The sequence below is a fragment of the Bacteroides sp. 1001136B_160425_E2 genome (genome assembly GCF_015559655.1).
GTDB classification, from domain to species: Bacteria; Bacteroidota; Bacteroidia; order Bacteroidales; family Bacteroidaceae; genus Bacteroides; species Bacteroides luhongzhouii.
Genome location: NZ_JADMQH010000013.1, coordinates 115,343 through 173,013 on the forward strand (window position 1 = coordinate 115,343; position 57,671 = coordinate 173,013).

A 57,671-nucleotide genomic window follows, 5' to 3' on the forward strand; every position below is an offset into this window, starting at 1 on the left:
AATGCCCTGAAAGAATTCAAGCATCCCCGACTTGCCGGATATGATCTCAACAGCCGTTTTGAAATCAAACCGGGAGAAAAAGATCCGGAGCGTATCCGGACATTTTTAAACGAATTAAAATCATCACTTTAAAAACCCAACGTCATGAATAGAATTAATCAACTTTTCAATAGCAACAAGAAAGACATACTTTCTATTTATTTTTGTGCCGGCACCCCCACTTTAGATGGTACTGCCGATGTTATCCGCACACTCGAAAAACATGGAGTGAGCATGATTGAAATCGGTATTCCTTTCAGTGATCCGATGGCAGACGGCATTGTTATCCAAAATGCCGCTACCCAAGCATTGCGCAACGGCATGTCTTTAAAACTTCTTTTTGAACAATTGCGGGATATTCGCAAGGATGTAAAAATACCACTTGTATTCATGGGATACTTAAATCCAATCATGCAATTCGGATTTGAAAACTTCTGCCGCAAATGCGTGGAATGTGGTATTGATGGCGTCATCATCCCCGATCTCCCTTTCCGTGATTATCAAGAACATTACCGTATCATTGCCGAACGCTACAACATCAAAGTGATTATGCTCATCACACCGGAGACCAGCGAAGAACGGGTACGCGAAATAGATACACATACCGACGGATTCATTTACATGGTTTCATCAGCAGCAACTACCGGAGCACAACAGAATTTCAACGAACAAAAACAGGCATACTTCAAGAAAATAAAAGATATGCATCTGAACAATCCGTTGATGATAGGATTTGGCATCTCCAATAAAGCGACGTTCCAGGCAGCTTGCGAACATGCTTCCGGAGCTATCATCGGCAGTAAGTTCGTTACTCTGCTCGAAGAAGAAAAAGACTCGGAAAAGGCCATTCTTAAATTAAAAGAAGCGGTGAAATGATTTATAATTTATGAATTATGATTTATGCGAATCAACAGTTGAATCTGAGTCATTAGTAATACTAATAAATCAGATTCAACTACTGAATCACATAAATGATAAATGATTCACATGAATGATGAATCTACAAAATTATTCGAAAACTCATAAATCATAAATCACAATTATTTCCTATCTTTGCCAACGTTTTAACAGTAATTCAACAATTATGAAAGCAGAAACCCCTTCCGTTTTGTTAATTTACACGGGTGGAACTATCGGAATGATAGAGAATCCGGAAACAGGTGCCTTAGAAAACTTCAACTTCGATCATTTGCTTAAGCATGTACCCGAACTAAAAAGATTCAACTACCGCATCTCTTCCTACCAATTCGATCCCCCTCTCGACTCTTCGGATATGGAACCTGCTTACTGGGCAAAGCTAGTAAAAATTATCAATTACAATTATGATTATTTTGATGGTTTTGTCATCCTTCACGGAACAGACACAATGGCTTACACAGCCTCTGCATTAAGCTTCATGCTCGAAAACCTAAGCAAGCCCGTCATCCTCACAGGTTCCCAGCTACCGATCGGAACTTTGCGCACAGACGGAAAAGAAAATCTCATCACGGCCATTGAAATCGCAGCTGCTAAAAATCCGGATGGTACGGCCATCGTTCCTGAAGTATGTATTTTCTTTGAGAATCATTTGATGCGTGGCAACCGTACCACTAAAATTAACGCGGAGAATTTTAACGCTTTCCGCTCTTTCAATTATCCCCCCTTGGCACGGGTAGGCATCCACATCAAATATGAACCTAATCTCATCCGGAAACCGGACCCGACAAAGCCATTAAAGCCGCATTATCTATTTGATACCAATGTAGTTATTCTGACCCTCTTCCCTGGCATTCAGGAGAGTATCGTAACTTCTCTGCTTCATGTCCCCGGATTGAAGGCAGTTGTCATGAAAACTTTCGGTTCAGGAAATGCCCCGCAAAAGGAATGGTTCATCCGCCATCTAAAGGAAGCTACCGATCGCGGAATTATCATTGTCAATATCACACAGTGTGCCTCCGGAGCAGTAGAGATGGGACGTTATGAAACAGGAATGCACCTTTTGGAAGCGGGCGTAATCAGCGGATATGACAGTACTCCCGAATGTGCCATAACAAAACTCATGTTTTTATTGGGACATGGATTACCCAACAAGGATATCCGATATAAAATGAACTCCTGCTTAATAGGAGAAATTACTAAGTCTTAAGTTAAATCCACCTAATATAATCTCTTGATTTTCATTTTGAACAGTCTTATAAAAGTGAAAATCAAGGGATTTCTCTTCATCATCACCAGGGATTTATCAACCCCAAACGAGCCAAAGAAGAACCAAAACGGAAGTATAGTTATTTTCACTCTATAAAATAACAGAAAAAACAGTTCCAATAAAAGATATGCAGTTATTTTTGTGATGGATTTGGTTACAAACAATCAAGCAATAATACATTATGATGAAGAAAACAGTTCGATTTGTGCCCATCATTGCAATAGCAATAGCAGGTACTATGTTTAGTTGTGTGGACTCAGGAAAGGATCTCTATGATCCGTCTTATGAAACACCTAACCCGATGGGAGACGGCTTTGCTGCTCCCGATGATATCGATTGGGACATGATAACCACTAAAAATGTTTCAGTCGAAGTAAAAGATGAAGAAGGAGGACAATTTGCTTATTTAATTGAAATATATGCAGAAGATCCCTTGACTAACGAAAACGCTTCCGTACTCGCTACAAGAACAGCTAATAAAGATAATAACTTTAAATTTACAGCTGCTGTCAGCCTGCTCCCCACTCAAAAGGGGATTTACGTGAAACAAACCGACCCAAGAGGACGTGAACAGGTATATCAGTTCGATGTGCCGGAAAACAGCGATAATATTACCTGTAAGCTCTATTATGCAGAATCTGCAGCACCGAATAGAGCATTAATGAGTCGTGGTGTCACTACAAGAAGCCTTGCATTTGAGAAACCGGATTATTCGTCCATACCAGCTGATGCTAAAGAAATTACAGAAATGGCAGGAACGACTTTACTGCGTAGTGCTAATTACAAAATCACCTCTGACTATAACGGCACATTCAAATTTGACGGATATGACGGTGAGATTGCAACCAGAGTTTATGTAGATGCCCAATGGACTATTCCTGCAACATTCCAATTCCAGAACGGAATTGAAATCATTGTTATGAACAATGCAAAAATTAATGCATCAGGAACCATGACGTTCATCAGAAACTCCATGCTGACCATTATGGAAAAAGGAGAGGTAAACGCAGACGATGTATCATTCACCAATGGAGCGCCTGCTGCATTAAGAAACTGGGGTATACTGGCGGTGACAAACACCATGACTCTACATTCCGGTGCAACACTATACAACAAAGGAACCATAACAAGCAAAAATATCTCGATCAACTCTAGCACAAAAATTGTGAATGACAATAAGATCGAGCTGGAAGGTGAATTAAATCTGCCATCTAATTTCTCATTGGAAAATAACGGAGAGATTTATGGAGAGAAATTAATTGCAAATTCTGATGCTGTTGCTACCAATAACAACATCATGAAATTTAGAACCATCAGCCTCACCAATACAACATTCAACAATGCTTGCAGCCTGGAAGCAACAACCTCTTTCTATGCAAACGGAGCAACATTCAACTTTACCCAAGGATACCTAAAAGCTCCTACGATGGAGTTTGTTAATGGAATAGTCAACTTAAGCAATGGCTCTATGCTGGATGCAACTGCAAGTATTTACATGAATACAGCTCATGTTAAATTTTACGGAAAAGGCGAAAATACTTCTATGATAAAATCTCCGGTTATAACTGGACAAGGTTTCACGTATGACGGAAATTTAGTTATTGAATGTGATAATCATGTTGAAAAGAGTCCATATTGGAACAACTTCTACGTACAGAATGGCGCATACTTCACTAAAATGGGAGAATCCAAAGTCGTGATAGATGTCTGCACGGGTACTAAGAATAATGGAAATGAAGGAGAAGAACCAGAAGATCCTAAATTCCCGATCATCATGGATGACACTCGTAATTACGCCTATCTATTTGAAGACCAGTGGCCATTATATGGAGATTACGATATGAACGATCTTGTTCTGATTATCAAAGAAAGAAAGATTTCCATCAACAAGAATAATAAGGCAGAAGAATTCACGCTAAGTATTGATTTATCGGCTGCCGGAGCTACGAAGAGCATCGGAGCTGCTATCATGCTGGACGGTGTTCCTGCCAGTGCTATCACACAGCCGGTAGTGTTCAGTGATAACTCTCTTGCTAAAAACTTTAATGTGAATGGCAATAAGATTGAGAACGGACAGGACTATGCTGTTATCCCATTATTTGACGATGCCCACAACGCATTGGGAAGAGACCGTTACGAACAGATTAATACCATTAAAAATCATTCTGCCAATACGAATCCTAAAAATATCAGTTTCACTATCAAATTCAGCAACCCTATTTCTGTAGATGAACTTAATATCAACAAACTGAATGTCTTCATCTTTGTAGAAGGAAACAGAAACCAGCGTAAAGAGATCCATATCGTCGGTTACCAACCCACTAAGTTAGCAAATACCGACTTGTTCGGAGGCAACAACGACGATAGCTCTACTTCCCGCAAAAGATATTACATCAGTAAAGATAACCTGGCATGGGGAATCATGGTTCCGACAGACTTCAAATGGCCTTTGGAATATGTGAATATGAAATCTGCTTACTCGTTGTTCGAAAGCTGGGTAACAAGTGGCGGTACTAAGAATGAAGAATGGTGGAAAACTTCTGATTCATCAAGAGTCTACCAATAAGCCAAACAATTAATAATCAACACGGATTTCAACTTTCATGAAATTCGTGTTTTTTCATTAAGATACTGTTAGTTGCAATTAATAGAAAAAAAACATATATCACGAATTTTACTCTCCAGATAGAGAATTATTCTAAAATAATATCTATATTTGCAGTGTATCACAAATATAATGTGACAACAATCTTAATACATAAATCAAGTAACAAAGCAAGCGATAGAAAGGTCTATTCGTATGAAGAAAAAAATATTACTAGTCGACGATAAATCGACAATCGGAAAAGTGGCCGGTGTATATCTAGGAAAAGAGTATGATTTTACCTATTTGGAAGATCCCATCAAAGCAATAGAATGGCTTAATGAAGGCAATGTACCTGACCTCATTATTTCAGATATTCGTATGCCTCTAATGATGGGTGATGAATTTTTAAGATATATGAAGAACAATGAATTATTCAAGTCCATTCCTATCGTAATGTTATCCAGCGAGGAAAGTACAACGGAAAGAATCAGACTACTGGAAGAGGGAGCAGAAGACTATATTCTGAAACCATTCAACCCATTGGAACTCAAAATCCGAATCAAAAAGATTATTGACTAATACCGGGTCTCCTACACATGCAATATTTTGTTTATATAGGCAGAGATAGCAAAACAATAGAACTACTCTCCCGATTAAGTATTGGAGTATTCTATGCTGCACCCAATTGTAGCAAAGCTGTCAAAGTATTGGAGAAAATACGCGAAAAATATGACGCTGCCCTATTTTTTGAACAGGTGAACTTATCCAAAGATATTGCAGATATCCAATACATGCGTAAAAAATATCCGGGGCTTTATATGATACTCGTCATCGATTCCTTGTCTAAGGAAGAAGCATCCGAATATCTTAAAGCCGGCATTAACAATACAATCAAATATGAAACAAGCCAAAAGGCTTTGAAGGATTTATCGACTTTCCTTAAACGAAGAAAAGATCAGAAAATAAAGGCGCTTCAACTTAAAGCACAAAATATTAATGCTTTCCGGTTGCCTTTATGGAAACGAACTTTTGATATATTCTTTTCGGGAATGGCGATATTATGCCTTTCTCCACTCTTAATATTTACTGCATTAGCTATCCGGACAGAAAGCAAGGGTCCCATTATCTACAAATCCAAGCGAGTAGGAAGTAACTATCAGATATTCGACTTCCTTAAATTCCGTTCGATGTACACTGATGCCGACAAGCATTTAAAGGATTTCAATGCTCTTAACCAGTATCAACAGGAAGATGAAGATATTTGGGGAGAAGAACCGGAAGCTGAAATTAATGAAGAAGCCGATGAAGAAGAAATTCTCCTGATATCAGACGATTTCGTAATCTCTGAAGAAGACTACATCAACAAGAAGTCCAAGGAAAAAAGCAATGCTTTCGTTAAATTGGAAAATGACCCGCGAATAACAAAGATAGGACGCATTATCCGTAAATATAGTATTGACGAATTACCCCAACTTATTAATATTTTAAAGGGTGATATGTCAATAGTAGGCAACCGTCCTCTCCCACTCTATGAAGCCGAACTGCTGACAAGCGATGAGCACATCGACCGTTTCATGGGTCCGGCCGGATTGACCGGTTTATGGCAGGTAGAGAAAAGAGGTGAAGCCGGTAAACTCTCTGCGGAAGAACGCAAGCAATTGGATATCACCTATGCAAAGACATTCTCTTTCTGGTTGGATATAAAGATTATTCTGAAAACAGTTACTGCATTCATTCAAAAAGAGAACGTATAATCTCCTTTCTGATGATAGACTCTTATATCTACATAATAGATGATCTGGTATTCTTCTGTACAGGGCTTTTGCTGCTATACCTCTTTGTGATGGCCGTAGCTTCACATTTCAAACATATCACTTATCCTAAAGCTCAAAAAACATATCGTTGCGCTATTCTCGTTCCGGAAGGGTGCCTTCTTCCGGATATTTATAAAGAAGAATCATACGAGTTTATCACATACAACGATCTGCATCAGACAATCAACAGTTTAGACCAGGAGCATTACGACCTGGTTCTCTTTCTGTCTCATACAGCCTCCGCTTTATCTCCGCAATTTCTGGACAAGATATACAATGCCTATGATGCCGGTATACAAGCCATCCAGCTACATACGGTGATAGAAAACCGCAAAGGTTTCCGTAATCGCTTCCGTGCCATACGTGAAGAAATAAAAAACAGCCTTTGCAGAGCCGGTAATACACAATTCGGCCTATCATCCCATCTGCTTGGGACCAATATGGCACTCGACCTGAAATGGCTGCAAAAGAATATGAAAAGCTCTAAAACCAATATTGAGCGAAAGTTATTCCGGCAGAATATATACATTGATTATCTGCCGGACGTAATTGTGTACTGCCAATCCGCTCCGGTCTGCCCTTATCGAAAACGTATCCGGAAAACGACTTCCTACTTACTCCCTTCCATATTTGAAGGAAACTGGAGTTTCTGCAACCGGATCGTGCAACAATTGACACCTTCTCCACTTAAATTATGTATCTTCGTAAGCATTTGGGCTTCGTTGATAACCGTATATAATTGGACCTTATCATTCGGATGGTGGATTGCACTCTTCAGCCTATTTATTACTTACAGCTTGGCAATCCCTGATTACCTGGTAGAGGACAAAAAGAAGAAAAAACATTCAATATGGAGAAAAAAACACTTAAACAGCGAATTAAAGAAAACCCCGGCTTGAAACAGACTGTGCATCGTTTCATCATGCATCCCGTTAAAACTCGCCCCCACTGGTGGATACGGCTCTTCGATTTCATATACCTGAAACGTGGAAAGGGCTCTGTTATCTACCGGAGTGTCCGCAAAGACCTCCCTCCTTTCAATCGGTTCTTCTTGGGAAAATATTCTGTTGTCGAAGATTTCTCCTGCTTGAACAATGCAGTTGGTGATTTAACAATCGGAGATTATACACGCATCGGATTAAGAAATACAATCATAGGTCCGGTTAATATCGGCAACCACGTCAACCTGGCACAGAATGTAACAGTCACAGGACTCAACCACAATTACCAGGATGCGGAAAAGATGATTGATGAACAAGGAGTCAGCACACTGCCTGTTATCATTGAAGATGATGTATGGGTAGGCGCCAACTCAGTCATTCTACCAGGAGTAACCTTAGGGAAACATTGCGTAGTGGCTGCCGGGAGCGTAGTCAGTCATTCTGTTCCACCTTATTCTATATGCGCCGGATGCCCTGCAAGAATCATAAAAGCATATGATTTCGAGACTAAAGAGTGGAAAAAAGTAGAGAAAACACCTGTTACTAACTATAAATAGTGAGAACCACTACATAATATACCTCATAAAGGTGATTGTGACACATACTGAAACGCACTATCTTTGCAGTATCAGAATTGAATTAATTAGTCATAATTTTATTACGTAGCCACATTTAAGTAAAAAATGAAATAGAATCCTGCCGAAGCGATTTCGTCGGGATTTTGTTTTTATTCTCCTCCCTAACTACAAGACCCAATGAAAATATTCGCCGATAGCCCTTATTATATAGCTAAATAATACTTTCCATTCAACCCACTATGTTGCAACATACTTAAAGCTGTATACATAAAAAAAACGAGCTAATTCTTTTTATAGAACCACTCGCCACTACATCAGAAAAGCCAAAAGGCTTTTCCATAGTACCTCAAATTTCCTGAAAACTAATCTTCTTTTTACCTAAAAACCTCTTACCTATTGTTATCCTTTTACCTTCTATTAAAAACTTATCCTATTGAATAAACTAAAAAACTTTTAATACCTTAAATGTCTAATCTAATACCTTTTTAATATTTTCTTTTACCTTTATAAACTAACAGCAATTTCTCAACTGCTTTGCAAAGGTACGAACATTTTTCGTGTGCGCAAACGGTTTTGTATTTTATAACACTTTCGCAGGCTATAAATCTTTCACATCATTCAACGTAACCAGCTTATTTACAATAGCATAAATAGTCAAACCGGCAGCACTATGTATTTGCAATTTTTTGCTAATATTCCTCCGGTGCGTGATAACGGTATGAATCGACAAGAACAGCTTTTCCGCTATTTCCTTATTCGTCATCCCCTTCACCACACAGATGACGATTTCTTTTTCCCGCTGACTGAGTGTATCCTGATTATCCATCTCTTCTTCTTCAGAAACAACATTCAATAAACCGGCTATTTTCTTGGAAAGAGTTTCCAAATCATCGAATATTGAAATAGACTCATCATACTTACCCAACAATGAAGCATCTACAAAAGAAGTAACCAGGGCTATTAAACGTATCCTTTTACCGGATATTTCCTCCCGGAATTTAGCGACATCAAAATAATCACCAAAAGCAGGATTGACAATCAACATCTCAGGACATTGCGTCCGGACACAATCGTGTAAAGCTTCAACAGACAGCAATTCTATCGGTTGCACTTTTACGTTGGAAAGACGCTTCAATGCAGCAGTCAATCCACCACGAATAATCACAGAAGTTTCTGCAATAGCAATTCGAACGACTTCGTTATTTTTCATTTTCCCTCATCCTCCTTTCCAAGTTCAGAATAGCAGGAACAAAAATATAATCCTCCACCTTGCAATGAGATTCCAGTCCGGCTTCGCAAGCATATATATCAAAAAGAGCCGCATTCAGAAGATTCTCATTTGCCTTGGCAGGACAATATTTTATAATGATATTTTTTAGTTCTGTCAACTTCTCCCCTACCTGATCGTGATGCTTGGAAAAGGTACTGATCTGGTAGTTTTTGGGAGCATTTCCCTTAATCAATGAATCGACATACTTAAAGACGGTTTTCTCTTCATAATCCATGTGCTTACGCACTTCCCGCGTATATTCATCAAAAAACTTGAGAATAAGAAAAGCGACATCGTCCTGCGAACAGTCGATTGCCTCGATCAGTTTACGACGAATAGCCGGAAGAGAAAAATCAAGAAAATAAATATGCGCCTGCCGCAGATAATCAATCAATGCAGGTATGGAAATATCATCTTTATCCCCATCAAGCCGGGAAAAGCCTTCGGCCATAAAGTTGACAACAATCAGAAAGGTCCGACAGTCCACTCCATTTAGTTCACAAACTTCTTTGACTGTTTTGTCACCAAATCCCAACGAAAGTCCAAAACGACTCATCACTTGCAACAAAGAATAATTATCGCTGATGAGATCGATCATCTTATCAGTTGGCTTGTATTTCTGTAAATTATCCATCATACCTATTATATATTAGAGATTGCAAAGAAACGGAATATTTTGCTGAAATACAATCATCATTTATAGGTATTTTATGCCCTCATTCGTTAGCAAATACTAATTATATGCTACTATTTTGTGGCACAACTTTAGGCAAGCTAGTCTTTTTTTAGTAATTTTGTCGCTATCTATTTGTAATTAGTAACTCGTAATTTTATATTTAATAAAATGGCAAACGAACTCGAACTGAAATACGGCTGCAACCCTAATCAAAAGCCTGCCCGTATCTTCATGAAAGAAGGAGAACTCCCCATCGAAGTATTGAATGGACGTCCCGGTTATATCAATCTGCTGGATGCGTTCAACAGTTGGCAATTAGTGAAAGAACTAAAAGAAGCTACCGGACTGCCGGCTGCCGCGTCTTTTAAACATGTCAGCCCTGCGGGTGCTGCCGTTGCGGTAGAAATGAGCGACACGCTGAAAAAGATTTATTTCGTAGATGACATGAAGCTGTCCCCATTGGCCACAGCATACGCACGTGCACGTGGCGCAGACCGTATGTCATCTTACGGAGATTTCATCGCATTGTCCGACACTTGCGACGAAGAAACAGCACGTATTATCAACCGTGAAGTGTCCGACGGCGTAATTGCCCCCGACTACACAACCGAAGCGCTGGAAATTCTGAAGAATAAAAGAAAAGGGACTTACAATGTAATAAAGATAGATCCCGCATACCGTCCGGCCCCTATCGAACACAAAGATGTATTCGGAGTAACTTTCGAACAAGGAAGAAATGAATTAAAAATTGATGAGAGTCTTTTGAAAGAGATGCCTACGCAAAACAAAGAAATCCCTGCTGATGCAAAACGTGACTTAATCATTGCCTTAATCACTTTAAAATATACGCAATCCAATTCGGTATGTTATGCCAAAGACGGACAGGCGATCGGTATTGGTGCAGGTCAACAGTCACGTATCCACTGCACGCGTCTGGCAGGAAACAAAGCGGATATCTGGTATTTACGCCAACATCCGAAAGTGATGAACTTGCCATGGATTGAGAAAATCCGTCGTGCAGATCGTGACAACACAATTGACGTTTACATCTCGGAGGATTATGACGATGTATTGGCAGACGGTGTTTGGCAACAGTTCTTCACAGAAAAGCCGGAAGTGCTGACACGTGAAGAAAAACGGGCATGGCTGGATACAATGACAGGCGTAGCTTTAGGATCAGACGCATTCTTCCCATTCGGAGATAATATAGAACGCGCACATAAGAGTGGCGTCAGCTACATTGCACAACCGGGTGGCTCCGTACGTGATGACCATGTGATTGAAACTTGCGACAAATACAATATGGCAATGGCATTTACAGGCATCCGCTTGTTCCACCATTAAAAAATATCGACTATTTTTTATTCCATACATCCCCATTTATAATGAGAAGGAGACAAATCTTCCATTATAAATGGGGATTTCCTATTTCTTCAAGACCCTCTATCTTTGCAGCGTTACATTAAAAACGAATCAAAGATGAATAAAATTGGTGTATTTTATGGTTCCACAACCGGAACAACAGAAGACCTTGCCCGCCGAATTGCAGAAAAATTAGATGTACCCTCGGCACATGTATTTGATGTTTCCAAACTAACAGAGGCATTAGTCAATGAATATGACGTATTGGTGCTCGGCTCTTCTACCTGGGGAGCAGGCGAACTTCAGGACGACTGGTATGATGGAGTAAAAGTTTTAAAAAAATGCGATTTATCTCATAAGTCTGTAGCCCTGTTCGGTTGCGGCGACTCTGACTCGTATAGCGACACTTTCTGTGACGCAATAGGTATTCTTTATGAAGACTTGAAAGATACCCATTGTAAATTCTGTGGAGCAACAGACACCGCAGGCTACACATTCGACTCTTCTATCGCTGTTGTAGACGGCAAGTTTGTAGGGCTTCCGCTTGACGAAGTCAATGAAGACAATAAGACAGACGAACGTATCAGCGCATGGGTTGAACAAGTGAAACAAGAAATCAGCTAATTTTACCTTAACATAAAAAGAATACTTTGCATCATGGCAACTGAAAGAATCATCCCCGGCGAAATCCGGATTTTTCTTAATCACATTTATGAGTTTAAGAAAGGCGTACGCAACATGGTACTTTATACAATGAGTAAAGAGCACGAAGAATTTGCCATCCGCCGATTGAATAATCAAAAGATCAGTTATATGATACAGGAAGTAGGCACCAATAAAATCAACCTGTTCTTTGGAAAGCCTGAATGTATGGAAGCCATGCGGCATATCATCATCCGCCCCTTAAATCAACTGACAGCCGAAGAAGACTTTATTTTGGGGGCCATGCTGGGATATGACCTCTGCCAGCAGTGCAAACGGTATTGCAGCAAAAAAGAAGGTATAAAGATGGCAGTTTAAGCAATAACCTTAGCATAAGTTTAGCTTTGTTTGTATGTAGTTTGTCTTGAGTCGGATCGTTTCTGAAAAGAGCAATTTCCTGATGGTAGATATATCCAAAAAGACTGGTTGTGAAGGAAACGATTCACTCAAATACAAACAAAAGCGATGATGAAATAAACAAGAAGGACAACTCTACACATTAACAACAGGCAAAGGTATATATCAGTAAAAATTACCACACTAATATATACCTTTGTCTTTTTTATTCTCTCAATACTTATCTTTCTTTTACTCTTTAGTCTCAAATTACCTACATATACTGAATTTAAGAAATAACTATGCCTAGTATTAGGTATTGCCACATTTTTTAACCTCATCTAACTTTGCAACCGATAAAATTATTAAAAAGATGAGAAAAATAACCGCAATCGTTATTCTATGTCTCCTGCCTTCTCTTTCAAATTCAGCACAGGAGACAAAAGAAATTTCCAAAAATAGTAATTCTTCTTCTACAGAAGATTATACTAAATTCCGTTTTGGTGGATATGGTGAAATGGTCGCTAATTTTAAAGATTATGGCATCAACCGTTTCTATGGAGGAAACGATGGTAATCCAAAGAAAAACAGGAATACCATTTCAATCCCCCGTTTCGTTTTAGCTTTTGATTATAAGTTTAATTCCAAATGGATACTCGGTGCAGAGATTGAGTTTGAATCCGGTGGAACAGGTACAGCTTTCGAATTAGAAAACACCGAAAACGGTGAATACGAAACCGAAGTTGAAAAAGGAGGAGAAGTGGCTATTGAGCAATTTCACATCACACGTTTGATTCATCGCTCCCTCAACGTGCGTGCCGGACATATTATTGTTCCGGTAGGACTGACCAACGCACACCATGAACCGATCAATTTCTTCGGAACTTCACGTCCGGAGGGTGAAACCACCCTTCTGCCCTCTACCTGGCATGAAAATGGTTTGGAAATCTTTGGTTCCTTTGGAAAAGGTTATGCCAGTTTTGACTACCAAGCTATGGTTGTAGCAGGTCTGAACCCTAACGGATTCGATCGCAATACATGGGTAGGCAGTGGTAAACAGGGAATTTTTGAAGAAGATAATTTCACTTCTCCCGCATATGTATTCCGCTTGGACTATAAAGGAGTTCCCGGCTTACGTGTAGGTGCCTCATTCTATTATTGCGCAGATGCAGGAGCCAATTCCGACAAGGAACAGACTTATTCAAGCTATGGAAAAATTCCGGTAAGAATCTTCACCGCAGATGCACAATATCGCAATAAATATGTAACGGCACGTGGTAATATTTTATATGGAAATTTAGGAAACTCTTTGGGAGTGAGCCAAGCAAATGTCAAGTTATCCAATAAATCACCGTACAGTCGTCTGGCACCGGTAGCTAAGAATGCTGTAAGCTATGCAGCAGAAGCCGGTATCAATATCCGCTCAGTCTTCGGAGGCAATAAAAAGATTCCGGTTATCTATCCATTTGCCCGCTATGAATACTACAATCCACAAGAAAAAGGAGAAAAAGGGCAAACGATGGAAAAACGCTGCCAAGTAAGTATGTGGACAGCGGGATTAAATTGGTATGCGTTGCCAAACTTAGTGATAAAAGCTGACTATGCCACCCGTCAGATTGGTACCAACAAAGTTTTTGGCGTTTCAAAAGCATATAACAGTGAAAACGAATTTTCCATTGGAATAGCCTATATAGGATGGTTTATCAAGAAATAACAAATAATCAATTATTTAATTTTTATATGATGAAAACAAAATTCTTTTATGTTGCAGCCCTCATATGGGGATTAGCATTTACAACTACTTCTTGTAGCAGTGACGATGACAACCCGACAGTAGATCCTGCTAACATCGATTACACTTCTGAAAACGCATCAAGCTGGCATAACTACATGAGAAATGTAGCAGCACTTTTAAAAACAGATGCAACCAATCTTTATAACGCATGGAACTCAAGTTATAAAGGAGGCGACAGTTATGCTTCTCTCTTTAAGGCTCATAACGGTTCTCCTTATGCAAGTGCATTGAGCTGTGTAGAAGAAATCGTAGATAAATGCGCGGAAATTGCCAACGAAGTCGGTACCGCCAAGATTGGTGATCCGTACAACTTATACAAAGCGGGAAATACAGAAGAAGCATTGTACGCTGTGGAATCCTGGTACAGCTGGCATTCACGTGATGATTATACAAACAACATTTACTCCATCCGGAATGCGTATTACGGTTCTTTAGACGGCAGTATAAATGCTAACTCTTTATCAACTGTAGTCGCCGGTGTTAATCCATCCTTAGATACTAATGTAAAGAATGCCATTCAAAAAGCGGCAAAAGCCATTCAGGATATTCCGCAACCTTTCCGTAATCATATACCCAGTAATGAAACAGTAGCAGCAATGGACGCTTGTGCCGAACTGGAAAGTATATTGAAGAATGACTTAAAATCTTATATTGCCAATAATGCCAACAACATCAATACCGACGCCGTACTGAATCCTGTGGTAATGCAATATGTAGATGCAGTAGTAGTACCTACCTATAAAAGCTTGAAAGAAAAGAACGATGCTCTCTACAATGCAGTAATAGCTCTTGCAGACAACCCGTCAAATAGTGCTTTCGATAAAGCCTGTGAAGCTTGGATCACCGCACGTGAGCCATGGGAAAAGAGCGAAGCCTTCTTGTTCGGTCCGGTAGACGAGATGGGACTTGATCCTAACATGGACAGCTGGCCTTTAGACCAGAATGCCATCGTGCAAATTCTGAATTCTCAAAGCTGGAGTGATCTTGAATGGAATGAAAATGATGATGAAGCCGCTGTTGAGTCGGCACAGAATGTACGCGGTTTCCACACATTAGAATTCCTTCTCTACAAAAACGGTGAACCACGTAAAGTACAATAAAGACTTATCTTAGCTAAGATATTATTGAGAAGTAAAGGTTGGAAGTCAATCATCCACCTTTACTTCTTTGGTATGTTTAAAACATATTATTGAAATAAAGTCAATAAACAATGAATCACTTTCTAAAATATTCATTCTCTATTTTTTGCCTGTTGGCATGCTCAGCCTGTGATGACGACGGAATTGGCGTATTGGATATCGAAATCCCGGAAGGCTATGCCCTGTCAGCCGGAACATCAACCATTTTCTTGAGTTCATCCGTTGCTTATGATACGCCTGCAGATTGGATAACAGGAGCATATGACGTACGCTTCACCCGAGGCGACAGGCTATATGACGATGTACGTACAAGCAACAACGGGCATGGTGGCGGTCTCGGACCTGTTTATGCCGGTTACTCGTGCGGCAGCTGCCACCGGAATGCAGGGCGCACTAAACCCTCTTTATGGACAGAGGGCGGATCGGGCAGCTATGGTTTCTCCTCCATGCTGGTTTACATATCCCGTAAGAACGGAGCTTTCTTTCAGGATTATGGCCGTGTGCTTCATGACCAGGCAATCTACGGAGTACAACCGGAAGGCAAACTATCCGTAGAATACACTTACGAAACATTTTCTTTCCCTGATGGAGAAGCCTACACGCTTTGCAAACCGCAGTATAGCATATCCGAATGGTATGCCGAAGAGATCAAACCGGAAGATTTGTTTTGCACCGTACGTATTCCATTACGCCACGTAGGTATGGGACAGATGATGGCATTAGATCCCATTGAAATTGAAGCACTCGCAGCAAAAAGCAATTATCCCGAATATGGAATCAGCGGACGATGTAATTACATCACCGAACGGGGAGTAAGATGTCTGGGATTGTCCGGCAACAAAGCCCAACATGCCGATTTAACGGTAGAGTTAGGATTCTCCAGTGATATGGGTGTTACCAACAGCCGCTATCCGGAAGAAATCTGCGAAGGACAAACGCAAGTCAACCAAGGCAGCATGATGGGACTTTCTTATGACCAGTTGGATGTCAGCACAGAAGAGATGGAAAATGTAGATCTCTATATGCAGAGTCTCGGCGTACCCGCCCGGCGTAATATAAACGATCCGCAAGTAATCAAAGGGGAACAAAACTTTTATAAAGCCAAATGTCATCTTTGTCATGTGACGACCCTGCATACCAAACCACGCGGTACTGTGTTATTAAACAATACCCAACTCCCGTGGCTGGGCGGTCAGACCATTCACCCTTATTCCGATTATCTGTTACACGACATGGGTTCGGAAATTATGGGAGTCGGGCTGAATGACAACTACGTAAGCGGCCTGGCACGTGGAAACGAATGGCGCACTACCCCTCTTTGGGGAATTGGCCTGCAAGAAAAGGTCAACGGGCATACTTATTTCCTACATGACGGCCGTGCCCGCAATCTGACAGAAGCTATCATGTGGCATGGCGGAGAAGGAGAAGCATCGAAGAACTTATTTAAAAACATGAGTAAAGAAGACCGCGATGCGCTGATCGCATTTTTAAATTCACTTTAAACTAAAAGTAGTATATACAAAGCAATTATGAAGAAATTTATAATCATTGCCATGCTGACTGCCATCATGCCTTTGGCTGCAATGGCGCAACATGAAGAAGATACAGAAAATGGTGTAGTATCATTGGCTGGAAGAGAAGGATTCACGATCGAAACCAAGAAGGGAGATTTCGTATTCAAACCCTATCTGCTCGTACAAACCAGTGCAAACTTCAATTGGTACGACGATGAAGGACTAGATAAGGCATATAATCAGGATAACATAGCCAACTCCGGTTTTTCCGTTCCTTACGCTGTACTCGGGTTCACCGGAAAGGCTTTCGATAAAGTGTCTTTCAACCTTTCCATCAATGCGGCAGCCAGCGGAGGCGCATTACTTCAACAGGCATGGTTTGATGTTCAGCTGAAAAAGCAATTTGCCATCCGGGTCGGTAAATTCAAGACTCCGTTCTCACATGCCTATCTGACAACACTGGGAGAAACATTGTTACCCAATTTACCAGTATCACTCACTGCTCCCGTTATCCTCCCCTACTCCTTGAATGCGGTAACACCTAACATTGGCACCGGATTCGATTTAGGGGTAGAGATTCACGGTTTAGTGGCTGACAAATTCGGGTATGAAATCGGTTTGTTCAATGGTACGGGCGCTTCTGTCAACACCGCGACAAAGACATTCAGCGATGACTGGCACATTCCGTCTTTACTGTATGCCGGACGTTTCACTTATATGCCGAAGGGAGTGATGCCTGCCACACAGGGAAATCCGAACAGGCTGAATGAAGACAAAATTATGTTTGGTATTTCTACTTCTATTAATGTAGAAAGTGAAAATGAAAGTACCAATGATTATCGTGCGGGATTAGAGTTTGCAATGCTAAAAAACAAACTTTATCTGGGTGCTGAAGTTTATTATATGAATGTAGGTTTTACAAAAAGACAAAAGATTTCCGAGTCATATAATTACCTGGGCGGTTATGTACAAGGTGGTTATTTTATAGCTCCCCGCCTGCAGGCAGCCGCACGTTATGATTTCTTCAATCGTAACGGAATGGACACCAATGGTTTCCTGAATATGCCAGCCGTAGGCATGAACTATTTCTTCAAAAACTGCAACTTGAAGTTACAAGCTATGTACCAGTATATTGCCCGCAAAGGTCATGACACCCAACTCGATCGGGATAACGATGATTTAGGTTTGGCAGTACATTCGGCCAGTATTCTACTTCAATATACATTCTAAATAGCACAAGAAAGGATTTGTTTATGAAAAAATACATTCTTTTCGGTGGCTGTCTACTGTTATTGGCATATATCACGTCATGTGATGACGGACGTATTTATGAAAAAACAGAGACCCTGTCAGAAGAAGGACGCACATTGAAAATGAGCGGAAGAATCAGTGGTATCAATAAATGGCCCGATGGTTATAGTGTTGTAGTGGCAGGCTTCAGTGATGAGAGCGAGTATGCCGTTGTCACAAAAACAATTCCGGCGGTCGAAAATGATGAGATTCAGGTAACCATGACAGGAGTCAGTGACAAAGTAACCACTATTGAGTTATGCGTTATTAATAGATTAAGAAAACGAGTAATCAGCTTTCGGTCAATGGACGATCTTACGGCAGTTGACGACACTATTCTTATGGATGTGGGAACTGTGGATGCAGGTATGTATCATGGCATTCAGGAAAAAGTATTTAATACTACATGTGCCCACTGTCATGGTGGAGGTAGTTCGGCAGCAGGCAACCTGTATCTGACAGAGGGCAAAAGCTATGAGGCACTCGTCAACCGTCCGTCAAAGAAAGTAGACGGTATGTTACTTGTCAAACCGGGCAGTGCACAAGAAAGTGTATTGCATACATTATTGAATACCACTATTAGTTCAACTTGGGGATACGATCACTCTAAAGAAATACTGTCATCCCCTATTTTGACCCTTATTGACGATTGGATCAATAACGGCGCACAAGAATAAATAGTTATTATACAATTGATATGAACAACAAAAAACAACAGAATATTCAGTCTGAAAAGACACTAACAGAGATTTTTAAATACGATGCAGGAGGAGAAGCTTCAGAGTATCACATCATCATTCATTCTACTAAACCGGAAGATACATACGAAGAACAACTGAATGCAGTATTAAACACTTACGACTATTTACTTACCCAAGAACTGAAAGGAGCAGTCGCCATCCTCAAACGCTATTTCTTAAGTGACGCCGCCAATCAGGCAGATACACTATTGGCATTGACAACTGAAGGTTCGGACTGCACGCTTTCCATTGTGGAACAGCCCCCGCTGGACGGAACCAAGATTGCCTTATGGGCCTATCTGTTGACTGACGTACAGACGCAAGTCCTGCATAACGGGCTTTTCGAGGTGAAGCACAGTGCCTACCGCCACTTTTGGGGTGGTAGCGCATTCAATCGTGCCGCCAATTCGGAATACCAGACCCGCCTGTTATTGAACGACTATGTGATGCAACTCATGGAGCAAGGTTGCAGACTGGCGGACAATTGTATCCGCACATGGTTCTTTGTACAAAATGTAGACGTGAATTATGCCGGAGTAGTGAAAGCGCGTAATGAAGTTTTCGTTACCCAAAACCTGACAGAAAAAACACATTACATTTCCAGCACCGGTATCGGCGGTCGCCATGCCGATCCGAAAGTACTGGTACAAATGGATACTTATGCCGTAGCAGGATTACAACCGGAACAGATTCATTTTCTCTATGCACCTACCCACCTGAATCCGACTTATGAATATGGAGTAAGTTTTGAACGTGGCACGTATGTAGATTATGGCGACCGCCGCCAGATATTTATTTCGGGTACGGCAAGCATCAACAACAAAGGCGAAGTGGTATATCCCGGCAACATTCGCAAACAGACAGAACGGATGTGGGAAAATGTGGAAGCCCTGCTAAAAGAAGCAGAATGCACTTTTGAAAATTTGGGACAAATGATTGTATATTTGCGTGATATAGCCGACTATGCAGTCGTTAAAGCAATGTATGACCAACGTTTCCCACACACTCCCAAAGTATTTGTTCATGCTCCGGTATGTCGCCCCGGATGGTTGATTGAGATGGAATGTATGGGAGTGAAAGAATGTAAGAACAAGGGGTACGCTCCATTTTAAATCATAAAAGATTATACCGTTGAAAAGGTTACTTATTATCTTATATATCTGTCTGGTGGGACTACTCGCTGCAGCTACTTTTGTAGAGCAAGCGTATGGGACAGATTTTGTAGAGAGAAATATATATCATACATGCTGGTTTTGTTGTTTGTGGGGAGTTATTGCCGCAATTGCACTTGTTGCTCTCATCCGACGTGCTTTATGGCGACGGTTCCCCATATTGTTGTTTCATGGCTCCCTCCTCGTTATCCTGGTGGGGGCCATGATTACGTTTACCGGCAGTAAAAAAGGATACGTACATTTACTGCCGGGAGTGACGGCAGGTAGTTTTCAGGAGTCGGAAAGCGGAAGAGAAGCCGACCTGCCATTCACAATACAGCTGGATAGTTTTCGTATAGCATACTATCCCGGAACTGAAGCTCCGGCAGACTACATCAGTTATATCACCTACTCTCTTCCCGGACAAAAAGATGTTCTGTCACACGAACAGATTTCAATGAACCGTATATTTACATTACAAGGTTTCCGTTTCTATCAGTCATCTTTCGATGATGATGGAAAAGGGAGTTGGCTGACTGTCAATTATGACCCGTGGGGTACGGGAGTTACGTATGCAGGATATGTTCTGCTCGGTATCTCCATGATCTGGTTATTATTTTCCCGCTATGGCGATTTCCGACGCCTGCTAAGTCACCCGCTACTGAAAAAAGGAGGTGTATTTCTATTGTTCCTCTTCTGTCTTGCAGGTAGTATGCAAGCACAAAAAAAACTTCTCCCGGCCCTGAAACGGGTACAAGCAGACAGTTTGGCACAAGAACAGGTCATTTATCACGACCGAGTAGTACCATTCAATACATTGGCGCGCGATTTCATTCAGAAATTGACAGGCAAAGCTTCATATAAAGGTTTGACGCCTGAACAGGTAATTGGTGGCTGGCTACTCTATCCGGAAGTATGGAGAAATGAACCATTGATATACATCAAAAATACAGAGTTGCAGCATTTGCTAAACTTACAGACACCTTACGCCCGATTAACCGATTTATTTGACGGTCCGGTCTACCGTCTTCAGAAAACCTGGCAACAAGAACAGGGAAAAGGTAGCAAACTCGCCAAAGCCATCCAAGAAACGGACGAAAAAGTGGGATTGATCCTGATGCTGGAAAAAGGAACATTCATTCAGCCATTACCCACTGATGGCAGCGTGCAACCACTCTCCGAACTGGAAATAAAAGCCGAACTACTCTACAACCGGATTCCGTTCAGCAAGATTCTTTTTATGATTAATCTATCATTGGGAGTATTGTCTTTCCTGCTTCTGCTTCAGTACAGCCTGCGAAGAAGGGTACTCTCACCGAAAGCCAAAGCGATTACCCGCACAGCAGGAGCGTTCTTTTCTGTTGCGCTCTATCTTGCTTTCATATTCCATTTAGCAGGATATTGCCTGCGTTGGTATATTGGCGGACGCATTCCACTTAGCAACGGTTACGAAACCATGCAGTTTATGGCACTCTGCATCCTCTTGGTAGCCTGCCTGCTCCATCGAAGATTCTCATTCGTACTTCCATTCGGATTCTTGCTCTCCGGCTTTGCGTTGTTAGTCTCTTACCTGGGACAAATGAATCCGCAGATAACGCCATTAATGCCGGTGCTCGTCTCTCCGTGGTTAAGCATTCATGTTTCATTGATTATGATGTCTTATGCCCTATTGGCATTTATCATGCTAAACGGAATACTGGCATTATGTCTCCGAAAAAAAGAGCCGGAAAACAATGTCTCTGAAAATGACGACAGACAAGATAACCGGATAGAACAGTTGACGCTAGTCAGCCGTTTGCTACTCTATCCTGCGACGTTCTTTTTAGGGGCAGGCATCTTTTTGGGAGCAGTCTGGGCAAACGTTTCCTGGGGAAGATACTGGGCGTGGGACCCGAAAGAAGTATGGGCGCTGATTACCTTCCTTGTATATGGAGCAGCCTTCCATTCACAAAGCCTGCGCATTTTCCGCAAGCCTTTATTTTTCCATATTTATATGATTCTTGCTTTCCTTACAGTCTTAATGACTTATTTCGGAGTGAATTATGTTCTTGGCGGGATGCATAGTTATGCAAACTCCTGAACCACCATACATAAGAATCGGCCGAAGTGATTCACCCGCATTTCTTTTATTTGGTTGTTAAGTTGAAAAACCATTAATGTATTCATTTTGGAATATGAATAGATGATGTATTCTAAAAGAGGTAAAGAGGGTGCACTTCACAAAAGGGTACCCTCTTTTACCCATCCAGTTTCACACACGTGCGTGCACCTCATGTTTCAACCACGCACCCGGCAGCATTTCTTTTTCACCTTTTTCATTCACCAGTTCCATCTGCAATACACCTCCGTTACAATCGAAGTAACGAACCTCTATCGGATGCAATCCGGCTTTCAATGCCTTCTGCACAATAATCTCTACCGATGAGTGTGCACCGTCATTATCTCCCAGCAATTCACCGTCAAGCGTCAATGTACTACCGTCATCCGATAGAAGGGCAAAGGTGTAAATACCATCAGCGGGAACTTCCAGATAACCGGTCATCACCAAGCCGATATTTCCTTTCACCTCTTCGGGGATAGATACCGATTCTACCACATATTCCCCTTTTACCGGAGCCGCGTCAATATCTGCACAAAGATTACCGCGGAAGTCATGCCATACAGCTTTCAAGCCGGGCTGCAAGGCAGCCGGAGCAGTCACCGCCTCCGCATAAGGAGCCTTTACATATTTAGTATGTGCCACATCCGAAGGAGAACCGTCCGGACGGAACGTGCGGAAAGCGAAATCGGTAGTCTCCGTCACGTCCAGAGCACCATTATAAAGAGTAGATTCTTTGGTAGGCATACTGCCGTCTGTCGTATAGCGTATTTCAGTACCGGGCAACGGGCAAGTCAAGTCAACCGTTGTTTCATCAATAAATGCATTCACTTTATAGAATCCCTGCAAATCGGGCACACGATAATTTACCCTCATCACATCCATCCGTTTAAACTGCGGAACAAGCTGACGATAGAACTCTTCGAGGCTTGGTTTAGCAGCCGGCTCCGCCCAGGCTATTTCACTCAATGCAATCATGCGGGGAACGATCAGGTATTCAATGCGCTTCATTGTCGGAATCCATTCAGACCAGAGATTAGCCTGTACACCCCAGATATATTTCTTCTGTTCGGGTGATAATCTATCATCCGAACACGGATCGTATGCCAGTATTTTCTTCACTGAATTCTGATCCTGCGCATAATCGAAATAGAAATATTCATTCGGACAAGCAATCACTTTCTGCTTTTGCGCGGTCGCCGTAGGCAACGCGTCTTTCGCCCAACTTCTCCACCATGTAATAGCGGCATCGGAAGATAATCCGTCGGCTACCACTTCATCCCAGCCGATGAGTCTCTTTCCGTTGGCGAGGAAGAATTTCTCCATGTCACGTACAAACCATGCCTGAAGTTCTTCTACCGAACCCAGCTTCTCCGTACGGATACGTTTCTGACAGAGAGGGCATTTCTTCCAGTTGGCTTTTTCCACTTCATCACCACCCATGTGCACATATTCATAAGGGAAAAGCTCGAAAACTTCTTTGAATACATTCTGGCAGAATTCCAGCGTCGCGTCTTTACCCGGGCAGACAGGAGAAGAGAAGGTTTCTCCCCATCCGATTAGTCCGTCGCATGCCAACTCCGGATATTGACTGATAGCCGCGAGAAAATGTCCCGGCATATCGATCTCGGGAATGACATCGATTCCTCTTTGCGTAGCATAGGCTACTATTTCTTTGATATCATCATGAGTATAATAACCTCCATACAGCGTATCTCCTTCCACAATGCGTATCTTATCTTCCGGAATCAGGAAATCGGTATTATCTTCCTCTTTCGCACGTGCCATGCAGATCCGATCCTGCTCATTAAACTTACGCCAGGCTCCTTTTTCGGTAAGTAGCGGGTATTTCTCAATTTCTATACGCCAGCCCTGATCGTCAGACAAATGCCAGTGGAATTTATTGAGTTTATACAAAGACATCAGATCCAATACATGCTTTACCTCATCTTTACTCCAAAAATGACGGGAAGCATCCAGCATAAATCCACGCCATTCAAAACGGGGTACGTCTTCTATTTGCACGACAGGGATTGAATAAGTTTGTTTCTCTCCCTGCACTTCTATCGCTGCAGGAAGGAGCTGGCGAATAGTAGTAATCGCAGAAATGATGCCCGAATAATCATAAGCCTCTACCTGGATATATTCCGGCGTAGACTGAAGTTTATAAGAACCGGGCTTGCCACCGGTATCTTTCAACTGAAAATACATATCTACCTGATTCTTATCAGTAGTGACCTCCACAGAAGACAATATGACATTGCGGAGAATCTCCTGCAAATACCCGACTGCCGGAAACAACGACTGATCGGAAACTCCAATCTTCATTCCATCTTTTAAAACAAACGAGCCCGACTGCTCGGTCAGACTAACGGGGGTAGGTAGGATTGCAATTTCTTGCTTAACGGTGGGCGTACAAGAAGAAAAAACACAAGCTGATACAATGAGTAAAGAGCTACTTAATTTTTTGAACATGCGGTTAACTATTTAATAAATGATTTGTCCTGTCTTTTATTGACCATCTATATATAATACAACTAAAACATAGAAACTACTAAAAGCCCGGGAAAAGTTTTTTTGCGACTTGACGTCACAGACTCCTATAAATGTTTATCTTTGCTAGCCAATCTCAATCAAACAATTAATTATAAAGAGTCACTTCCAATGTCAAGAGAGAATATCTTAATCAAAACCTCATGGATTAGCACAATTGGCAATGCAATCCTATCTGCATCTAAAATCATCATCGGTTTATGGGCCGGTAGTCTGGCCGTAGTGGGCGACGGTATCGACTCGGCAACCGATGTCGTTATCTCTATCGTTATGATTTTTACGGCACGCCTCATCAACCGTCCTCCTTCAAAGAAATATGTATTCGGTTACGAGAAAGCGGAAGGCATCGCGACTAAGATTCTGTCACTGGTGATATTTTATGCCGGTGTACAAATGTTGATATCGTCCATTCAAAGCATTTTTTCAGATGAAGTGAAAGAGATACCATCGTCTATCGCTATCTATGTCACCGTGTTTTCTATTATCGGTAAGCTCTTGCTGGCTTTATACCAACACAAACAGGGAAAGAAGATCAACAGCTCCATGCTCACGGCAAACGCTATCAATATGCGCAATGATGTCGTCATCTCAACCGGTGTTTTGCTGGGATTGATATTCACTTTCATCTTCAAATCACCCATACTCGATTCGGTTACGGGATTGATAATCAGTCTCTTTATCATCAAATCTTCCATCAGCATTTTTATTGATTCCAATGTGGAGCTAATGGACGGGGTGAAAGATGTCAATGTATATAATAAGATATTCGAGGCGGTAGAGAAAGTGCCCGGTGCCAGCAATCCACATCGCGTCCGGTCACGAATGATAGGAAATCTCTATATGATTACCCTTGATATAGAAGTGAATCCGCAAATTACCATCACACAGGCACATGAGATTGCAGGTGCGGTGGAGAAGAGCATCATTAATTCGGTGGATAACGTATATGACATTCTGGTACACGTGGAACCTGCCGGTGAGTGTCAGACAGGAGAAAAATTCGGGGTCGATAAAGATATGGTTTGATTTATCTCTACACAGATTTTTTTCACTTTCCTCTATCACCTATCACCCTGCCTGATAAATCAATTATCAATAAGGAAAAAGAATGAATCTCTATACGATACATTCGTTTCAACTGCTTGAAACTTTAGTTTCATTAGTGTGAAACCATAGTTTCCCCATAAGGAAACTTTAGTTTCACCTACGGTGGAACTATGGTTTCTCTATGGAGAAACTAAAGTTTCAAGGCAGGAAACAAACAGTTTCAAGGCTTGAAACTGAAAGTGCCGTGCCGGGAAACTATTTTTTTGACCGGTTAATAGCTGATCTTTACCCCTGCAAAGAAACTTCTCGGCAGTGACGGACCATAGATATAGCCGGAGTCACGGTCAGCTCCTTTATCGAAGTCGTTCTGGTAAGCATTGAAAATATTCTGTATGCCGGCATTCACCTGGAGGTTCATCGACTTGTAAAGTTTGAAGTCATAAGCAGCTTTCAAACCGATGTCGAAAAAGTCTCTGGTATTCACCGTTATCGGATTTTCAAGGAATCCCGGAACCGGTTCGTGGGGAACCAGCATCGAACCGGTATAGGTACCGGAAAGAGCGATAGATAACGGTTTTATCGGGGTGTAGGTTGCTGTAAAATAGCCGTAAGTATTTGGCGTACGCATCATTTTCTTCACCGCTGGAGCTTCTTTGTTCCAGATGTGCGGTTTGCTGTAATGGCTCTGTTGCAGAGTGACTCCTGCCTGAACCTGGATTTTATTCAGGTAAGCCATCTTTCCTTCCAGTGTCAATCCCATAACTTGCGCTCCTGATGCATTGTGACGGGTACGTGTCAGGACTCCATTCACTATCTCTCCGTCGGTAAGGGCAAAAACATCCGACAACTTTGTATAGAATCCTTCTATCAGGAAGTTAACCTGAAACGCACCAAAGCGATGATAAATATCTGCCGAAGCACTCAGGCTCTGTGATCTTTCTTCTTTCAGATTATCCGCCAGTTCAACCATTGCTACATTACCGCCTACATTCTCCACATGCAAATCTTCATCGAAAGCCTGCGGAGCACGGAAGCCGGACGAATAACTGAAACGAAGATTGATGTTTTCTGTCGGATTATAACGCAGATTGGCACGCGGACTGAATATCAGATGGTCAATCAGATTATGCTTATCCAAACGGCCGCCAATCAGAAATCCCCAATGCTCATTTTTCCATTCATTCTGAAGGAAAGCACTACCGATATTCACTTTCTGATCTACCGTACGGTGGTAGCCCCACATGTTGTCTTCCAGTTTATCCTGATTGAATTCTATGCCGGCAGTCAGGTCGGAAGGCATGAAGATACATTTTCCGAAGCTATAAACATATTGCGATCCTGCCATCCAGTTCAAATCGGTGGTATTTCCGTAAGCATTCGGATCCTGTCCGCCACCATAATAGCTGTCACGGTTGATGTGTTGCGCGGATGCAAACACATTGAAACGATGTCTCTCGTTAGGGGAGAAATAATCGAACTTCAGTCCTCCGCCATTGATGGAGTGTTCGGTCTGCTCCGCCACATTCGCTTCGTGAGGCGGGCGGTTCAACAAGTCTCCTCCTCTGCGGAATTCTTCCATGTGGTGATATTCAAAAGTAAGTTTTGAATAGGTCGTTGTTTTCAGGAACGAACGGAAACCAATTGTCTGACCGTGCAATTTGGGTATTTCGGAATATCCGTCACCATCATGGTCATACGCAGAACGATGGCGGTTCTGACCGAAGATATACAGACCTGCACGCTGGTCGTCCGTCACTAATGAAGCATTCAATGCCGTACTGTTGTCGAAAGCGTCGCCATCGCCAATTCCCGTAATCGTATGGGATAACATACCGGAGTTATGCATCGGTTCCTTGGTGATGATATTGATTGTACCGGCAATGGCAGATGAGCCGAACAGTGCCGATCCGCCTCCACGCATCACTTCCACACGTTCTATCATGCTGGCAGGAATCTGCTCGATACCATACACACCGGAAAGCGCGCTAAAAATGGGACGGGAATCGAGCAGAATTTGCGTATAAGGACCATCCAGTCCATTGATACGTACTTGCTGGAAACCGCAATTCTGACAGTTGGACTCTACACGGACGCCCGGCTGAAAGCTTAATCCTTGCGCTAAAGTCGTAGAATTGGTATTCTCAAAAATTTTCAAATCTACTACATTCACCAGTGTCGGAGCCAAACGGCGGGTAGTTTCATTACGATTGGCAGATACAACTACGCCATCCAAAGCAACCGCGTCTTCTTCTATTTCAAATTCTTCTTCCAATGTACGCCCTTTCTTCAGCGTCACATTCCGTCTGACGGTTTTATATCCCACCGAACTAACCTCTAGCACAAAATTGCCTTCGGGAAGATTCTTCAAGAAATAATGTCCGGTAGCATCGGTCACTGTTCCGATGGTCGTACCTTTCAAGGCGACTGTAATATAGGGTAAATGCTCTTTTGTATTTTTATCAAGAATATGGCCAACAATATTGGCATCTGACTTGCGTAATTCTGGATGATCAGGATATTCATGAGCTTGTCCTTCAAGGGCAGGCAGCAATGTGCAGCACAGGCAGACAAGCGAAAAGATGTATTTCTTCATTTTTCGTTTGTTATTCGTTTTCGATAAGTATTCACATGGATAGACAGATAATGCCCTACCTCATGCAAGGTACGGTATCATCATTTAAAGAATAGAGAAACGAATAACCGGGGGTGCCCTAAGTCCCACTACCCCATGATACGGACAGTAATAGTGAGTGTGTTGCGAACGTCCGAGCAACAAGCACAATAAGAAAGGAATAAAAAGGGAAAGAGCAAAAACAGCCGCCGCACCGTCTGCCATTAAGTGAGACAGAAAATGAATCAACTGTAGTTCGACTGTAGAATGTTTATGTGCCGCCCCTTTCTTAAACGGGTGTGAATGGACGATTGTCACGCCATTGACCACATGCACGTGGGCAAAGAACGTAAAGCTTACCAGATACGATATAAACAGTATCGGTAAGAAGTAGCGCGTAATATTCAATAACAATCGTTTCACCTCATTTTTTCTTTGAGGCGGCAAAGATACGAACTATTTATTTAACAATCAATTATTATATAAAATTCTGTTAATATACAGCCGAGGCTATTACTTGAATAAACAGAATCAAGAATACCATGGCAATCGGATAAACAGTTGCGTAAGCTACGCTCGGAATATTGCTATCCACCATAGAGTCGGCGGCAGCAAGTCCCGGAGTACTTGTCATACCTCCCGTAATAGTTCCCAGCAAATCGAGCAGACTGATTTTAAATACGAAATGTCCGACAATGGCTGCAACAAGCATCGGCACCAATGTGATAGCGGCTCCTACTCCGAACATCAATAATCCGCTTTCCTGGAAGGTAGCTACCAGGTTCTTACCGGCAGAAGTTCCTACTTCGGCAAGGAAAAGAAGCAGACCTAACTGGCGCAACAACTGGTTGGCAGGCCCGGACATAGACCAGATAATGGGTCCTGTCTTACCTATCGCACTCAACACAAGAGCTACCATCAAAACTCCCCCGGTCAGTCCCGGTGAGAATGACAGGCTATCAGAGAAAGAGATATTTATTTTGCCAAACAACACTCCCAATACAATCCCCATTGCAATAGGGAAGAAGTCCGTATCGGATAGTTTCTTCGCATTGTTTCCCAACAGGCGGGCTACTCCTTTAAGTCCCTCTTTCTCACCGACTACCATCAGTTTATCACCAAACTTCAAGGCTAAATCGGGAGACGGAGATAGATCAATGCCGCTTCGACGAACACGAGTCACTGTACAACCAAAGTTTTTCTGTAAGTTCAAATCCCCCAGCTGTTTGTTTATCATGTCTTTCTTGGTCAACAACAAAGATTCTATTTCCTGCGTTTTATCCAAAGGCAGTTCACCTTCTTCTCTCTTACCTACCAACACAGCCAGTTGATCCAGTGATTCTTCGCTACCTACGGCTTGTATGTAATCTCCTTCATGCAACACCGTATGGGCGGTGGGAATGGATATTTCATCATTGTGTTTCAGACGTGAAATGACAGCACCCGTCATACCGCGCGCATTAATTTGCACCAGGCTGCGATCGAACACATTCGCATTAGTGACGCGATAAATGCAAGTGGTCAATTCCGGGAATTGTCCGCGACGTTCTATCTCCAGGCGACGGGCTTCTTTATCTAAATCCACCCGCATGATTTTAGGCAACAGCTTGACAAACAGAATCACGCCGATCACTCCAAACGGATATGCGATACCGTAAGCAATAGATGCCAAAGGAGAATTGGTACTGTCGATGGCAACGGCCAAACCCGGCGTACTGGTCAGCGCTCCGGCAATCAGACCGACAATACTCGGTGTATCGATATCAAATGCATATTTCAGCCCGACTGCGGTAAGGCAGGCGGAACAAATAATAAGCATAGTGATGAGGATAAGTGTCTTCCCTTTACTGCGGAAAGAGTCGAAGAATCCGGGCCCTGCCTGAATACCGATGGTAAAAATGAAGAGCACCAGACCGAAGTTTCCTAATTCTTTAGGAATGACAACACCAAAATGCCCGAAGAGAAGGGCAATGAATATAACTGCCGACACATCGAGAGATAATCCTCTGATTTTGATTCTTCCCAGCATAAACCCTAATGCGACAATCAGGAAAAGGGAAAAATAAGAGGAATGCAATAAGTCAGTAAACATAAAAAATAAAGGTTAGTTAGTTTAAGGGCGCGAAGGTACGGATTTTATTTAATCCTCACAACATTCCTCGCAGCAAGTAGACCTTTCATCTTCAAACTCCAAAGTAGCATGATGGATGCCTGCCTCTTCGAGCGCTTCTTTTATATGCTGTTTCACTTCTTCCAACGACAACCGGAGGCTATCGTGAAGCAATCTCCAAGGAATTATAATAAAACCCTACTCCGAACTCTACGATAACAAAAGCAATATTCAGAGTGATGCCTATGATAAAAGCCTTATTGAGCGATGTCAACAGATGATTAAGTTCGTAGTGGTGGTGAGGAGGTTCCATTATATATATTATTATTACATCTACTATCTAAGAAACATCTTACCGGGAGATTAGTTCATTCCACTTTCAGCAATAGTAATGGCTCCCCCTCCCCCCAAAAAACAAGCCACCGAAATGAATGATTCATCCCGATGGCTTATCCCCTTTAAACACCTTTAAACAAAATGAAAATATGCCTTATATACTAACTAAACTAACTAACCCTCAAGGCATATTTTAAAGAGGCTGTCGCATCAACCTCTTTTTATTATAGACAGCTTTCGCTCTCTAATCTTATTTACGGGCTTCGGCAATATAACCGAGAGCTTCTTCACATTTTGCAGTTACATAAGCCCAGTCTTCTGCTGCCACTTTATCTTTCGGGAACAACTTAGATCCCATACCTACGCAGAATACACCGGCTTTAATCCATGCGGTCAGGTTTTCTTTAGTAGGTTCTACCCCACCTGTTACCATCAGCTTAGACCATGGCATCGGAGCCATTAAGCCTTTCACGAAGTTAGTTCCGTAAACATCACCCGGGAATACTTTGCAAAGATCGCAACCTACTTCCTGCGCAAAACCTACTTCTGATACAGAACCGCATCCCGGAGTATAAGCTACCGAACGACGATTACATACCTTAGCTATTTCAGGATTAAACAACGGACCTACCACAAAGTTAGCACCCAGCTGCAAATACATAGCAGCAGTAGCCGGATCAACGATAGAACCGATACCGATTGCCATTTCAGGGCATTCTTTTGCTGCGAACTTAACGATTTCAGCAAATACTTCCTGTGCGAAGTCACCACGATTTGTGAATTCGAAAGCACGAACACCACCGTCATAACAAGCCTTTACTACTTTCTTTGCAACTTCTGCATCTTTGTGATAGAATACAGGAACCATTCCTGTAGAACCGATCTTATTCAATACGGCTATTTTATCGAATTTTGCCATCTTATTATTTACTATTTAAATGAATTGATTTTCTAAACTTTTCAACTCTCCGGATTATCTCTGAACGCGACCGCTTGCATCACCACCAGCCAATGCTTCTACTTCTTCTACAGAAACAAGATTGAAGTCACCATTGATAGTATGTTTCAATGCAGATGCAGCAACAGCAAATTCAAGAGCAGCACCCTGATTAGGTTTAGTCATCAAACCGTGGATGATACCACCGGAGAAAGAGTCGCCACCACCTACACGGTCGATAATCGGATCGATATCATAACGTTTTGAAGTATAGAATTCTTCTCCGTTGTAGATCATAGCTTTCCAACCGTTGTGAGTAGCCGAGAAAGATTCGCGCAAAGTAGAAACTACATATTTGAATCCGAATTCTTTCATCATCTGTTGGAAAATACCCTTGTAGCCTTCAGCATCAGTGTGACCAGCCTCAACATCAGCATCCGGTTTGAAGCCCAGGCAAAGTTCTGCATCTTCTTCATTACCGATACATACGTCTACATACTTCATCAACGGTTTCATGATAGACTGCGCTTTTTCTTTAGTCCATAATTTCTTACGGAAGTTCAAGTCAACAGAAACTGTTACACCGTGACGTTTTGCAGCCTCACAAGCCAGACGAGTCAACTCGGCAGCCTTATCAGAAATAGCCGGAGTGATACCAGACCAGTGGAACCAGTCAGCACCTTCCATGATAGCATCAAAGTCGAAATCAGCAGCGTCAGCTTCAGCAATAGCAGAGTGAGCACGGTCATAAATAACTTTGCTAGGACGCATAGAAGCACCTGTTTCCAAATAGTAGATACCTACGCGGTCGCCACCACGGGCAATAAAGTCTGTCTTTACGCCATATTTACGTAATGCGTTAACAGCAGACTGTCCAATTTCGTGTTTCGGTAATTTAGTTACGAAATAGGCGTCATGTCCGTAGTTGGCACAGCTCACTGCAACGTTAGCTTCTCCACCACCATACACTACATCAAAAGAGTCAGATTGAACAAAACGAGTATTACCCGGAGTTGATAATCTAAGCATGATTTCGCCTAATGTAACGACTTTCTTTCCCATAATCTTATGTTTTAAATTCTAAGTTATTAATATTATGAACTTTCAATTTATCATTTCATCCCTATTTTAGGGGTTAACACATTGACTATATGAGTATTAATTCACAAAACGACTAATATCACATACCTTTCGTGTGCGGGCACAAAGATACAACAATTTTCGTAATTACAAAAATTGTTATATATTTGTATCGAAAATATTAAGATTATTAGTGTGTGCGAGCACAAAAACCTATATAAATAAAGGTTATCGTATGAATAAATTGCCCGAAAGAATCAGAATCAAAGACATCGCCCGTCTGGCAGATGTATCAGTGGGAACAGTAGACCGCGTTATTCATGGACGTAGCGGAGTGTCGGAAGCCAGCAAGAAACGCGTAGAAGAAATTCTGAAGCAGCTTGATTACCAGCCCAACATGTACGCCAGCGCTTTGGCTTCTAATAAGAAGTATACGTTTATCTGTCTGCTGCCGGAGCATCTGGAAGGCGAATACTGGACAGCGGTAGAAACCGGTATCCACGAAGCTATTGCCACTTATTCGGATTTCAACACTTCGGTGAGAATCAACTATTACGATCCGTACGACTATCATTCATTCGAAAATGCCAGCGAAGCCATTTTGGCTTTACAGCCGGACGGAGTGATGGTAGCTCCTACCGCTCCGCAATATACGAAAGGTTTCACCGATCAGTTGCAGGCATTGGATATACCTTATATATATATAGACTCCAACATCAAAGACGTTCCTCCCCTCGCCTTCTTCGGTCAGAACTCACGCCAAAGCGGATACTTCGCCGCCAGAATGATGATGTTACTGGCGCGGGATGAAAAGGAAATCGTTATTTTCCGCAAGATACATGAAGGAATTGTGGGTTCTAACCAGCAAGAAAACAGAGAAATCGGTTTCAGGCAGTACATGAAAGAACATCATCCGTCTTGTACTATACTGGAGCTCGACTTACATGCCGAACGCAACGACGAAGACAATGAGATGCTGAATGAATTCTTCCGTACCTATCCGACAGTGAAGAATGGAATCACATTCAACTCTAAAGCCTATATCGTTGGCGAATACCTGCAAAGTCGCGGAAAGAAAGATTTCAATCTGATAGGCTATGACCTTCTGGAACGGAATGTCACCTGCCTGAAAGAAGGAAGCATCTCTTTCCTCATTGCCCAGCAACCGGAACTGCAAGGCGCCAATGGCATCAAAGCTCTTTGCGATCACCTTATTTTCAAAAAAGAAGTGACCTGCATCAACTATATGCCCATCGACTTGTTAACGGTAGAAACAATAGACTATTACCATAACAAATAACAACAAAGTACAACTTTACAAGTACATTACATGGAAACAAAGTATTTAAGAATTAATCCTGCCGACAACGTTGCCGTTGCCATTGTTAACCTCCCGGCAGGAGAGCATCTTTCTGTAGATGGCATTGAAGTTACATTGAACGAAGACATTCCTGCCGGACATAAATTCGCATTGAAGAATTTTGCTGAAGGCGAAAATGTAATCAAGTACGGTTATCCTATCGGACATGCACGGATGGCAAAGAAACAGGGTGACTGGATGAACGAAACGAATATCAAAACCAACCTCGCCGGATTGCTGGATTACACTTACAACCCGATTCAGGTTTCTTTGGATATTCCTCATAAAGATCTTACATTCAAAGGTTATCGTCGCAAAAACGGTGATGTAGGGGTAAGAAACGAAATATGGATTATCCCGACAGTAGGTTGCGTAAACGGTATCATCGGTCAACTGGCTGAAGGACTGCGCCGCGAAACCGAAGGTAAGGGAGTGGATGCCATTGTCGCTTTCCCACACAACTACGGTTGCTCACAACTTGGTGACGATCACGAAAATACGAAAAAGATTCTTCGTGACATGGTGCTTCACCCCAATGCGGGCGCCGTATTGGTGGTAGGCTTGGGATGCGAAAATAACCAGCCGGACGTATTCCGTGAGTTCCTGGGCGAGTTTGATGAAGACCGCGTGAAGTTCATGGTTACCCAAAAAGTAGGTGACGAATATGAAGAAGGAATGGAAATTCTGCGTGATTTGTATGCAAAGGCTTCTAAAGATGTACGTACCGATGTTCCTTTGTCCGAACTGCGTGTGGGATTGAAATGCGGTGGTTCCGATGGTTTCTCCGGCATTACGGCAAACCCGCTATTAGGTATGTTCTCCGATTTCCTGATTGCACAGGGAGGCACAAGCGTATTGACAGAAGTTCCGGAAATGTTCGGCGCAGAAACCATCCTGATGAACCGTTGCAAAAACGAGAAACTGTTTGAACAGACCGTCCATCTGATTAATGACTTCAAAGAATACTTCCTGTCACACGGAGAACCTGTAGGCGAAAATCCTTCTCCGGGAAACAAAGCCGGAGGTATCTCTACTCTGGAAGAAAAAGCACTGGGATGTACCCAAAAGTGCGGAAAGAGCTATGTATCCGGCGTGATGCCTTACGGCGAACGTTTACAGAAAAAAGGTCTTAATCTGCTTTCTGCTCCGGGCAATGACCTGGTTGCAGCCACTACTCTTGCTGCGAGCGGGTGTCACATGGTGCTTTTCACCACCGGACGTGGTACTCCTTTCGGTACTTTTGTTCCAACCATGAAGATTTCCACTAATTCAACGCTGGCTAAAAACAAACCGGGATGGATTGACTTCAACGCTGGTGTGATTGTAGAAAACGAACCGATGGAAAAGACTTGCGAACGTTTCATTGATTATATTATCAAAGTGGCAAGCGGTGAATTCGTAAACAACGAAAAGAAAGGTTATCGCGAAATTGCTATCTTTAAAACAGGCGTAACCTTGTAAACAGCTATTTATCTGATAAACAAATATACTGAAGATAAAAAGATACATTGTTAGAATGACAGAGTTGCTATCCTCCACTCAACGATAAGTTGAACAGGATAGCAACTCTTTTTTATATTATACCATATCGTCACCTGTTCTCTTGAAGGTAACACGGATTGTTTTATGAAAGGGAATAAAACGGGAAACCACAGCTATAATAACGGATATAACTAACAAATAACCCAGAATTTCTTTCAGTGCAAGCAGCATGCTTTGCTGTTGCAAGGTATTATATAAAGAGTTAGTTGCCAGCTGCGCAGCTTCATTATATGGATGTCCTTGTGCAATTGCATTGTTTAAGGACTGGCTATAGCGTGTTGCCGACAACGGATCGGCAATGGTGATAGTCTCCGATAGAGAATACATATATTTCTGCTGTAACCGGTACAATACATTACTATAAAAAGAGGTCGCTAGAATAGGTGCCAATACGGAACGGAAAATAATCAGAAAGAAAGCATTCGACAACAAGTATTTCGGATTCAAGTCTTCCACGGCAAACAGAGCGAAAGCTATAATCAAAGTCAACATACCCAACCCACGAAAGAATATAGGCAAGTAGAGCATTTCATACGTACTATCCGGAGAGATGCCAAAATACAGGATCGCAAAGAAAATCACAAAACAACTCATCCCTCCCGCTATCAGAAAACGGAACCGCCAACGTTGCCATCGGAACCACCAGAAACAGATAAAAGCACCGACTATATATCCCGGAAGCAAATAAATATAAAGGGAATAGGTATGCGTAGTATCTACTTTCAGAATGACAGTCAGATAGTTAGTCAACAAAGTGGTCGATGTACTGAAAAACATCACAAGCATCATATAGAAATAGCCTATAATCGCTTTGGGCTGGAATAAAGGAGCCAGACTTACATAAGGATTTTCCGAACGGCTCTGATACCAGATGAACAACGCAATCAACATAGGCGCTATGATGATATAGGCACAAATCTTACCGGAAGCCATCCAATCGAGCACTTTTCCATAATTGATAACGTACATCAACATCAGCAACCCGGCTGAAATAATAAACATCTCACGAATGTGCAGATCAGACCATGCGACGGCTTTAATGGGACGGTTATGACGGAAACAGATGATGACAAATAATATGGAAATCAAAATCAGTACCATCATAAAGTAATACATATACTTCCAGTTATAATGATACGCCAGTAAAGCCGTTACCAGCATCGAAACCTGTCCCCCACCATAAACCAACGGATAAAAATAAGAATAGAACTCGCTACGTATATTCTTCGGACTGAAAATCTTTTGGGCATAACGAATAAACCACAACATTAGAAATCCTTTCAGAAAACCGACAGCAAAACTACAAACAATCAGAATATCCGCGTTTTGCGTACGTGCGCAAGCCCAACTCAAGAAGAATTGCAGTACCAAATCAATCAACAACAGAGACTTCACAGAAAAGGCTGCCAGCACTTTAGGAATAATCGGATAAGCGATAGCCATGCCCGCTGAAGCGGCATAATACCCCATCGTTATATCTTCTGAATTAGTGCCCAACGTGTTCGATACTTCCAGCATACTGCCTGTATATGAGCCATTGAGCATGGTGACCGGGAGAATCACGATGAAGATACTGATAAGTCCAAGCCAATCGGGTACCCATTGACGAACAGGTGCCTCCAATTCTTTCATGGTAATCATTCGCGTAGAGCTTCTGTTTCCACCATCATCCCGGCTCTCAACTGCGCCATTTCTTCCGGAGAAACATCTTCCAAGTCAATCCGCACGGGTATTCGCTGTTGCACCTTTACAAAATTACCGGCAGAATTATCCGTAGGAACCAGGGAATATTTAGACCCGGTTGCTTCGGAAATCGCGGTGACCTCTCCATGAAAAGTCTTTCCGGGCACTGCATCTACTTTTACACGTACTTGCTGACCAATATAGATATTAGCAATCTGAGTTTCTTTATAATTAGCGGTAATCCATTTATCCTTCTTACGCACCAGATAAGAAATAGTCTGTCCGGCCGGCACATACTGGCCGGGTTCAAGCGTGCGCCTGCCCATATATCCATCATAAGGAGCAGTAAGAACCGTATAAGAGAGATTCAACTTTGCCAAATCCAAGTCAGCTTCCTTACGTAAAATAGCAGCCTCTGCGCCGGTTGTCTTCTTGCTTGTTTCCGCATATTGTGATAATGCCGCTTGTTTCTGCGCAACTAATGCCTGATAACGTGCCTTTGCCGCTTCATAAGCAGCTTTTGTTTGTTCATACTGCTGCTCCGGGACTGATTCTTCTTTCAATAAACGTTCAAAACGATGATAATCCTGTTCCAATTGCCAGAGTTTCGCTTTCGCTTCGGCAATATTGGCATCCTGTACGGCAATATTCGTATGGGAAGTTTCAATTCCCGAATGAAGTACATCCTGCGAACCATGTGCATCCAATAATGCAGCTTCCGCTTCTTTCACCTTAATCTGATATTCACGATTGTCAAGCACCAGCAGCGTATCTCCTTGACGGACATATTGATGCTCCTTAAAACGAACCTCCTTTATATAACCCGAGACCCGGACATTCAAAGGAGCCACATATTGATCTACAAAAGCATCATTCGTCACTTCGTAATTAACGTAACGCCAAAAGTAAGTAGCAGTCCACCAAAGTCCGGAGACTGCCAAACAGATACATACCAAATTTAAAACGATATTACGAACTCTTACTTTTTTCAGTTTCCGCTGTTTTTCTTTCAATTCATTTGCCATAACAGTTCATCCATAAAATCATAAATCTAAAATCATAAATCTCCACAAGCCTTCTGAAGTTGATAATAAGTATAAATCACACGAGTACGCGCAGTGACCAACTGCAATTCCACATTCAAACGAACGGAGTTTGCATCGAGCAAATCAGTCAGGATAGCCAACTGATTCAGGTAACGATTCTGCATGATACGATAATTCTCTTCCGCTTGTCGGACAGACAGCTTTAGAGCTTCCACCCTCTGCAACGCTTCCTGGTGGCGTAAAAAAGCCGAACGTACATCGACGCGAATCCCCTGCATCTTCTGCTCCTCTTCATTTTTTCGCAAGGATACCATCAGTTTGCTCTCTTTTATTTTATGGTTGTTCTTGTACAGTGACGATAAAGGATAGGAAACCGACACACCTACATTCCAGTTATTATTATACATATCCGCTAATGTACGTGAGATGGGGCGCGCCAAAGTGTTCGATGCATAGAGCGACACACAGGGAAGAGAAAAAGATTTGACTGAACGGATTTCATTCCTCGCCAATTCTGTTTGTACACGAAGCAGCTTCATCGCCGGATCATTCGCATAAGCCTGAACAATATAATCATCATACGGCTGCAAAGCAACTGCCTGATAAAGAACAGTGGTATCGGGTTTTAATAATAAATTCTCGTCCTGTCCCAATAAGATATCGAGTTGCTGCGATACAAGCACAATACTGTTTTCCGTTTCCTGTAGAGACAGGCGATCATTAGTCAACTGCATTTCGCTCCGCAACACATCATTGTTCGTTATCAAACCCTCCTTTTTCATCCGCCATATATCGTGTAGCCGGAGTTCCGACTCCTCAATATTCCGCACCAGTACTTCATGCTGCTTAAACAGACTAAACAGATTCATATACTGATTCAATAACCTTAACTTTATTTCCGCCTGATCGGTCAATGTCTGTAATTCGGCAACTTGCTTTTCTATATCCGCCTTATGAATAGCACTTCGGGTTCTACCACCCTGATAGAGAGGCTGTGCCAAATCAATTACATAGTTTTGTGACCAGTCCGGTGCTTCCGGATAGGCAGGATCGGATAATCCCCGTTCCCAAACGACGGGTTGTCCTACAAATCCCCCTTTCAGTCCAATCTGCAGTTCCGGCAACTGCGCAGAACGTGCGGTTCGTATCCGCTCCTGCGCCATGGATTCTTTCATTGCATCTGCCTGAAGTTGCAGACTATGCTGCACTCCCCGCTCAAAAAGCTGATCGACGGTAAGAAACAAAGAATCTGTTTGTGCGTTGATGGAGGAAGCGCCCAAAAGCAGACAGTACAAAGCTGCCCCATATTTTCTATACATTTTCAAGTACATCGTATACAGCTTTTAATTCAGATAACATCGTTTCAATGCTTTCTATACCAATAATCTTTTCTGCGTATACATAAACCTGATCGAGAATCGGACGAATCTGGTCTTTAAACTCCTCCCCTTCGGGAGTCAGGAATACCAGTTTATTACGACGGTCGGCGGGATCTTCTTTACGGTACACATACCCTTTCTTTTCCAGATTATTCATCAAATTGGTCAGACAGGCTTTATCTTTTGCAATGCGTTCTGCCAATATCTGCTGACTGATTCCCTGCTCGTACCATAAACTACTCAATACCTGAAGCATCTCAAATGTAATACCCGCATTATTTTTTCTCAATGTCCGTTGCATAGACCTGCGGAAAGCCATACGGGTACGAACAATCTGCAACATGAGTTCTCTAAACTCTGCTCCTTCTCTCATTTTCTATAACCTTTTTATCTGTTTCGTTTCGGTGGCAAAGTTACATATTTCCGTCGAATTAGTCAAAGGTTTGACTAATTTCATTTCCATACCATGTATATATAATTCCTGACCATTCGCTTACTTGTTCTTTAAATCACTATATATTAACTCATTATCATAGCATCCCGATCTTTATTATCAAAATATTCAAGCAAAAAGTTTGTTCATCTAAAATCTTTTATTTTACTTTGCATCACAAAGTACTTTTTATATGAATAAAGATAAAGCATTAGAATCGGTGAATGAGATAAAAGAGTTGATGGAAAAGTCCTCAAAGTTTATCTCTCTAAGTGGTCTCGCTGCAATCATGGCGGGCATTTACGCATTAGTTGGGGCATATATCGCCACACAAGTTATTACACCGGGCACTCATTTAATTGTCGCCCTTGAACTAATGGCCATAATAGCCTCACTCGTATTGGTAGCTGCTGCGGTCACTGCCTGCATCCTATCCTATTACAAATCCAAGAAGACAGGACAAAAATTTTTCAGCCGCCTCACTTACCGGGCATTGTGGAATTTCTCTCTTCCAATGCTAACCGGAGGTGTTTTATGTATTTCCATCCTTATGCACGAGTATTATGACATCCTGGCTTCTGTCATGCTTTTATTTTACGGGCTGGCACTGGTCAACGTTTCCAAGTTTACTTATTCCAGCATCGTATGGTTAGGCTATGCTTTCATTTGTCTGGGTGTCGTAGACTGTTTTTGGGAAGGTCATTCACTACTGTTCTGGACCATCGGTTTTGGCGTTTTCCATATCCTCTATGGCATATTGTTCTATTTACACTACGAAAGAAAGAGAACATAAATGATAGAAGCATTCCAATATATTAATAAGGCATTCGAAAGCAAGGTCCGACTAGGCATCATGGCTATTCTGATGGTAAATGAGGAAGCTGATTTCAATTTTCTGAAAGAACAGCTCTCTCTGACCGACGGCAATCTTGCCAGCCATACCCGTGCCCTGGAAGAACTGGGATATATCGTATGCAACAAAACTTTTGTCGGACGAAAGCCGCGGACTGTTTTTCAGGCAACCCCGCAAGGCAGAGAAGCTTTCAAATCGCATATTGAAGCCTTAGAGAAATTTCTAAAATCAAAATAAATAATTCATCAAAACACTACTGGTTTATGGACACTTTCAATGAAAATTCAAATGAACAACAGGCGCAGCAACCTATGGGATGCCTCCACCGTTTCTCCAAAACAATCAAGGTTGTCATCATCGGATTATTAATCCTTCTCCTGATGATACCCATGTTCATGATTGAGAATCTTATTTCCGAACGGGGACGAACCCAGGAAGAAGCTATCGACGAGGTAAGTGAAAAATGGAGTCTGGCACAGACCATCACTGGCCCTTACCTGAATCTCCAGTATCCGGTTGTCACTGAAAACAACGGCGAGAAGAAGGTTTCCATCAAAGACCTGATACTTTTTCCTGACGAGCTTATGATCAACGGACAACTGAAGACTGAAATCCTGAAAAGAAGTATCTATGAGGTCAATGTATATCAATCGGAACTAACATTGACAGGGTCATTCAGTTCGGAAGAATTGAAAAAGAGCAGAATAGATATGGAGCAATTGCAGTTTGACAGGGCAGCTATTTGCTTGAATCTGACCGATATGCGGGGTATCAGCGAACAAATCAGCATCACTCTGGGAGATTCTGTTTATATATTCGAGCCGGGTATGGACAACAGAGGAATAGATAACACCGGAGTTCATGCGATCGCTAATTTGTCAGAGTTGAAGCAGAATAAAAAACTGCCTTATGAAATAAAAATCAAACTGAAAGGTTCACAGTCACTCAACTTTATTCCACTAGGTAAAACAACCCGTGTAGATCTGAAAGCTAACTGGAATACACCGAGCTTTACCGGAAACTATCTGCCTAACAACCGAAATATTACGGAGAAGGAATTTTCGGCACAATGGCAAGTTTTAAACTTGAACCGGAATTACTCACAGGTGATGGCTGACTACAACACCTCGAACATCAAGGATATTGAAAACTCAAGTTTTGGTGTAAACTTCAAAATTCCGGTGGAACAGTACCAACAGTCTATGCGCTCCGCAAAGTATGCCATTCTGATTATCCTACTGACTTTCGGAGTTATCTTCTTCACTGAAATCATGAACAAGACCCGCATTCATGCCTTGCAGTATTTATTGGTAGGACTGGCTCTCTGTCTATTCTACAGCCTGCTCCTCTCCTTCTCCGAACACGTTGGTTTCAATCCTGCCTATCTGTTATCTTCTGCACTAACTATTATACTGGTAGGCGGATATATGTTCGGAATCACCAAGAAAAAGAAACCGTCATTAATCATGTCCGGTTTGTTGGCTATACTCTATATTTATATCTTTGTTCTTATCCAACTGGAGACTTTCGCATTATTGGCAGGCAGCTTAGGACTGTTTATCATTCTGGCAATAGTGATGTATTTTTCAAAGAAAATAGACTGGTTTAATGAATAATCGGCTTTTCTATTGAAATACTTGACAAATGGCTTTTTATTTTGTATCTTTGAAAAAACAAAAGCAATAAGAGGAATGAAAAATATAAAAAAAATAGAGACATAAGAAATCTTTAAACTGATATATTTTAGTATTAGTACAGATATATAATAGGGCAATGATCTAACGATCATTGCCCTATTATGTTTATATTTTTACTTAATTCATTCTATATAATCTTTAAAGAACGCTCAAAATAGTTTTTAATAAACTCTGATACCGTTTATAATAAACTATCAAAAAGTTTATTATAAACAGAAAGTACGTTTATTAAGAACGCAGTCTTTAATTGTAAATATAGAGAAACTGATTTCGCATGGTAGACGCCTATAAATAAGTCTGTTTACCCACACAATAATATAAACGAACATATTCATATTTCAATCATTGGATATACACACTAAAATGTTTTCTTCAAATATATCATATCCACCAACTGCACACCATCCTCATAGATCGGATGATCGTAGTTGTCAGTAAAGAAATTCGTTATCCGGTGAGAAATCACAAAACCACAATGCTCATAGAAAGACCTGGAAGAAGGTACATCTCCTGTGCCCACCAACATTTCAGAGCACTTCCCCTGATAATATTCAAATAAAAACTCTATTAAACGTTTTCCGTACCCCTGTCGTTGGAAAAAAGGAACAGTAGCAATATTCTTGATTTCATAAACACCTTGCCCTTCACATGTCACCACACAAAGAGCTTTCAGCCCGTCATCATAAAGAACAAACATATCACCGCGTTCCAAATATCGGTCAATCATACTTTCTTGTTCATCAGCCAAGAGTAATAAATCAAGGAATTCTTTTTTATCTGAAGTTACTAGTTTTATCTCCATATTTTCTATTTTGTCATAAAATAAAAATGTTACCGACTCATCTGTCTATGGTCCAAAATGGTATCCATATTCTCCAAAGCCCATCCCACCAGTCCTTCAATATGAGGAATCAATGTACCACCTGTATCTGTCAGGCAATACTCTACACGGGGAGGTACTTCAGCATATACTTTCCGTTCAACCAATCCATCTGATTCCAAAGTACGCAATGTAACAGTCAACATTCTTTGAGAGACATCTTCTATCGTTTTATGAATATCACTAAAACGCATAGTTCCATTTGCGTTCAGCGTAATAAGCACCAGCATCGACCACTTGTCTCCCAAACGGCTAAGCACATCTCTTATCGGACAATTTCCTGTCGGATGAAAGTTTTTCATTCTTTAACGTTTTGTATTTTATTGAGTTTCAGTAATAGTTACCTCTATGTAACTTCCTTATTTTCAAGTGCGTTCTTGCATTTATCAAACAAGAAAGATACATTTGCATCACAAAAGTAATAAACTTACTAATAATAACTATTGTTTCATTTAAATAATTATGATTATGGCAAAGAAAGTTGCAGTTTTAGCAGTGAATCCGGTAAATGGTTGTGGATTATTCCAATATTTGGAAGCGTTTTTCGAGAATGGCATTTCATATAAAGTATTTGCTGTATCGGATACGAAAGAGATTAAAACAAATTCAGGAATCAGCTTGACAGTAGATGATGTAATTGCTAATTTGAAGGGGTATGAAGATGAATTTGACGCACTCGTTTTCTCTTGTGGCGATGCAGTGCCTGTATTTCAGCAGAATGCCGATAAGCCTTATAATGTAGATTTGATGCAAGTTATTAAAACATTTGGGGATAAAAAGAAAATTATGATCGGACATTGTGCCGGTGCAATGATGTTTGACTTTACCGGTATAACCAAAGGAAAAAAAGTAGCAGTTCACCCATTAGCCAAGCCAGCTATTCAGAACGGAACAGCTACCGATGAGAAATCAGAAATAGATGGTAACTTATTCACCGCTCAAGATGAAAATACCATTTGGACAATGTTACCACACATAATTGAAGTATTAAAATAATGCCTACAGTGTAGATACAAAACAATAAATATAAACACTATAACACAAATCTACACATCCCAATATGGAAAAGCATGTTCCTTTAAAAGAAACGATGCGTTTCTCTGTGTGCAACAAGAGGGTGTCTGAAAAGAACATCCTCTTACTTTTTATGGTCAAAATTAAGTTTAATCCATTTATTATTAATATCTTTGTACCACATAAACTTAATAAACCATCAGAAAATTTAATTTTAATGACAACAAACAATCAAACAAAAGCAAATACTGTCTATTTAATAAAACTTTTTTTGTCGTTCTATTTCTTGTTTTCTTTCACGACTCCGACTCTAGCCCAAAAGGATTCAGTGAATTCATCTAATTATCTTCTGATTATTAACTCATATACAGAAGCGGCTCCCTGGAGCTTTAGAATGATTTCTGCAATAACCGCATACACACAAACTCTTCCTCAATTAGCACTCTATACCGAACATATGAACATGCTGATGATGGACACAGACTCCACCTTAAAAGAGTTCAGACAAACGATCCTGGAAAAATATAGGCAACATTCTCCACGAATGCTGATATTAATAGGAAATTCCAGTATGATATTACGGGATGACTTCAAGAAGATGTGGGGAAATATCCCGATTATATTATGCGCCGAAGAAGACTATATCGGTCCGAAAGAATTTTATCTACAAAAGAAACCAATTGACGTAGCTGCGAGAATCCCAATTGCAGATATAGCCAAAACATACAATCTTACTTTCTTACATTCTAATTTCTACATTAAAGAAAATATAGAACTAATTTTCCGAATGACTCCCAACATAAAGAATTTCATATTTATCGGTGACGAACGGCAAAACAACCAGACTTACAACATAATTATCGAGCAAGAATTGAAGAAGAATCATCCGGGTATCAATTATCAGTTCATATCTCCTCAAAAGATGCAGATCAATCATTTGTTGGATACTCTTTATTCTATCGACCCAAAAATAACAGGAATACTCTTTTCCTCCTGGTTCTATAAACATACATTTGCCGGAAACACTTCGCTGGTTACAAATTCTCATCGGCTAATCTCAACAACTTCCGCTCCTTTGTTCAGCCTTGGTATGTTGACAATCAAAGACAACACAGGAGGGACGATAGGCGGATATATCTACGACCAAGACAGATACAATCAAAAAATAAGACAAGCAGTCCAATCAATACTAAATGGGAAACAGGCAGCCGATATTCCTTTTTACGAGCCTACGGACGCGGCCCCTACGATCAATTACAGTGTATTGCTCCGCAAAGGATTATCCCCGAGATTATGCCCTTCCGACACAATTTTCTTTAATAAGCCACCCACATTTTGGGAACAATACGGATATTTCATTTTAGGAGTGATAGTTTGTTTCATACTGTTTGCTCTATTCTTCCAATACCGTATCAATCATCTGAATAAATTAAAGAAACTACAACAGAAAGAGATTGACGCAATGACTTCCTACAAGAACCTGATTAACAATATGCCTATACTTTATATGCAAGAAGAATTAATCATGAACGAAGAAGGCACACCAATAGAGTTAATATACCGAAATGTAAACTCTCATTTTGAGAAAAATTTCTTCCGCAAAGAAGAGGTTATAGGCAAAAAGGCTAGTGAGTTATTCCCGGAATCTATGAAGGAATTCCTGCATTTCACCAAAATGTCACTTACTGAAAACAGAGCTATCACCTTCCCATATTATTTCAAACAGATAGATGCATTTTATGATATAGTCCTGAAAGGTACTCACCACAATAACATTGTTGATATTTTCTGTCTGGACAGTACTGAACTATACAAAGCCCAACAAAAATTGAGTGCTACCAACAATAAGCTCGCAATGGCACTGGACGTAGCCAATATTGTGCCCTGGAAATGGGATTTATTAAGCAAAACAATACTTTGCGACATCAACAAGCCCATTGAACTTAGCACAAATGAAGATAATATAAATGAAGAACAGTTGGCAGTGCCCGACTCTCAATACTTCTCTAAGATATTCAAAGAAGACCGCAAGCGTGTAGAAAAGGCCTACGAAGATCTGCTAGAAGGACGCTTGGATAAGGTAAGGGAAGAATATCGTATAGTCAACATACAAAATAACATCCACAGAATAGAATGGGTGGAAGCACAGGCTGCCGTAGAGACTCGTGATGAAAACGGAAAGCCACTAACGCTGGTAGGCTCCTCGCTAGTTATCACCAAACGGAAAAAGATGGAAATGGAGTTAACTACAGCCCGAGACCGGGCAGAAGAATCCAATCGCCTCAAATCTGCTTTCCTTGCAAATATGAGCCATGAAATCCGTACTCCTCTCAACGCCATTGTCGGTTTTTCCGGTATATTGGCATCAACGGAGGAAGAAGAAGAAAAACAGGAGTACGTGAGCATCATTGAAAACAATAATACTCTGTTACTACAATTAATCAGCGATATTCTGGATTTATCAAAGATTGAAGCCGGGACATTGGAATTTCAGTATTCCAACATAGACTTGAATAAAGTGATGAATGAGTTAACAAGCTCATTACAGCTAAAAATCAAATCGGACAAAGTACAGCTAAGTTGCCATCCGACAATGGAAACCTGCTTTATACATACTGAAAAGAACCGTCTATCGCAGTTACTCATCAATCTGATAAGCAATGCTATCAAATTTACGGCCGAAGGGTATATTCGTTTTGGCTATGAACTTCGCGACAACGAAATCTATTTTTATGTCAGTGATACCGGTTGCGGCATACCTAAAGACAAACAGAAAAGCATTTTCGGACGCTTCGTCAAACTAAACAGCTTTCAACAAGGTACAGGATTAGGACTTTCTATCTGCCACACATTAGTCGAACGTATGGGAGGTTTTATCGGAGTAGACTCGGAAGAAGGAAAAGGTTCGACATTCTGGTTCACACTACCATACAAGCCCGCAATGGCTGTAGATGAAAATACCCAAAAGATGGAAATTCAACCAATAACCATAGAAAAAAACAAGTTCAGCATTCTGATAGCAGAAGATAATGACAGCAACTATAAACTGTTTGCATCCATATTAAAGGGAGAGTATCAATTGATTCATGCCTGGAATGGACAAGAGGCAGTAGAAATATTCAAAAAGTATAATCCGCAAATTATATTAATGGACATCAATATGCCCGTCATGGATGGCTACGAAGCAACCAAAGAAATCCGGAAATACTCGGCTAAAGTCCCTATCATTGCCATTACCGCCTTTGCCTATGCTTCAGATGAGCAGAAAGTGATAGAGAGTGGATTCGACGGTTATATGCCTAAGCCTATTAATGCACACCAACTGAAAGCCCAATTGATGGACATCATGCAAAAACGCATCATCCTGCTATAAAACGAAAATCAATAATTTAGCCACACTTTGAAAGCGGCTATTTTATCTTTACTGACTATGATTTTATCTTTGAAGGGAGGTAAGACGTGCACAACGACCTTACCCAGAAAATAAGGTTCGATACGCTGAATAGCATCCACGGAAACGAGTGTCTGGCGATTGGTCCGAAAGAACACATCCGGATCCAATTGTTCGCAAAGTTTATCCAATGAAAAATCCAAAACATATTCTTTATTATTCCTGGTAACTACAAAAGTGAGTTTGTTCTCTGAATAGAAATAAGAGACATCACTCACTGCCAACGTAAAAAGTTTATTACCGGAAGAAATAAGAAAACGAGTACGATATCTTTTATTTTCTATTCCCGGAAGCCTTTGAATATCAGACAAACTCTCCAACACTTCCAATAAACGGTTCTCCCGATTAAAATCATGAATATATTTTTCCGTCAGATTCTCGAAACGCTCAATAGTCTGCAATAAGCGTTCCTGATGAATCGGTTTCAACAAATAATCAATGCTATTCACGGTAAAAGCACGAACAGCATATTCGTCGTAAGCGGTGGTAAAAACAATCATACTATCCGGGCGAGCCTGTTCAATCAACATAAATGAGTTGCCATCTGTCAACTGAATGTCCAGAAACAGGAGTTCCGGATGAGAATTTGTGCGAAACCATTCAACGGATTCTTCAATAGTACCGGGTAGAATCATCACCTCCCAATCCGGACGAAGTGACTGTATCATCTCATGTAACAAACGTGCTGCCGGCACTTCATCTTCTATAATAGCAACTTTTATTTTATTCATGGAAATAAGGGAGTTTTTACGATAAATTTATCCGTTTTATTTTCTATCACAATATCCCGATTGCAAAGGAGTTTGTAACGGGCAGAAAGGTTCTTCAAACCCATCCCCGAAACTACTCCGCATTTTTTAGTTCGAATCGGATTACTAATTATCAAGGCCGGAGGTTCTTCTACACTACACAATTCAATAACCATCGGTTTTCCCGAATGAATAACATTGTGTTTGATAACATTCTCTACCAATAATTGAAGTGTCAAAGGTGGCATCTTCATCTCCTCACATTTATCTGAAATATAGTTGTGAACATGAATGCAATTGCCTAATCGAACTTGATGAAGGAAGATATATGAATCAAGAAAACCTAGTTCATCTTTCAGCGTCACCAAGCGCTGCTTCTGACATTGAAGAATATAACGATACACATCAGAAAGATGTTGTGTGAACAATTCCGCATTTTTAGGATTATATCGGATTTCAGAAATCAATGTATTCAGACTATTGAACAAGAAATGCGGATTCAACTGATTTTGAAGAGCTGTATAGCGTGCTATATTATTTTCTTCTTGCAAAGTGGCCGCCTGCTTCTGTAATTTAAGCGAGTGTTGCATAGATCGGTTAGCAAGCAGTAAGCCTAAAATCACTAACTCCACTAGCCAGACTACTATCAATATACGCCACCCTCCATTGGGAAAGACAAAAGGATGTGATGCACCAACCAAAAGTTTGGCAGTCACTAGCAGTCCATAATTAAGCAAAAAAAACATCACCATCACCATTGTATAAATAAGAATCAACTTCCTGCGACGATAAATATTCACTGAATACTGATTGTCAACCCAGGTAGTCAGATGAACAGTAGAATATCCCAGTAAATTGAATGCGATAATGAAGAACAGAAACATCCCTAAAGAATATAATGCATCTAACACATTATCAGAAAGTTCTACATAGTTGGCCAGTAAAAAGAAAGAAAAGACGCCTAATCCTGAAAACAGCGTACTATATAGTATATGGTTTAGTTTTATATCCATAAGATTCTTTTTACACAAAGTTACTGCTTTTTACCGATAATCATAACTATGAAGCGCTTTTATTAATTCCGAATAATAGCCTTGTGCGGATGCTTTCGCTTCTACATAGTTCACTTGCGAAGTTTGCCGGTAAGTTTGCGCGTCAATCACTTCCACTACAGAAACTTTGCCCTCATTATAGCGTTCCACCGCTTTTGCTTCATTTTCTTCTGCTTTGGCAAGCGAACTTCCACTCAAGCGCACCCGCTCGATAGCCCGTAACAAGGCTTTACGTGCCACGCTAATTTCCAATTCCACTTGGTCCACTATCTTGTTCAGGTTATCTTCCGCCATCCCTACTCGAAAGGAAGCAGCCCGCTTTTCGCTTTTTCGTTTTCCCCACTCAAAAATGGGTACGGACACTTTTGCATAAACTGCATAATTCGGATCTAAATCTTTCCGGAAGTTGTATCCGGGAGACGAATAACTCCCATCTATTCCTACATAAAATTGAGGTTTAAATCGCGAATCATTCAGCCTTTTTGTACTTTCAGCAATACGAATCCTGTCATAAGCTATTTGAATTTCAGGACGATCCGTACCGGTAGATACCCAAATAGAATCATCGACCACTACCAGCGGTATCTGTTCATCCAACTCCGTCGAGAACTCCAAATCAACACCAATTATAGAATTTAATGCCATCCGTCCCGTTTCTAAATTACTCTGTGCCTGAAGCAACTGATATTCTGCTTCATTCAGTTTCACTTCCGCCATCAATAAGTCTTGCGGATCAGCAAAACCGACCTCTACCCTCTCTTTAATTGTCTTGACCAAAGAGGCGATCGAATTGCGAAAATCTTCAGCTACATCGACTATTTCCCGACGAGCTACGGCGCTCCAATATTGAACATCCGTTTGATAACAAACAGCATCATTCAGCACTTTCACCTGATTACCCGCCAAAGATTGTTGATGTTGCGCCATACGGATAGACTCCAGCACATACCCTCCCGTATATACCGGCTGAAGAATGGAAAGAGAAGCTCCATACTTAAACTGCTGTCCTTCCACAGTCTTCGATAATCCTAAGGAAGGCACATCCAAAGACAATTCCAATGGGTTTCCGGTATACTGGAAGTTGGCTGCACCGGAAAGTTTGGGTTTCAAATCCGCACGTGCTGATTTTTCGACTTCCACACTGGCAGCAATATTCTTTTCGGCTGCCTTCAAATCATGATTATAATCTAATGCCATCGTCCGATATTTCTCCAACAATACGCTTTGTTGCCCTAAAACCGGCAAAGCCCCAAAAGCGAAACAACTGAACAACAGGCTGAATATATTTTTTTTCATCTTTATTTTCCTTTTACTTTATAGAACATAGAATATAAGGCAGGCGTAACGAACAACGTCAGCCCCGTAGCAAAAGTCAGTCCGAAAATAATGGTGGCGGCCATACCTCCAAAAGCAACATCAAACAATAGAGGTACCATACCGAAAATAGTAGTGGTGGCCGCCATCAAGACCGGTCGGGTTCTGGAGACGGTAGCTTCAATGATAGAAGTATATAAATCAACACCGCTTCGGTGCTGGACATTAATCTCATCAATCAATACAATTACATTCTTTATAATCATTCCGAGTAATCCCAGCCAACCAGCTATAGGAAAAAATCCAAAATCAAATCCCGTCAACAACATTCCGACTGCAATTCCTATCAGCGACAAAGGCAAAATGCAAATAATAATCACCGGCTCACGGAAATTGCCAAACAGTGCTACCAAAATAACCACTAGCGCAAGAAATGCCAGCGGAAAATATTTCGCGATAGCCTGCATCGCTTCACCCTGATCCTTATATTGAGCATCCCAAAAGAAAGTATACCCTTCCGGAAGCTGAATTTCTTCAATCTCTTTCCGTATCTCACCATGCACTTCCGCCATAGTATACCCCGGTTTCACACCACACATAGCTGCCATAGACAGTTGACGATTGTAGGTTCTTATTTGCGGAAATTCCCATGTCGTTTCTATTTTTTCGGTCACTTGCGAAAGCGGAGCCGACTTCTCGCCGTTCCAACTCGAAAAATCTCCTAACGCATTAGCATCCGTAATATCTACACATCCCGATTTCAACAGTACAGGAACTTTCTTTTCATCGTCCCGATAAATGCCGACAGGCAATCCGTCATTAATAGATTTGACAGACTCCATCATGGAAGCTTTCGTAATTCCCAATGCTCCGGCCTTCACCGGATCATACACCGGACGAATCACCATCGACATATTCCCCCACTCATTGCGGGCATCTGCGACTTTAGGATTTCGTCGCATAACCTCAATGGCCTGACCAACCAACGAATCGAGTACAGCCGGGTCCGGTCCCAAGAAACGGGCTTCAATAACAGCTTCCGTCAGCGGACTCAACTCAAACTTATTCACTTTTATCAAAGGATCAGGATATTTCAACGAAATGGAATCCTGTAAACGGGCATGTAACTGGCGAGATAGCTTTGATGTCTTACACTTCACCAATATTTGTGCATAATTGGATTGAGGCCCAAAAGAAACATTCGACAGATAATAGCGTGGCGGAGTTCTTCCAACATAAGTTGATACCATCTCCGTCTCCGATTGCTCCCGGATATATGTTGCCATGTCCATTGCCTGCCGGTCGGTCTCGTCAATCTGTGTTCCTTCGGGCAGCCACATATCCAAAGTGAAATATTGCTTGTCCAATGCAGGAACAAATACTTTCGGAATAAACTTAAAACTCCAGGCCGACAACACTAGCATCACAACCATACAACCGATTGTTGCATACCGATAACGAATCACCCATCTCAATGCACCGCGAAACTTGTCGTAATATTTACCTGCAAAAAGAGCTGCCTTTAGTTCGTTGGGTCTAGGCCGACGGACAAACTCCTGAATGAAAAAAGGAGTCTGCGTCAACGCAAAAACCCAACTGAACATCAGCGAAACGCCGATAACTACAACTAAGGATGACAGTAATTCGCCGGTGATATGTGGCGAATAATATATAGGTAAAAAAGTTAGAATCGCAATGATAGTTGCCGCTAACAGTGGCAACGCAGTTGAAGAGCAGGCCCGCATAATAGCCACTCGTTTACGCATGCCCCGCTGCATATTGACTAATGCTGAATCGGACACAACAATCGCGTTATCCACCAACATTCCCATTGCAATAATAATGGCAGCCAACGACATACGCTGCAAAGCTATTCCTTGCGTCAGCATCACAATCAACGTTGCAAAAATAGAGAATACCAAGCCACTGCCTATCAGAATTCCATTTTTGAATCCGATAAAAAATAACAGAATAGCGACGACCGTCACCACAGAGATAATCAGATTCAGGATAAACCCTTGATTTGCCACTGCCGATTCATAACCTTGATCATAAATCGTCTGCAACTCAAATCCGTCAGGCATTGTTTCTGCAAACTGTTCAATCTTATCCTTCACAGCTTCTGCCATATCTACCACATTTCCTGTTGGCACAGTAGATATGGCAATGCCTACCGCAGGATTTCCATCAATACGCATTTTATTACTGGAAGGCGACTGATAACTTTCTTTGATCTCCGCAATATCTGCCAACCGGAAATGTTCTCCTGTACGCGATACGATTGTCATATTCCTTATATCATCCAAAGAATAGAAATTTCCGGTTGATTCAATCCGTATCCTGTTCACACCGGCATCGATTCCTCCGGCATCTACAACTCTGTTTTGCGCATCAAAAGCCCGGGAAATATCCATTGTAGTAATCCCGCTTTGTGCCATAACGGAAGGAGTGAGTATCACATCAATCGTCGGGGGTTGTACTCCATAAATCTCGACCTTTGCTACATCCTTTACTTTAAGCAATTCATTTTTAATAAGTTTGGCCTGTTCCTCCAACTCACGATAAGAATATCCTTCCCCTGTCAGTCCATAGAAAACACCCAGCACATCACCAAAATCATCATTCACAACAGACGGCCCCGCTCCTGCCGGCAGTTTCGACTGTACATCGTTCACCTTCCGCCGAAGTTTATCCCACAGCTGCTGCATTTCGTCCGCACGAATTTCCTTTTTCACATAAACCGTTATCTTGGAAAGCCCTGCTCTGTTTTCTGTTTTCAGATAATATAATTCACCCAAAGACTGTATCGATTCTTCCAATACATCAGTCACCTGCGACTGCACTTCAGAAGGAGAAGCACCCGAATAAGGAGTCAACACCAATGCTTGTTTTATAGTAAATGGAGCATCTTCCAGTTTACCCATCTTGACATAAGCAAGCAGTCCTCCTCCCAACACCAATATCAACAGCAGAATAGTCACCGACCGCTTCTGCAAGAAATATTTTATAAATTTCATACGTTCAAACTTACTTTTGAGCAGTGATGGAGGTCTCTTGTTGCTGCGATATGACATCTACCGACATACCTTCCGAAAGGAAACGCAGTTTGCTGACAGCAATCATTTCTCCCACCTGCAATCCACTTTTCACTTCGACCTTCCCATTCGGAAGCAATGCTCCCATAACAATTTTCCGTTTCGATACTTTCCCGGTGCTCTTGTCCACAGTCCACACATAATCGCCATCAACAGGACGATGGTTAAGAGCAGTCTGCGGTATAACAATCATGGACGCCACAGATGAAGACGGAGAGCCGAACTGTACTTTTCCGGACATTCCTGCCGGCCACTTGCTCTCTTTATTCGGCAATAAAGCTGTCATCAGAAAAGAAAGGTTATTTCGGGTCGTACTTTTGGATATTTCTACGACTTTTGCCGGATATATGGTATCCGGACAAGCATCAAACCGAATCCCAACTTCTTTGATTCTATGGGCTTGAAGCGCAATATCCTGTGTGACATATGCTTCTATCTTCAATTGAGTGATATCAATAAAGGAAATAACAGGTTGGGTTGCTTTCACATCCTGATATTTCTCAATATATACTTCTCCGACATATCCGGCAAAAGGTGCAATCAACTTTGTATCATATAATTCATTCGTTGCTGTTTCAAAAGCTGTTTTGGCAGAAGTATAATCCGCACATGCCTTTTCATAAGCACTGGCTGATAAATTACTTTTCTCATACAACACTTTTATTCGTTCAAATTCCGCTTTCGCCTGATTATAAATTGCCTCTGCCTGCTCTTTGCGAATACGAAAATCACGAGAGTCTATTTCAGCAATAATATCTCCACGATGATAAAAATTTCCGGCATATACTTCAAAACGGTCAATGGGTCCACCTACCCGAAAAGAAAGTTCCGTTTCTTTGAATGGTTTCGAGATAAACGAAAACTCACGCTCCGCAGAAGGAAGCGATATTTCCACCTCCGCCACTTTGATTCGTACCGGCTCATCCATTTTCTTTTCTCCTGCGTCACATGACGCAAGCAGACAGCTAAAGAACATGTACATTAAAAATTTAGTCGTTGTCATTCTATTCTTAAATTAGTTATATTATCAACGGTACGAAAATAATGGAAAAGGTAGAAAACACTCATCTTTAAGTTTCCAAAGCGGAAAAAGAAGGGACTCAAACGGAAAAATAAAAGATGAAAATTTGAGCCTTTCATACTACTTATGTGTTTCCTTACTATCTTTGCAGTTCGAACAAATAGTACTACTTTCATTTATGACTGAAGAAAAAATACATAAAGACCGTCCCGGAAACTGGTGGGCATTGAGCCCGTTACTCGTATTCCTCTGCCTCTATCTGGTGACTTCCATCCTCGTCAACGACTTTTATAAAGTGCCTATCACAGTGGCTTTTCTCATCTCTTCCTGTTATGCCATCGCCATTACACGCGGCTTGAAACTGGACCAGCGTATCTATCAATTCTCGGTAGGAGCTGCCAATAAGAATATCCTCCTGATGATATGGATATTCATTCTTGCCGGAGCTTTTGCTCAAAGTGCAAAGCAAATGGGGGCAATCGATGCCACCGTCAATCTGACACTGCATATTCTTCCGGATAACCTGTTGCTGGCAGGTATCTTTATTGCCGCCTGTTTCATCTCTTTATCCATCGGAACCAGCGTAGGAACTATTGTCGCTCTTACTCCCGTTGCCGTAGGACTGGCAGAAAAGACAGAAATAGCTCTCCCTTTTATGGTAGCTATTGTAATAGGCGGCTCCTTTTTCGGAGACAACCTATCTTTTATCTCCGATACCACCATTGCTTCAACAAAAACCCAGGAATGTGTAATGCGTGATAAATTCCGGGTAAATTCTATGATTGTCATTCCGGCAGCCATCATTGTATTGGGAATTTACATATTTCAGGGACTGTCCATTACTGCTCCCGTCCAAACACAAAACATCGAATGGATAAAAGTTATACCTTATATAATAGTATTAGGAACAGCCATTGCCGGAATGAACGTGATGCTCGTACTCATAATAGGTATATTGACAAGTGGCATCATTGGCATCGCTACCGGCAGCTTCGGAATCTTCGACTGGTTTGGTGCCATGGGAACAGGAATTACAGGAATGGGAGAATTGATTATTATCACTCTACTGGCCGGAGGGATGCTCGAAACAATCCGTTATAACGGTGGTATCGATTTCATTATCCGGAAACTCACCCGCCACGTCAATGGTAAAAGAGGAGCCGAACTAAGCATCGCTGCTCTCGTTAGTATCGCCAATTTATGTACTGCCAACAACACGATTGCCATTATCACAACAGGACCGATTGCCAAAGATATTGCCGTGAAATTCCATCTCGACCGAAGAAAAACAGCCAGTATCCTCGATACTTTCTCCTGCCTGATACAAGGAATTATCCCCTATGGAGCGCAGATGCTAATTGCAGCGGGACTTGCCAGCATCTCCCCTATCAGTATCATCGGAAATCTCTACTATCCATTTACAATGGGAGCATGCGCCCTGCTCGCGATTTTGTTCCGCTATCCGAAACGGTATTCGTAAAAAAGATGCGAAATGTTTGTCAATCAAAAGAAAAGCCGTATCTTTGTGCCCGCTATTACGAGATAATAGCATAATTCAAATCAATCATTAAAAACAATTATTTAAAATGGCAACTAGAATCAGATTGCAGAGACACGGACGTAAAAGTTACGCGTTCTATTCAATTGTAATTGCAGACAGCAGAGCACCACGTGATGGTAAATTTATTGAGAAGATTGGTACTTACAACCCTAACACCAATCCTGCTACAGTAGATTTGAATTTCGACGCTGCATTGGCATGGGTACTGAAAGGTGCACAACCAAGTGACACTGTACGTAACATCCTTTCTCGTGAAGGAGTTTACATGAAGAAACATCTTCTGGGCGGTGTGGCAAAAGGCGCATTCGGAGAAGCAGAAGCAGAAGCTAAATTCGAAGCTTGGAAAAACAACAAACAGTCAGGTTTGGCTACTTTGAAAGCTAAACAAGACGAGGCTAAGAAAGCTGAAGCTAAAGCACGTCTGGAAGCAGAAAAGAAAATCAACGAAGTGAAAGCAAAAGCACTCGCTGAAAAGAAAGCTGCTGAAGCTGCTGAAAAAGCTGCTGCTGAAGCACCTGCAGAAGAAGCTGCCGCAGCTCCGGCTGAAGAAGCTCCTGCAACAGAAGCTGCTGCTGAATAAATTTCAGCAGATTCCGAACAAGAAATTAGGAAAAAGCAATAAATCCTCTCCGGTCTGCCGGAGGGGATTT

Annotated in this window: 48 protein-coding genes and 1 pseudogene (1 of these 49 cut by a window edge); 28 read left to right on the forward strand and 21 right to left on the reverse strand. The window is 41.5% G+C overall.

Annotated features, from left to right (window positions below):
• The 8 genes from I2I04_RS14405 to I2I04_RS14440 form a co-directional block, all read left to right on the forward strand.
• On the forward strand, nucleotides 1-132 hold the end of the coding sequence (locus tag I2I04_RS14405) for a phosphoribosylanthranilate isomerase (protein WP_143259860.1). It extends 498 nt beyond the left edge of the window; the window shows 132 of its 630 coding nt (coding positions 499-630); its start codon lies beyond the left edge, outside the window; the stop codon is at nucleotides 130-132.
• Between the two features lie 12 nt (nucleotides 133-144).
• Nucleotides 145-915, forward strand: coding sequence for a tryptophan synthase subunit alpha (gene trpA, locus I2I04_RS14410; RefSeq protein ID WP_143259861.1), 771 nt, complete (start codon nucleotides 145-147; stop codon nucleotides 913-915).
• Nucleotides 916-1,123: 208 nt separating this feature from the next.
• Complete coding sequence (locus I2I04_RS14415) at nucleotides 1,124-2,164, forward strand: asparaginase (protein WP_195470981.1); 1,041 nt, start codon at nucleotides 1,124-1,126, stop codon at nucleotides 2,162-2,164.
• Between the two features lie 241 nt (nucleotides 2,165-2,405).
• Entirely contained in the window at nucleotides 2,406-4,790 is a 2,385-nt protein-coding gene (locus I2I04_RS14420) for an LruC domain-containing protein (protein WP_195655314.1), read from the forward strand.
• 234 nt (nucleotides 4,791-5,024) lie between these two features.
• A complete protein-coding gene (locus I2I04_RS14425; protein WP_004300114.1) occupies nucleotides 5,025-5,390 on the forward strand; it encodes a PleD family two-component system response regulator in 366 nt (121 codons plus the stop codon).
• 17 nt (nucleotides 5,391-5,407) lie between these two features.
• The gene (locus I2I04_RS14430; protein WP_195470978.1) at nucleotides 5,408-6,565 is read left to right on the forward strand and encodes a sugar transferase; all 1,158 of its coding nucleotides are present in this window, start codon (nucleotides 5,408-5,410) and stop codon (nucleotides 6,563-6,565) included.
• An 11-nt stretch (nucleotides 6,566-6,576) separates the two neighbouring features.
• Entirely contained in the window at nucleotides 6,577-7,524 is a 948-nt protein-coding gene (locus tag I2I04_RS14435; protein ID WP_195470976.1) for a glycosyltransferase family 2 protein, read from the forward strand.
• On the forward strand, nucleotides 7,476-8,123 hold the full coding sequence (locus tag I2I04_RS14440) for an acyltransferase (RefSeq protein WP_195655315.1): 648 nt from the start codon (nucleotides 7,476-7,478) through the stop codon (nucleotides 8,121-8,123). Before I2I04_RS14435 ends, I2I04_RS14440 begins: the two co-directional genes overlap by 49 nt.
• Nucleotides 8,124-8,742: 619 nt before the next feature.
• On the opposite strand, the gene I2I04_RS14445 is transcribed toward I2I04_RS14440, so the two are convergent.
• Together I2I04_RS14445 and I2I04_RS14450 are read right to left on the reverse strand one after the other, a co-directional pair.
• A complete protein-coding gene (locus tag I2I04_RS14445) occupies nucleotides 8,743-9,354 on the reverse strand; it encodes a helix-turn-helix transcriptional regulator (RefSeq protein ID WP_008640641.1) in 612 nt (203 codons plus the stop codon).
• A complete protein-coding gene (locus I2I04_RS14450) occupies nucleotides 9,344-10,048 on the reverse strand; it encodes a hemerythrin domain-containing protein (protein ID WP_032841758.1) in 705 nt (234 codons plus the stop codon). Before I2I04_RS14450 ends, I2I04_RS14445 begins: the two co-directional genes overlap by 11 nt.
• A 210-nt stretch (nucleotides 10,049-10,258) precedes the next feature.
• Here I2I04_RS14450 and I2I04_RS14455 point away from each other — a divergent pair, with 210 nt between their 5' ends.
• The 10 genes from I2I04_RS14455 (at nucleotide 10,259) to ccsA (ending at nucleotide 22,199) form a co-directional block, all read left to right on the forward strand.
• Nucleotides 10,259-11,434 carry a phosphoribosylaminoimidazolecarboxamide formyltransferase gene (locus I2I04_RS14455; protein ID WP_008640643.1) on the forward strand — a complete coding sequence of 392 codons (1,176 nt, stop codon included), beginning with the start codon at nucleotides 10,259-10,261 and terminating at the stop codon, nucleotides 11,432-11,434.
• Nucleotides 11,435-11,569: 135 nt separating this feature from the next.
• The gene (gene fldA, locus I2I04_RS14460) at nucleotides 11,570-12,076 is read left to right on the forward strand and encodes a flavodoxin FldA (RefSeq protein ID WP_195655316.1); all 507 of its coding nucleotides are present in this window, start codon (nucleotides 11,570-11,572) and stop codon (nucleotides 12,074-12,076) included.
• 33 nt (nucleotides 12,077-12,109) lie between these two features.
• Complete coding sequence (locus tag I2I04_RS14465) at nucleotides 12,110-12,472, forward strand: DUF2023 family protein (protein ID WP_195655317.1); 363 nt, start codon at nucleotides 12,110-12,112, stop codon at nucleotides 12,470-12,472.
• Between the two features lie 391 nt (nucleotides 12,473-12,863).
• Nucleotides 12,864-14,204: a hypothetical protein gene (locus I2I04_RS14470; protein WP_015530947.1), complete on the forward strand. Its 1,341-nt coding sequence runs from the start codon at nucleotides 12,864-12,866 to the stop codon at nucleotides 14,202-14,204.
• A 26-nt stretch (nucleotides 14,205-14,230) separates the two neighbouring features.
• Nucleotides 14,231-15,385, forward strand: a complete 1,155-nt coding sequence (locus I2I04_RS14475) for an imelysin family protein (RefSeq protein WP_008640647.1) — start codon at nucleotides 14,231-14,233, stop codon at nucleotides 15,383-15,385.
• 110 nt (nucleotides 15,386-15,495) lie between these two features.
• Entirely contained in the window at nucleotides 15,496-16,926 is a 1,431-nt protein-coding gene (locus I2I04_RS14480; RefSeq protein ID WP_008640649.1) for a di-heme oxidoredictase family protein, read from the forward strand.
• Between the two features lie 27 nt (nucleotides 16,927-16,953).
• Nucleotides 16,954-18,168 carry a porin gene (locus I2I04_RS14485; RefSeq protein WP_117684299.1) on the forward strand — a complete coding sequence of 405 codons (1,215 nt, stop codon included), beginning with the start codon at nucleotides 16,954-16,956 and terminating at the stop codon, nucleotides 18,166-18,168.
• 23 nt (nucleotides 18,169-18,191) lie between these two features.
• Nucleotides 18,192-18,905, forward strand: coding sequence for a hypothetical protein (locus I2I04_RS14490; RefSeq protein ID WP_143259881.1), 714 nt, complete (start codon nucleotides 18,192-18,194; stop codon nucleotides 18,903-18,905).
• Between the two features lie 20 nt (nucleotides 18,906-18,925).
• Nucleotides 18,926-20,080, forward strand: coding sequence for a Rid family hydrolase (locus tag I2I04_RS14495; protein WP_195655318.1), 1,155 nt, complete (start codon nucleotides 18,926-18,928; stop codon nucleotides 20,078-20,080).
• 19 nt (nucleotides 20,081-20,099) lie between these two features.
• Nucleotides 20,100-22,199, forward strand: coding sequence for a cytochrome c biogenesis protein CcsA (gene ccsA / locus I2I04_RS14500; RefSeq protein ID WP_008640653.1), 2,100 nt, complete (start codon nucleotides 20,100-20,102; stop codon nucleotides 22,197-22,199).
• Nucleotides 22,200-22,370: 171 nt separating this feature from the next.
• Here ccsA and I2I04_RS14505 read toward each other — a convergent pair whose 3' ends face one another.
• A complete protein-coding gene (locus I2I04_RS14505) occupies nucleotides 22,371-24,692 on the reverse strand; it encodes a family 20 glycosylhydrolase (protein WP_195655319.1) in 2,322 nt (773 codons plus the stop codon).
• A 189-nt stretch (nucleotides 24,693-24,881) separates the two neighbouring features.
• On the opposite strand from I2I04_RS14505, the gene I2I04_RS14510 reads away from it, so the two are divergent.
• Nucleotides 24,882-25,796 carry a cation diffusion facilitator family transporter gene (locus tag I2I04_RS14510; protein ID WP_195655320.1) on the forward strand — a complete coding sequence of 305 codons (915 nt, stop codon included), beginning with the start codon at nucleotides 24,882-24,884 and terminating at the stop codon, nucleotides 25,794-25,796.
• Nucleotides 25,797-26,088: 292 nt separating this feature from the next.
• Here I2I04_RS14510 and I2I04_RS14515 read toward each other — a convergent pair whose 3' ends face one another.
• From I2I04_RS14515 to I2I04_RS14545, 7 genes and pseudogenes are all read right to left on the reverse strand, one after another.
• Nucleotides 26,089-28,410 (reverse strand): TonB-dependent receptor, encoded by a 2,322-nt coding sequence (locus tag I2I04_RS14515; protein ID WP_195655321.1) that lies wholly within the window; start codon nucleotides 28,408-28,410, stop codon nucleotides 26,089-26,091.
• Nucleotides 28,411-28,494: 84 nt separating this feature from the next.
• On the reverse strand, nucleotides 28,495-28,875 hold the full coding sequence (locus tag I2I04_RS14520; protein WP_195655322.1) for a hypothetical protein: 381 nt from the start codon (nucleotides 28,873-28,875) through the stop codon (nucleotides 28,495-28,497).
• A gap of 46 nt (nucleotides 28,876-28,921) precedes the next feature.
• Nucleotides 28,922-30,520, reverse strand: coding sequence for an aspartate:alanine exchanger family transporter (locus I2I04_RS14525; RefSeq protein WP_143259890.1), 1,599 nt, complete (start codon nucleotides 30,518-30,520; stop codon nucleotides 28,922-28,924).
• Between the two features lie 48 nt (nucleotides 30,521-30,568).
• Complete coding sequence (locus tag I2I04_RS14530) at nucleotides 30,569-30,712, reverse strand: hypothetical protein (protein WP_153260294.1); 144 nt, start codon at nucleotides 30,710-30,712, stop codon at nucleotides 30,569-30,571.
• A pseudogene (locus I2I04_RS14535) lies at nucleotides 30,705-30,851 on the reverse strand (cation transporter); the annotation flags it as partial. The gene I2I04_RS14530 and the pseudogene I2I04_RS14535, both read right to left, overlap by 8 nt.
• A 273-nt stretch (nucleotides 30,852-31,124) precedes the next feature.
• Nucleotides 31,125-31,793, reverse strand: coding sequence for a bifunctional 4-hydroxy-2-oxoglutarate aldolase/2-dehydro-3-deoxy-phosphogluconate aldolase (locus I2I04_RS14540; protein WP_004300153.1), 669 nt, complete (start codon nucleotides 31,791-31,793; stop codon nucleotides 31,125-31,127).
• Between the two features lie 54 nt (nucleotides 31,794-31,847).
• A complete protein-coding gene (locus I2I04_RS14545) occupies nucleotides 31,848-32,873 on the reverse strand; it encodes a sugar kinase (RefSeq protein WP_022275219.1) in 1,026 nt (341 codons plus the stop codon).
• A gap of 253 nt (nucleotides 32,874-33,126) precedes the next feature.
• On the opposite strand from I2I04_RS14545, the gene I2I04_RS14550 reads away from it, so the two are divergent.
• Both I2I04_RS14550 and I2I04_RS14555 read left to right on the forward strand, forming a co-directional pair.
• Nucleotides 33,127-34,191, forward strand: coding sequence for a LacI family DNA-binding transcriptional regulator (locus tag I2I04_RS14550; protein WP_195655323.1), 1,065 nt, complete (start codon nucleotides 33,127-33,129; stop codon nucleotides 34,189-34,191).
• 30 nt (nucleotides 34,192-34,221) lie between these two features.
• Nucleotides 34,222-35,712 (forward strand): UxaA family hydrolase, encoded by a 1,491-nt coding sequence (locus I2I04_RS14555; RefSeq protein WP_195655324.1) that lies wholly within the window; start codon nucleotides 34,222-34,224, stop codon nucleotides 35,710-35,712.
• A 117-nt stretch (nucleotides 35,713-35,829) separates the two neighbouring features.
• Here I2I04_RS14555 and I2I04_RS14560 read toward each other — a convergent pair whose 3' ends face one another.
• The 4 genes from I2I04_RS14560 to I2I04_RS14575 are packed head-to-tail and all read right to left on the reverse strand — an operon-like array spanning nucleotide 35,830 to nucleotide 40,274.
• Complete coding sequence (locus I2I04_RS14560) at nucleotides 35,830-37,434, reverse strand: MFS transporter (RefSeq protein ID WP_195655325.1); 1,605 nt, start codon at nucleotides 37,432-37,434, stop codon at nucleotides 35,830-35,832.
• The gene (locus I2I04_RS14565) at nucleotides 37,431-38,501 is read right to left on the reverse strand and encodes an HlyD family secretion protein (RefSeq protein ID WP_195470966.1); all 1,071 of its coding nucleotides are present in this window, start codon (nucleotides 38,499-38,501) and stop codon (nucleotides 37,431-37,433) included. Before I2I04_RS14565 ends, I2I04_RS14560 begins: the two co-directional genes overlap by 4 nt.
• A gap of 32 nt (nucleotides 38,502-38,533) precedes the next feature.
• A complete protein-coding gene (locus tag I2I04_RS14570) occupies nucleotides 38,534-39,853 on the reverse strand; it encodes a TolC family protein (protein ID WP_195655326.1) in 1,320 nt (439 codons plus the stop codon).
• The gene (locus tag I2I04_RS14575) at nucleotides 39,834-40,274 is read right to left on the reverse strand and encodes a MarR family winged helix-turn-helix transcriptional regulator (protein ID WP_195470962.1); all 441 of its coding nucleotides are present in this window, start codon (nucleotides 40,272-40,274) and stop codon (nucleotides 39,834-39,836) included. Before I2I04_RS14575 ends, I2I04_RS14570 begins: the two co-directional genes overlap by 20 nt.
• A 253-nt stretch (nucleotides 40,275-40,527) precedes the next feature.
• Here I2I04_RS14575 and I2I04_RS14580 point away from each other — a divergent pair, with 253 nt between their 5' ends.
• Genes I2I04_RS14580 through creD form a run of 3 tightly spaced genes read left to right on the forward strand, consistent with a single transcriptional unit; the run spans nucleotide 40,528 to nucleotide 42,803 of the window.
• Nucleotides 40,528-41,127, forward strand: a complete 600-nt coding sequence (locus tag I2I04_RS14580) for a hypothetical protein (protein WP_195655327.1) — start codon at nucleotides 40,528-40,530, stop codon at nucleotides 41,125-41,127.
• A complete protein-coding gene (locus I2I04_RS14585) occupies nucleotides 41,128-41,424 on the forward strand; it encodes a winged helix-turn-helix domain-containing protein (protein ID WP_128857749.1) in 297 nt (98 codons plus the stop codon).
• Nucleotides 41,425-41,450: 26 nt separating this feature from the next.
• Entirely contained in the window at nucleotides 41,451-42,803 is a 1,353-nt protein-coding gene (gene creD / locus I2I04_RS14590) for a cell envelope integrity protein CreD (protein WP_128857750.1), read from the forward strand.
• Between the two features lie 439 nt (nucleotides 42,804-43,242).
• Here creD and I2I04_RS14595 read toward each other — a convergent pair whose 3' ends face one another.
• Both I2I04_RS14595 and I2I04_RS14600 read right to left on the reverse strand, forming a co-directional pair.
• Nucleotides 43,243-43,686, reverse strand: coding sequence for a GNAT family N-acetyltransferase (locus tag I2I04_RS14595; protein ID WP_143259898.1), 444 nt, complete (start codon nucleotides 43,684-43,686; stop codon nucleotides 43,243-43,245).
• A gap of 29 nt (nucleotides 43,687-43,715) precedes the next feature.
• Nucleotides 43,716-44,066 carry a winged helix-turn-helix transcriptional regulator gene (locus tag I2I04_RS14600; RefSeq protein ID WP_143259899.1) on the reverse strand — a complete coding sequence of 117 codons (351 nt, stop codon included), beginning with the start codon at nucleotides 44,064-44,066 and terminating at the stop codon, nucleotides 43,716-43,718.
• A gap of 166 nt (nucleotides 44,067-44,232) precedes the next feature.
• On the opposite strand from I2I04_RS14600, the gene I2I04_RS14605 reads away from it, so the two are divergent.
• Nucleotides 44,233-44,760: a DJ-1/PfpI family protein gene (locus tag I2I04_RS14605; protein ID WP_195470956.1), complete on the forward strand. Its 528-nt coding sequence runs from the start codon at nucleotides 44,233-44,235 to the stop codon at nucleotides 44,758-44,760.
• Between the two features lie 235 nt (nucleotides 44,761-44,995).
• The gene (locus I2I04_RS14610) at nucleotides 44,996-48,151 is read left to right on the forward strand and encodes an ATP-binding protein (RefSeq protein ID WP_195655328.1); all 3,156 of its coding nucleotides are present in this window, start codon (nucleotides 44,996-44,998) and stop codon (nucleotides 48,149-48,151) included.
• A gap of 8 nt (nucleotides 48,152-48,159) precedes the next feature.
• Here I2I04_RS14610 and I2I04_RS14615 read toward each other — a convergent pair whose 3' ends face one another.
• The 5 genes from I2I04_RS14615 to I2I04_RS14635 are packed head-to-tail and all read right to left on the reverse strand — an operon-like array spanning nucleotide 48,160 to nucleotide 55,442.
• Nucleotides 48,160-48,960, reverse strand: coding sequence for a LytR/AlgR family response regulator transcription factor (locus I2I04_RS14615; RefSeq protein ID WP_143259902.1), 801 nt, complete (start codon nucleotides 48,958-48,960; stop codon nucleotides 48,160-48,162).
• Nucleotides 48,957-49,985 (reverse strand): sensor histidine kinase, encoded by a 1,029-nt coding sequence (locus I2I04_RS14620; RefSeq protein WP_195655340.1) that lies wholly within the window; start codon nucleotides 49,983-49,985, stop codon nucleotides 48,957-48,959. The genes I2I04_RS14615 and I2I04_RS14620 overlap by 4 nt, the downstream gene beginning before the upstream one ends.
• 36 nt (nucleotides 49,986-50,021) lie before the next feature.
• Nucleotides 50,022-51,326, reverse strand: coding sequence for a TolC family protein (locus I2I04_RS14625; RefSeq protein ID WP_195655329.1), 1,305 nt, complete (start codon nucleotides 51,324-51,326; stop codon nucleotides 50,022-50,024).
• A 2-nt stretch (nucleotides 51,327-51,328) separates the two neighbouring features.
• The gene (locus I2I04_RS14630; RefSeq protein WP_143259904.1) at nucleotides 51,329-54,361 is read right to left on the reverse strand and encodes an efflux RND transporter permease subunit; all 3,033 of its coding nucleotides are present in this window, start codon (nucleotides 54,359-54,361) and stop codon (nucleotides 51,329-51,331) included.
• A 10-nt stretch (nucleotides 54,362-54,371) separates the two neighbouring features.
• Entirely contained in the window at nucleotides 54,372-55,442 is a 1,071-nt protein-coding gene (locus I2I04_RS14635; protein ID WP_128858172.1) for an efflux RND transporter periplasmic adaptor subunit, read from the reverse strand.
• 196 nt (nucleotides 55,443-55,638) lie between these two features.
• On the opposite strand from I2I04_RS14635, the gene I2I04_RS14640 reads away from it, so the two are divergent.
• Together I2I04_RS14640 and I2I04_RS14645 are read left to right on the forward strand one after the other, a co-directional pair.
• On the forward strand, nucleotides 55,639-56,940 hold the full coding sequence (locus I2I04_RS14640) for a Na+/H+ antiporter NhaC family protein (protein WP_128858173.1): 1,302 nt from the start codon (nucleotides 55,639-55,641) through the stop codon (nucleotides 56,938-56,940).
• Between the two features lie 106 nt (nucleotides 56,941-57,046).
• Nucleotides 57,047-57,601, forward strand: a complete 555-nt coding sequence (locus I2I04_RS14645) for a 30S ribosomal protein S16 (protein ID WP_004300172.1) — start codon at nucleotides 57,047-57,049, stop codon at nucleotides 57,599-57,601.
• Nucleotides 57,602-57,671 lie beyond the last annotated feature (70 nt).

Bases quoted from the DNA above. Each gene is read 5' to 3' on its own strand.
- I2I04_RS14515 (WP_195655321.1), bottom strand. From the start codon at position 28,410: ATGAAGAAATACATCTTTTCGCTTGTCTGCCTGTGCTGCACATTGCTG.
- I2I04_RS14540 (WP_004300153.1), bottom strand. From the start codon at position 31,793: ATGGCAAAATTCGATAAAATAGCCGTATTGAATAAGATCGGTTCTACA.
- I2I04_RS14415 (WP_195470981.1), top strand. From the start codon at position 1,124: ATGAAAGCAGAAACCCCTTCCGTTTTGTTAATTTACACGGGTGGAACT.
- I2I04_RS14490 (WP_143259881.1), top strand. From the start codon at position 18,192: ATGAAAAAATACATTCTTTTCGGTGGCTGTCTACTGTTATTGGCATAT.
- I2I04_RS14595 (WP_143259898.1), bottom strand. From the start codon at position 43,686: ATGGAGATAAAACTAGTAACTTCAGATAAAAAAGAATTCCTTGATTTA.
- creD (WP_128857750.1), top strand. From the start codon at position 41,451: ATGGACACTTTCAATGAAAATTCAAATGAACAACAGGCGCAGCAACCT.
- I2I04_RS14495 (WP_195655318.1), top strand. From the start codon at position 18,926: ATGAACAACAAAAAACAACAGAATATTCAGTCTGAAAAGACACTAACA.
- I2I04_RS14425 (WP_004300114.1), top strand. From the start codon at position 5,025: ATGAAGAAAAAAATATTACTAGTCGACGATAAATCGACAATCGGAAAA.
- fldA (WP_195655316.1), top strand. From the start codon at position 11,570: ATGAATAAAATTGGTGTATTTTATGGTTCCACAACCGGAACAACAGAA.
- I2I04_RS14420 (WP_195655314.1), top strand. From the start codon at position 2,406: ATGATGAAGAAAACAGTTCGATTTGTGCCCATCATTGCAATAGCAATA.
- I2I04_RS14575 (WP_195470962.1), bottom strand. From the start codon at position 40,274: ATGAGAGAAGGAGCAGAGTTTAGAGAACTCATGTTGCAGATTGTTCGT.
- I2I04_RS14550 (WP_195655323.1), top strand. From the start codon at position 33,127: ATGAATAAATTGCCCGAAAGAATCAGAATCAAAGACATCGCCCGTCTG.
- I2I04_RS14445 (WP_008640641.1), bottom strand. From the start codon at position 9,354: ATGAAAAATAACGAAGTCGTTCGAATTGCTATTGCAGAAACTTCTGTG.
- I2I04_RS14435 (WP_195470976.1), top strand. From the start codon at position 6,577: ATGATAGACTCTTATATCTACATAATAGATGATCTGGTATTCTTCTGT.
- I2I04_RS14545 (WP_022275219.1), bottom strand. From the start codon at position 32,873: ATGGGAAAGAAAGTCGTTACATTAGGCGAAATCATGCTTAGATTATCA.
- I2I04_RS14580 (WP_195655327.1), top strand. From the start codon at position 40,528: ATGAATAAAGATAAAGCATTAGAATCGGTGAATGAGATAAAAGAGTTG.
- I2I04_RS14450 (WP_032841758.1), bottom strand. From the start codon at position 10,048: ATGGATAATTTACAGAAATACAAGCCAACTGATAAGATGATCGATCTC.
- trpA (WP_143259861.1), top strand. From the start codon at position 145: ATGAATAGAATTAATCAACTTTTCAATAGCAACAAGAAAGACATACTT.
- I2I04_RS14600 (WP_143259899.1), bottom strand. From the start codon at position 44,066: ATGAAAAACTTTCATCCGACAGGAAATTGTCCGATAAGAGATGTGCTT.
- I2I04_RS14510 (WP_195655320.1), top strand. From the start codon at position 24,882: ATGTCAAGAGAGAATATCTTAATCAAAACCTCATGGATTAGCACAATT.
- I2I04_RS14525 (WP_143259890.1), bottom strand. From the start codon at position 30,520: ATGTTTACTGACTTATTGCATTCCTCTTATTTTTCCCTTTTCCTGATT.
- I2I04_RS14485 (WP_117684299.1), top strand. From the start codon at position 16,954: ATGAAGAAATTTATAATCATTGCCATGCTGACTGCCATCATGCCTTTG.
- I2I04_RS14560 (WP_195655325.1), bottom strand. From the start codon at position 37,434: ATGATTACCATGAAAGAATTGGAGGCACCTGTTCGTCAATGGGTACCC.
- I2I04_RS14430 (WP_195470978.1), top strand. From the start codon at position 5,408: ATGCAATATTTTGTTTATATAGGCAGAGATAGCAAAACAATAGAACTA.
- I2I04_RS14480 (WP_008640649.1), top strand. From the start codon at position 15,496: ATGAATCACTTTCTAAAATATTCATTCTCTATTTTTTGCCTGTTGGCA.
- I2I04_RS14585 (WP_128857749.1), top strand. From the start codon at position 41,128: ATGATAGAAGCATTCCAATATATTAATAAGGCATTCGAAAGCAAGGTC.
- I2I04_RS14470 (WP_015530947.1), top strand. From the start codon at position 12,864: ATGAGAAAAATAACCGCAATCGTTATTCTATGTCTCCTGCCTTCTCTT.
- I2I04_RS14565 (WP_195470966.1), bottom strand. From the start codon at position 38,501: ATGGCAAATGAATTGAAAGAAAAACAGCGGAAACTGAAAAAAGTAAGA.
- I2I04_RS14640 (WP_128858173.1), top strand. From the start codon at position 55,639: ATGACTGAAGAAAAAATACATAAAGACCGTCCCGGAAACTGGTGGGCA.
- I2I04_RS14630 (WP_143259904.1), bottom strand. From the start codon at position 54,361: ATGAAATTTATAAAATATTTCTTGCAGAAGCGGTCGGTGACTATTCTG.
- I2I04_RS14610 (WP_195655328.1), top strand. From the start codon at position 44,996: ATGACAACAAACAATCAAACAAAAGCAAATACTGTCTATTTAATAAAA.
- I2I04_RS14605 (WP_195470956.1), top strand. From the start codon at position 44,233: ATGGCAAAGAAAGTTGCAGTTTTAGCAGTGAATCCGGTAAATGGTTGT.
- I2I04_RS14615 (WP_143259902.1), bottom strand. From the start codon at position 48,960: ATGAATAAAATAAAAGTTGCTATTATAGAAGATGAAGTGCCGGCAGCA.
- I2I04_RS14465 (WP_195655317.1), top strand. From the start codon at position 12,110: ATGGCAACTGAAAGAATCATCCCCGGCGAAATCCGGATTTTTCTTAAT.
- I2I04_RS14555 (WP_195655324.1), top strand. From the start codon at position 34,222: ATGGAAACAAAGTATTTAAGAATTAATCCTGCCGACAACGTTGCCGTT.
- I2I04_RS14475 (WP_008640647.1), top strand. From the start codon at position 14,231: ATGATGAAAACAAAATTCTTTTATGTTGCAGCCCTCATATGGGGATTA.
- I2I04_RS14645 (WP_004300172.1), top strand. From the start codon at position 57,047: ATGGCAACTAGAATCAGATTGCAGAGACACGGACGTAAAAGTTACGCG.
- I2I04_RS14505 (WP_195655319.1), bottom strand. From the start codon at position 24,692: ATGTTCAAAAAATTAAGTAGCTCTTTACTCATTGTATCAGCTTGTGTT.
- I2I04_RS14440 (WP_195655315.1), top strand. From the start codon at position 7,476: ATGGAGAAAAAAACACTTAAACAGCGAATTAAAGAAAACCCCGGCTTG.
- I2I04_RS14635 (WP_128858172.1), bottom strand. From the start codon at position 55,442: ATGACAACGACTAAATTTTTAATGTACATGTTCTTTAGCTGTCTGCTT.
- I2I04_RS14570 (WP_195655326.1), bottom strand. From the start codon at position 39,853: ATGTACTTGAAAATGTATAGAAAATATGGGGCAGCTTTGTACTGTCTG.
- I2I04_RS14455 (WP_008640643.1), top strand. From the start codon at position 10,259: ATGGCAAACGAACTCGAACTGAAATACGGCTGCAACCCTAATCAAAAG.
- I2I04_RS14625 (WP_195655329.1), bottom strand. From the start codon at position 51,326: ATGAAAAAAAATATATTCAGCCTGTTGTTCAGTTGTTTCGCTTTTGGG.